The 57,671-nt window shown below is 41.6% G+C and carries 53 protein-coding genes (2 of these 53 running past the window's edge); 35 read left to right on the top strand and 18 right to left on the bottom strand.

The window, feature by feature from the left end:
• Together TW85_RS02215 and gabT are read left to right on the top strand one after the other, a co-directional pair.
• Positions 1 to 1,168, top strand: partial view of an NAD-dependent succinate-semialdehyde dehydrogenase gene (locus TW85_RS02215; protein WP_157196874.1) — the 3' portion only. 314 nt of this gene lie to the left of the window's left edge; only the last 1,168 of its 1,482 coding nucleotides appear in the window; its start codon lies off the left edge, out of view; its stop codon occupies positions 1,166 to 1,168.
• Between the two features lie 92 nt (positions 1,169 to 1,260).
• Positions 1,261 to 2,538, top strand: coding sequence for a 4-aminobutyrate--2-oxoglutarate transaminase (gabT, locus tag TW85_RS02210; protein ID WP_046015449.1), 1,278 nt, complete (start codon positions 1,261 to 1,263; stop codon positions 2,536 to 2,538).
• 116 nt (positions 2,539 to 2,654) lie between these two features.
• On the opposite strand, the gene TW85_RS02205 is transcribed toward gabT, so the two are convergent.
• Together TW85_RS02205 and TW85_RS02200 are read right to left on the bottom strand one after the other, a co-directional pair.
• Positions 2,655 to 3,572, bottom strand: a complete 918-nt coding sequence (locus TW85_RS02205; protein ID WP_046015448.1) for a LysR family transcriptional regulator — start codon at positions 3,570 to 3,572, stop codon at positions 2,655 to 2,657.
• A gap of 355 nt (positions 3,573 to 3,927) precedes the next feature.
• Positions 3,928 to 4,485, bottom strand: a complete 558-nt coding sequence (locus TW85_RS02200; RefSeq protein WP_046015447.1) for a TetR/AcrR family transcriptional regulator — start codon at positions 4,483 to 4,485, stop codon at positions 3,928 to 3,930.
• Positions 4,486 to 4,671: 186 nt separating this feature from the next.
• Between TW85_RS02200 and lpdA the strand changes: the two genes are divergently transcribed.
• Positions 4,672 to 6,111 (top strand): dihydrolipoyl dehydrogenase, encoded by a 1,440-nt coding sequence (gene lpdA, locus TW85_RS02195; RefSeq protein ID WP_046015446.1) that lies wholly within the window; start codon positions 4,672 to 4,674, stop codon positions 6,109 to 6,111.
• Positions 6,112 to 6,289: 178 nt separating this feature from the next.
• Here the strand turns inward: lpdA and cysQ are convergent, their stop codons facing one another.
• Positions 6,290 to 7,141 (bottom strand): 3'(2'),5'-bisphosphate nucleotidase CysQ, encoded by an 852-nt coding sequence (cysQ, locus tag TW85_RS02190; RefSeq protein WP_046015445.1) that lies wholly within the window; start codon positions 7,139 to 7,141, stop codon positions 6,290 to 6,292.
• 172 nt (positions 7,142 to 7,313) lie between these two features.
• Here cysQ and hslR point away from each other — a divergent pair, with 172 nt between their 5' ends.
• A complete protein-coding gene (hslR, locus tag TW85_RS02185) occupies positions 7,314 to 7,730 on the top strand; it encodes a ribosome-associated heat shock protein Hsp15 (protein WP_046015444.1) in 417 nt (138 codons plus the stop codon).
• Between the two features lie 280 nt (positions 7,731 to 8,010).
• Here hslR and dprA read toward each other — a convergent pair whose 3' ends face one another.
• On the bottom strand, positions 8,011 to 9,348 hold the full coding sequence (gene dprA, locus TW85_RS02180; RefSeq protein ID WP_046015443.1) for a DNA-processing protein DprA: 1,338 nt from the start codon (positions 9,346 to 9,348) through the stop codon (positions 8,011 to 8,013).
• Between the two features lie 247 nt (positions 9,349 to 9,595).
• Here dprA and def point away from each other — a divergent pair, with 247 nt between their 5' ends.
• The 6 genes from def to ybaK all read left to right on the top strand — a co-directional run bounded on the left by def (position 9,596) and on the right by ybaK (position 16,375).
• Complete coding sequence (gene def / locus TW85_RS02175) at positions 9,596 to 10,105, top strand: peptide deformylase (protein WP_046015442.1); 510 nt, start codon at positions 9,596 to 9,598, stop codon at positions 10,103 to 10,105.
• Between the two features lie 116 nt (positions 10,106 to 10,221).
• Positions 10,222 to 11,199, top strand: a complete 978-nt coding sequence (gene fmt, locus TW85_RS02170; RefSeq protein ID WP_046015441.1) for a methionyl-tRNA formyltransferase — start codon at positions 10,222 to 10,224, stop codon at positions 11,197 to 11,199.
• 68 nt (positions 11,200 to 11,267) lie between these two features.
• Positions 11,268 to 12,572 carry a 16S rRNA (cytosine(967)-C(5))-methyltransferase RsmB gene (gene rsmB, locus TW85_RS02165; RefSeq protein ID WP_046015440.1) on the top strand — a complete coding sequence of 435 codons (1,305 nt, stop codon included), beginning with the start codon at positions 11,268 to 11,270 and terminating at the stop codon, positions 12,570 to 12,572.
• A 399-nt stretch (positions 12,573 to 12,971) separates the two neighbouring features.
• Positions 12,972 to 14,345, top strand: a complete 1,374-nt coding sequence (gene trkA, locus TW85_RS02160) for a Trk system potassium transporter TrkA (RefSeq protein ID WP_046015439.1) — start codon at positions 12,972 to 12,974, stop codon at positions 14,343 to 14,345.
• A gap of 99 nt (positions 14,346 to 14,444) precedes the next feature.
• Positions 14,445 to 15,893: a TrkH family potassium uptake protein gene (locus TW85_RS02155; protein WP_046015438.1), complete on the top strand. Its 1,449-nt coding sequence runs from the start codon at positions 14,445 to 14,447 to the stop codon at positions 15,891 to 15,893.
• A gap of 8 nt (positions 15,894 to 15,901) precedes the next feature.
• The gene (gene ybaK, locus TW85_RS02150; protein WP_046015437.1) at positions 15,902 to 16,375 is read left to right on the top strand and encodes a Cys-tRNA(Pro) deacylase; all 474 of its coding nucleotides are present in this window, start codon (positions 15,902 to 15,904) and stop codon (positions 16,373 to 16,375) included.
• Between the two features lie 108 nt (positions 16,376 to 16,483).
• Here ybaK and TW85_RS02145 read toward each other — a convergent pair whose 3' ends face one another.
• The gene (locus TW85_RS02145) at positions 16,484 to 17,377 is read right to left on the bottom strand and encodes a lysophospholipid acyltransferase family protein (protein ID WP_046015436.1); all 894 of its coding nucleotides are present in this window, start codon (positions 17,375 to 17,377) and stop codon (positions 16,484 to 16,486) included.
• A 238-nt stretch (positions 17,378 to 17,615) separates the two neighbouring features.
• Here TW85_RS02145 and gmhB point away from each other — a divergent pair, with 238 nt between their 5' ends.
• A complete protein-coding gene (gmhB, locus tag TW85_RS02140) occupies positions 17,616 to 18,173 on the top strand; it encodes a D-glycero-beta-D-manno-heptose 1,7-bisphosphate 7-phosphatase (RefSeq protein ID WP_046015435.1) in 558 nt (185 codons plus the stop codon).
• 52 nt (positions 18,174 to 18,225) lie between these two features.
• On the opposite strand, the gene TW85_RS02135 is transcribed toward gmhB, so the two are convergent.
• On the bottom strand, positions 18,226 to 18,843 hold the full coding sequence (locus TW85_RS02135; protein ID WP_046015434.1) for a DJ-1/PfpI family protein: 618 nt from the start codon (positions 18,841 to 18,843) through the stop codon (positions 18,226 to 18,228).
• A gap of 83 nt (positions 18,844 to 18,926) precedes the next feature.
• Between TW85_RS02135 and TW85_RS02130 the strand changes: the two genes are divergently transcribed.
• Both TW85_RS02130 and TW85_RS02125 read left to right on the top strand, forming a co-directional pair.
• The gene (locus tag TW85_RS02130; protein WP_046015433.1) at positions 18,927 to 20,267 is read left to right on the top strand and encodes a PLP-dependent aminotransferase family protein; all 1,341 of its coding nucleotides are present in this window, start codon (positions 18,927 to 18,929) and stop codon (positions 20,265 to 20,267) included.
• Positions 20,268 to 20,411: 144 nt separating this feature from the next.
• Positions 20,412 to 21,212, top strand: a complete 801-nt coding sequence (locus TW85_RS02125) for an arylamine N-acetyltransferase (protein WP_046015432.1) — start codon at positions 20,412 to 20,414, stop codon at positions 21,210 to 21,212.
• Between the two features lie 76 nt (positions 21,213 to 21,288).
• Here TW85_RS02125 and gyrB read toward each other — a convergent pair whose 3' ends face one another.
• The 4 genes from gyrB to dnaA all read right to left on the bottom strand — a co-directional run bounded on the left by gyrB (position 21,289) and on the right by dnaA (position 27,589).
• On the bottom strand, positions 21,289 to 23,712 hold the full coding sequence (gene gyrB / locus TW85_RS02120) for a DNA topoisomerase (ATP-hydrolyzing) subunit B (RefSeq protein WP_046015431.1): 2,424 nt from the start codon (positions 23,710 to 23,712) through the stop codon (positions 21,289 to 21,291).
• Positions 23,713 to 24,840: a DNA replication/repair protein RecF gene (gene recF, locus TW85_RS02115; RefSeq protein WP_046015430.1), complete on the bottom strand. Its 1,128-nt coding sequence runs from the start codon at positions 24,838 to 24,840 to the stop codon at positions 23,713 to 23,715.
• Between the two features lie 77 nt (positions 24,841 to 24,917).
• The gene (dnaN, locus tag TW85_RS02110) at positions 24,918 to 26,015 is read right to left on the bottom strand and encodes a DNA polymerase III subunit beta (RefSeq protein WP_046015429.1); all 1,098 of its coding nucleotides are present in this window, start codon (positions 26,013 to 26,015) and stop codon (positions 24,918 to 24,920) included.
• Positions 26,016 to 26,044: 29 nt separating this feature from the next.
• Positions 26,045 to 27,589: a chromosomal replication initiator protein DnaA gene (gene dnaA / locus TW85_RS02105; protein WP_046015428.1), complete on the bottom strand. Its 1,545-nt coding sequence runs from the start codon at positions 27,587 to 27,589 to the stop codon at positions 26,045 to 26,047.
• A gap of 531 nt (positions 27,590 to 28,120) precedes the next feature.
• Between dnaA and rpmH the strand changes: the two genes are divergently transcribed.
• From rpmH to TW85_RS02020, 17 genes are all read left to right on the top strand, one after another.
• Positions 28,121 to 28,255 (top strand): 50S ribosomal protein L34, encoded by a 135-nt coding sequence (gene rpmH / locus TW85_RS02100; protein ID WP_009834411.1) that lies wholly within the window; start codon positions 28,121 to 28,123, stop codon positions 28,253 to 28,255.
• 7 nt (positions 28,256 to 28,262) lie between these two features.
• Positions 28,263 to 28,661 carry a ribonuclease P protein component gene (gene rnpA, locus TW85_RS02095; protein ID WP_046015427.1) on the top strand — a complete coding sequence of 133 codons (399 nt, stop codon included), beginning with the start codon at positions 28,263 to 28,265 and terminating at the stop codon, positions 28,659 to 28,661.
• A 151-nt stretch (positions 28,662 to 28,812) separates the two neighbouring features.
• The gene (yidC, locus tag TW85_RS02090; protein WP_046015426.1) at positions 28,813 to 30,456 is read left to right on the top strand and encodes a membrane protein insertase YidC; all 1,644 of its coding nucleotides are present in this window, start codon (positions 28,813 to 28,815) and stop codon (positions 30,454 to 30,456) included.
• A 161-nt stretch (positions 30,457 to 30,617) separates the two neighbouring features.
• The gene (gene mnmE / locus TW85_RS02085; RefSeq protein WP_046015425.1) at positions 30,618 to 32,000 is read left to right on the top strand and encodes a tRNA uridine-5-carboxymethylaminomethyl(34) synthesis GTPase MnmE; all 1,383 of its coding nucleotides are present in this window, start codon (positions 30,618 to 30,620) and stop codon (positions 31,998 to 32,000) included.
• A gap of 805 nt (positions 32,001 to 32,805) precedes the next feature.
• Positions 32,806 to 34,695, top strand: coding sequence for a tRNA uridine-5-carboxymethylaminomethyl(34) synthesis enzyme MnmG (gene mnmG / locus TW85_RS02080; RefSeq protein ID WP_046015424.1), 1,890 nt, complete (start codon positions 32,806 to 32,808; stop codon positions 34,693 to 34,695).
• Positions 34,696 to 34,734: 39 nt separating this feature from the next.
• A complete protein-coding gene (rsmG, locus tag TW85_RS02075; protein WP_084616077.1) occupies positions 34,735 to 35,367 on the top strand; it encodes a 16S rRNA (guanine(527)-N(7))-methyltransferase RsmG in 633 nt (210 codons plus the stop codon).
• Positions 35,367 to 36,134, top strand: a complete 768-nt coding sequence (locus TW85_RS02070) for a ParA family protein (protein WP_046015422.1) — start codon at positions 35,367 to 35,369, stop codon at positions 36,132 to 36,134. Before rsmG ends, TW85_RS02070 begins: the two co-directional genes overlap by 1 nt.
• Positions 36,135 to 36,220: 86 nt before the next feature.
• Positions 36,221 to 37,105: a ParB/RepB/Spo0J family partition protein gene (locus TW85_RS02065; RefSeq protein ID WP_046015421.1), complete on the top strand. Its 885-nt coding sequence runs from the start codon at positions 36,221 to 36,223 to the stop codon at positions 37,103 to 37,105.
• A 221-nt stretch (positions 37,106 to 37,326) separates the two neighbouring features.
• Positions 37,327 to 37,731 carry an ATP synthase subunit I gene (locus TW85_RS02060; protein ID WP_046015420.1) on the top strand — a complete coding sequence of 135 codons (405 nt, stop codon included), beginning with the start codon at positions 37,327 to 37,329 and terminating at the stop codon, positions 37,729 to 37,731.
• A gap of 49 nt (positions 37,732 to 37,780) precedes the next feature.
• Positions 37,781 to 38,602: a F0F1 ATP synthase subunit A gene (gene atpB / locus TW85_RS02055; protein ID WP_046015419.1), complete on the top strand. Its 822-nt coding sequence runs from the start codon at positions 37,781 to 37,783 to the stop codon at positions 38,600 to 38,602.
• An 81-nt stretch (positions 38,603 to 38,683) separates the two neighbouring features.
• Positions 38,684 to 38,941 carry a F0F1 ATP synthase subunit C gene (gene atpE / locus TW85_RS02050; RefSeq protein ID WP_009834415.1) on the top strand — a complete coding sequence of 86 codons (258 nt, stop codon included), beginning with the start codon at positions 38,684 to 38,686 and terminating at the stop codon, positions 38,939 to 38,941.
• Between the two features lie 54 nt (positions 38,942 to 38,995).
• Complete coding sequence (locus tag TW85_RS02045; RefSeq protein WP_046015418.1) at positions 38,996 to 39,466, top strand: F0F1 ATP synthase subunit B; 471 nt, start codon at positions 38,996 to 38,998, stop codon at positions 39,464 to 39,466.
• A gap of 11 nt (positions 39,467 to 39,477) precedes the next feature.
• Positions 39,478 to 40,014: a F0F1 ATP synthase subunit delta gene (locus tag TW85_RS02040; protein WP_046015417.1), complete on the top strand. Its 537-nt coding sequence runs from the start codon at positions 39,478 to 39,480 to the stop codon at positions 40,012 to 40,014.
• Positions 40,015 to 40,052: 38 nt separating this feature from the next.
• Positions 40,053 to 41,597 carry a F0F1 ATP synthase subunit alpha gene (gene atpA / locus TW85_RS02035; protein WP_046015416.1) on the top strand — a complete coding sequence of 515 codons (1,545 nt, stop codon included), beginning with the start codon at positions 40,053 to 40,055 and terminating at the stop codon, positions 41,595 to 41,597.
• 84 nt (positions 41,598 to 41,681) lie between these two features.
• A complete protein-coding gene (gene atpG / locus TW85_RS02030) occupies positions 41,682 to 42,542 on the top strand; it encodes a F0F1 ATP synthase subunit gamma (protein WP_046015415.1) in 861 nt (286 codons plus the stop codon).
• Between the two features lie 28 nt (positions 42,543 to 42,570).
• Positions 42,571 to 43,947 carry a F0F1 ATP synthase subunit beta gene (gene atpD / locus TW85_RS02025; RefSeq protein WP_046015414.1) on the top strand — a complete coding sequence of 459 codons (1,377 nt, stop codon included), beginning with the start codon at positions 42,571 to 42,573 and terminating at the stop codon, positions 43,945 to 43,947.
• 58 nt (positions 43,948 to 44,005) lie between these two features.
• Positions 44,006 to 44,422, top strand: a complete 417-nt coding sequence (locus TW85_RS02020; protein WP_046015413.1) for a F0F1 ATP synthase subunit epsilon — start codon at positions 44,006 to 44,008, stop codon at positions 44,420 to 44,422.
• Positions 44,423 to 44,500: 78 nt separating this feature from the next.
• Here the strand turns inward: TW85_RS02020 and TW85_RS02015 are convergent, their stop codons facing one another.
• Positions 44,501 to 45,247, bottom strand: coding sequence for a helix-turn-helix domain-containing protein (locus tag TW85_RS02015; RefSeq protein ID WP_046015412.1), 747 nt, complete (start codon positions 45,245 to 45,247; stop codon positions 44,501 to 44,503).
• Positions 45,248 to 45,380: 133 nt separating this feature from the next.
• Between TW85_RS02015 and tcdA the strand changes: the two genes are divergently transcribed.
• On the top strand, positions 45,381 to 46,178 hold the full coding sequence (tcdA, locus tag TW85_RS02010; RefSeq protein ID WP_046015411.1) for a tRNA cyclic N6-threonylcarbamoyladenosine(37) synthase TcdA: 798 nt from the start codon (positions 45,381 to 45,383) through the stop codon (positions 46,176 to 46,178).
• 6 nt (positions 46,179 to 46,184) lie between these two features.
• Here the strand turns inward: tcdA and TW85_RS02005 are convergent, their stop codons facing one another.
• Entirely contained in the window at positions 46,185 to 46,583 is a 399-nt protein-coding gene (locus TW85_RS02005) for a SufE family protein (RefSeq protein WP_046015410.1), read from the bottom strand.
• Between the two features lie 40 nt (positions 46,584 to 46,623).
• Positions 46,624 to 47,838: a SufS family cysteine desulfurase gene (locus TW85_RS02000; protein ID WP_046015409.1), complete on the bottom strand. Its 1,215-nt coding sequence runs from the start codon at positions 47,836 to 47,838 to the stop codon at positions 46,624 to 46,626.
• A 195-nt stretch (positions 47,839 to 48,033) separates the two neighbouring features.
• Here TW85_RS02000 and TW85_RS01995 point away from each other — a divergent pair, with 195 nt between their 5' ends.
• Positions 48,034 to 49,524: a PLP-dependent aminotransferase family protein gene (locus TW85_RS01995; protein ID WP_046015408.1), complete on the top strand. Its 1,491-nt coding sequence runs from the start codon at positions 48,034 to 48,036 to the stop codon at positions 49,522 to 49,524.
• Between the two features lie 20 nt (positions 49,525 to 49,544).
• On the opposite strand, the gene TW85_RS01990 is transcribed toward TW85_RS01995, so the two are convergent.
• Positions 49,545 to 50,495: a LysR substrate-binding domain-containing protein gene (locus TW85_RS01990; RefSeq protein ID WP_046015407.1), complete on the bottom strand. Its 951-nt coding sequence runs from the start codon at positions 50,493 to 50,495 to the stop codon at positions 49,545 to 49,547.
• Between the two features lie 107 nt (positions 50,496 to 50,602).
• Here TW85_RS01990 and TW85_RS01985 point away from each other — a divergent pair, with 107 nt between their 5' ends.
• The gene (locus tag TW85_RS01985) at positions 50,603 to 50,818 is read left to right on the top strand and encodes a hypothetical protein (RefSeq protein WP_046015406.1); all 216 of its coding nucleotides are present in this window, start codon (positions 50,603 to 50,605) and stop codon (positions 50,816 to 50,818) included.
• Positions 50,819 to 50,905: 87 nt separating this feature from the next.
• Here TW85_RS01985 and TW85_RS01980 read toward each other — a convergent pair whose 3' ends face one another.
• The 3 genes from TW85_RS01980 to TW85_RS01970 all read right to left on the bottom strand — a co-directional run bounded on the left by TW85_RS01980 (position 50,906) and on the right by TW85_RS01970 (position 53,412).
• Entirely contained in the window at positions 50,906 to 51,547 is a 642-nt protein-coding gene (locus TW85_RS01980; RefSeq protein WP_046015405.1) for a DsbA family protein, read from the bottom strand.
• A 146-nt stretch (positions 51,548 to 51,693) separates the two neighbouring features.
• The gene (locus tag TW85_RS01975; protein ID WP_046015404.1) at positions 51,694 to 52,893 is read right to left on the bottom strand and encodes an amino acid aminotransferase; all 1,200 of its coding nucleotides are present in this window, start codon (positions 52,891 to 52,893) and stop codon (positions 51,694 to 51,696) included.
• Positions 52,894 to 53,214: 321 nt separating this feature from the next.
• Positions 53,215 to 53,412, bottom strand: a complete 198-nt coding sequence (locus TW85_RS01970; protein ID WP_046015403.1) for a hypothetical protein — start codon at positions 53,410 to 53,412, stop codon at positions 53,215 to 53,217.
• A gap of 209 nt (positions 53,413 to 53,621) precedes the next feature.
• On the opposite strand from TW85_RS01970, the gene uvrD reads away from it, so the two are divergent.
• Together uvrD and dctP are read left to right on the top strand one after the other, a co-directional pair.
• Complete coding sequence (gene uvrD / locus TW85_RS01965; RefSeq protein ID WP_046015402.1) at positions 53,622 to 55,829, top strand: DNA helicase II; 2,208 nt, start codon at positions 53,622 to 53,624, stop codon at positions 55,827 to 55,829.
• Positions 55,830 to 55,985: 156 nt separating this feature from the next.
• The gene (dctP, locus tag TW85_RS01960) at positions 55,986 to 57,098 is read left to right on the top strand and encodes a TRAP transporter substrate-binding protein DctP (protein WP_046015401.1); all 1,113 of its coding nucleotides are present in this window, start codon (positions 55,986 to 55,988) and stop codon (positions 57,096 to 57,098) included.
• A 79-nt stretch (positions 57,099 to 57,177) separates the two neighbouring features.
• On the opposite strand, the gene TW85_RS01955 is transcribed toward dctP, so the two are convergent.
• Positions 57,178 to 57,671 carry the 3' portion of a hypothetical protein gene (locus TW85_RS01955; RefSeq protein WP_046015400.1) on the bottom strand. The gene runs 196 nt beyond the window's last position, so the window shows 494 of its 690 coding nt (coding positions 197–690); the start codon falls outside the window, past its right edge; it ends in the stop codon at positions 57,178 to 57,180.

The raw sequence follows: 57,671 nt of genomic DNA, 5'->3' as shown, positions 1-57,671 counted from the left end.
GGGTAAGCCTTTAGCCGAAGCAAAAGGCGAAGTCGCTTATGGCGCCTCCTTTATTGATTGGTTTGCTGACGAAGCGCGTCGCATTTACGGCGATACTATCCCGACTTTTGCCAAAGACAAACGCATCATGACGATCAGGCAAGCTGTGGGGGTTGTTGCAGCTGTGACCCCTTGGAACTTCCCGATCGCCATGATTACTCGCAAGGTAGGCCCAGCGCTTGCTGCAGGTTGTACCATAGTGATCAAACCTTCTGACGAAACGCCTTTATGCGCACTCGCTTTAGCAGAGCTTGCCCATCAAGCAGGTATTCCAGCAGGGGTTATCAATGTGGTTGTGGGTAAAAATGCGGCTGACATTGGCGGCATACTGACTAGCCACCCAAGTATTCGCAAGCTAAGTTTCACCGGTTCAACCCCTGTCGGTAAGTTACTACTTAGCCAATGTGCTCAAACCGTAAAACGTACCTCAATGGAATTGGGTGGTAACGCACCTTTTATCGTATTTGATGATGCAGATATCGATGCGGCGGTTGAGGGTGCTATTGCCTCTAAATACCGTAATGCAGGCCAAACCTGTGTTTGCGCCAATCGCATGCTGATCCAAGAAGGTATTTATGACGAGTTTGCAGCCAAGCTTGCTGCCAAAGTCGCTGAGATGAAAGTGGGTGATGGCCAAGAAGCTGGCGTTGCTATTGGGCCGCTTATTAACCAAGCAGCGGTTAACAAGGTAGAAGAGTTGGTAAATGGTGCTGTGGTACAAGGGGCGAAGGTTCTAACGGGTGGCGATAAAGCCAGCCAAGCAGGTAGCCAATTTTATCAAGCGACCGTACTCACTGATGTAACTGAAGATATGGATATTTTCCATAACGAGATCTTTGGGCCAGTCGCACCTCTGTTCCGTTTTAAAACCGAAGAAGAAGCCGTTGCCATGGCAAACAATACCCCATTTGGTCTTGCTTCTTATTTCTATTCCCAAAATTTGAGCCGCATCTGGCGTGTATCCGAAGCCCTTGAATACGGCATGGTGGGCATCAATGAAGGCATCATTTCCAGTGAAGTCGCGCCATTTGGCGGCGTTAAAGAATCTGGCAGTGGTCGTGAAGGCTCTAAATACGGCATAGAAGAGTATGTTGAAACCAAATACCTATGCATGGGTGGTTTAAGTTAAAGCCAAGCTTTCACTTAATACTGTCCCGGAAATCACTAAGGCAAACAGCTAATGACAGCTCGCTGAATAAGGCGAGTAGACCGGAGATGACAATGAAAAACGCTAACTTACAAGTAAGAAAAGAAAACGCCATGGCTCGCGGACAAGGCAATATGGCACCAGTTTATGTGGACAGAGCACAAAATGCCGAAGTCTGGGACGTAGAAGGTAAACGCTATATTGATTTTGGTGCAGGTATCGCTGTGGTAAACACAGGCCATAATCACCCCAAGGTAAAAGCGGCTGTGATGGCTCAGGTGGAACGCTTTACTCATACTTGTGTCATGGTTAGCCCCTATGAATCTGCGGTTGAGCTGTCAGAAAAGCTAAATGCAGCGGCGCCTGGCCCAACACCTAAGAAAAGTATTTTGGTCACCACTGGCGCGGAAGCGGTAGAGAACTGTGTCAAAATCGCTCGTGCTTATACTGGCCGCCCTGGTGTCATCGCCTTTAATGGTGGTTTTCACGGTCGTACTAATATGACCATGGGATTAACCGGTAAAGTAGCGCCTTACAAGGTTGGCTTTGGTCCTTTCCCATCTGACATCTTCCATGTGCCTTATCCAAATGAATATCATGGGGTTAGCATTGAGCAGTCACTAAATGACCTTAAGATGCGCTTTACCTGTGACATTGAAGCTTCTCGTGTGGCTGCGATCATTATCGAACCAGTACAAGGGGAAGGGGGCTTTTATCAAGCGCCAGCCGAGTTCTTACAAGCGCTGCGTGCTATTTGTGATGAGCATGGCATTCTCTTAATTATGGATGAGATCCAAACTGGCTTTGCCCGAACAGGTAGCATGTTTGCCCATGAAACATCTGGAGTAGAAGCTGACTTGATGACAGCAGCGAAAGGTATTGCTGGTGGTTTTCCAATTGCCGCGGTTGTCGGTAAAGCTGACATTATGGATGCGCCCATTCCTGGAGGCCTAGGCGGCACCTATGGTGGTTCACCTGTGGGTTGCGCAGCGGCCTTGGCTGTCTTTGATGTGATCGAAGAAGAGAAGTTATGTGAGCGTGCGACTCAAATTGGTGAGCACATGGTGACACATCTTCATGACATTAAAGAAATGCATACAGATCTCGTTGGCAATATTCGTAACTCAGGTGCCATGATAGCGTTGGAGCTCGTGAAGGATGGGGATGTAAATCAGCCTAACCCTGAACTCACTAAGGCGTTAGTATCAAAAGCTTCTGAGAAAGGTTTGATCCTTTTATCATGCGGTATCCGTGGTAACGTGATTCGTTTCTTGCCGGCATTAACAGCAGAATTCGATATCCTTGATGAAGGTATGGCGATGCTTAAAGCTTGCTTTGCTGAATTAACCTAAGCCATTGAGTCAGTCCAGCATTCAAAAAAGAGCCTTATGGCTCTTTTTTTGTGCTTTCTAGGTTGCTTAAGTAAAGCAGCGAAAAAGTAATCCTTACCTAAAGAATACTAATCTCATTAGGCAAACTTCTTACTAATGATATCAATGAAAAGCTCACGGGCCTTATTGGGTTGGGCCGTTTTACGGCTAATCACAGCCACGCCTAAGTCATAGTTTATTTGTTCTGCTAATACCGCCACCAGTTCCCCTTTATCAATATACTCTTGCGCATAAAAGTCAGGTAAGAAGCCAATATATTGCCCTGAGAGAATTAAGGCTAAACGTGTATCGTAGAAATAAGACACAGCAGAAAGGTTCATCTCATTAATCTGCGCACTGATACCTTCATGGGGTTTCACCCCTGCATGAGTAGTAGGGAATTGATTCACCTCTTGCTTTTGCTCTGCTTCAGACATGCTTACTAAAGGGTGAGATGCATGACAGTAGAGGTAACAAGTATCTTGATACAGAGGGATGTAATTCAATCCATCTAATTGCCTATGGTAAGGAATGAAACCGATATCGGCCTCATCGTTTAGCACCATACGTTCAATGTCTGCCATAGGCGCCACATTGGTATGCAGCATGACTTCACTGGCTTGGGCACCAAAAGCACGAATCAAATCAGGAAACTGGCTACGCTCATCAAGACTCACTGTATCTGATAAAGCAACTCTCAGTTTACCTGTCAGGCTGGCGTTAAGATTATTGACCGTGGTTCGAAAGCCCTCCAATGAGTCAAGTAGCTCATTGGTCATCTGGTAAATGATTTGCCCTTCTTGTGTTAATGAAAAGCCAGCACGGCCACGCTTACACAGACTTAGGTTTAAACGTGATTCAAGGTTTGAGATATGAAGACTAATGGTAGAGCGACCTATGTTTAACGCCGTTTCTGCGGCTGAGAATCCACCACAATCGACAACCGTCTTAAACACCTTTAGTTGTTTAATTTCATAATCGCCAATCTGTCCAAGTGAATAATTCTTAGTGCTCATAATGCCTCTGAAGTAACTGCTCTTTTCTGCAAAAAGGTTAGCCTTAGCTGTACCTAAAATACCATGCTTTTGCTTTATCTATTGAATTAAATCATGACTCTTTTTTCTGAGCATCTTGTCTTCTAGTGTGCTTGATCAAGTAAGTAGGGGGGGAATGAGGGATTGTTTTGTGCTGCCTTAACTTTAGGTTGGTTTTCTTGAATTTAAGCCGGCCGTTATCTCACCTAGTATGTCTTTAGCCAAATATTGGAAGCTTAAGTCAGGCACCACCCAACCTGATTTAACTATCCCTATAGCTTCCGGTTTCTGCCCCTTACTCATCAAGTGAAGGGGCTTTTTTTTTGCTTTAAACCTTTTACTGTCTTAAATAACCAACCGCATCTTCGTATTTTTCCACATCACCTGTGGCCTGCACTAAGATTGAAGCCCCATGAAGGCTAGCTAACATTTGGCAAGCTTTGATTTGTGCCTGCTTTTCATCCATACCGGTTTCTAACATGAAGACAGAACCTAGCCAGTTAAGCTTGATGCGATAAAAGTCTGCAAGCTCTTCACGGACTTCATCAGGTAATTGGCGCACATCTGTGGTGAGCATGGTGCAAATACTCATATTATGGTTATCTACGATTTTTGTTTTAAAACCATCAATAAACCCATTAAGCAATTGATTAGCACTAGCATGACTTGTTTCCACACAAGGAAGCTCACTTGCGAAGTTATCTTTGTAGCGTCTCAATACACTTACCGTAAGGTCTCCCTTGGTTGGAAAGTGATAGTGAACACTTGCACTCTTAATGCCAATCTGAGCAGCTAGTTCACGAAAACTAAAAGCGTTAAAGCCTCCCTCAATAATGGCATTTTCTGCCAAATCCATGATTAGACTTTTAGTGTCTTTTTTCTCTGTTTTGCTCATAAAAGTTTCATACTCGTGTGCTTATTATTTTATTAGAGGAGAGCGCTAACTATTCTCTTGGAATTTTTATCTACCTACTGATAGATATTTTATTGACTCCATCTGAGTATACAAGTTATATTTCATCTATCTACTGATAGGTAAGCTTATCAAAAAACATAATTTTAGCAATTTAAAGGCGGTGTTATGACAAGTTTTAACCCAGATACTAACTATGATGTTTTGGTTTTAGGGGGAGGCCCTGGTGGTTATAACGCCGCTTTTAGGGCTGCTGATTTAGGGCTTAATGTTGTATTAGTCGAGAAGTATGCGGCTCTTGGTGGGGTGTGTTTGAACGTAGGCTGTGTCCCTTCTAAAGCATTGTTGCATGTAGCAGGTCAAATACGCAGTACACAAGAGCCTAGTGTTTCTGGTGTAGAGCTAGGGGAAGCCAAGGTAAACCTTGATCAGGTAAGAGAGTTTAAAACCAATACGGTCAACAAGTTCACGTCTAACCTTGGCCTTATGGCTAAGCAACGTAAGATCACAGTACTGCAAGGTGAAGGGCAATTAACCAGTGCTAATACTTTGTTATTAAATGGCACTGATGGTCAATTAACTGTGACATTCCAACAGGCTATTTTAGCAACAGGTTCAAAGAATATTCGTTTACCTTTTATCCCTTATGAAGATAAACGCATTTTAAACTCAACGACTGCATTGAACCTTGCAGAAATACCTGAGCGCTTACTTATCTTAGGTGGCGGTATTATCGGTATGGAAATGGCTACGGTTTACCAAGCATTAGGTAGTCAAGTCAGTGTAGCGGAGATGTCTAGCCAAATTATGGCTGGTGCCGACAAGGATCTAGTGAAGGTGTTTGAGCAAGCGAATAAAGGTCGTTTTAATATTCTAACCAATACTCAGGTAACCAAGATAGAAAGCCAACCTGAACACTTGGTTGTTGATTATAAAAATGCCAAAGGCGAACTTGAAACCCACAATTTTGATGCCGTTTTAGTTGCTGTTGGGCGTAGTCCAAATGGTAAATTAGCAGGTATTCCAGAAATCGGTGTCGAAATTGATGCTAGAGGTTTTATCTTAATTGATGATCAATGCCGTACCAACCTGCCTAATATCTTTGCAATTGGCGATGTTACTTATGGCCCAATGCTGGCACATAAAGCGAGTCATCAAGCCCATATTGCAGCTGAGGTCATTGCAGGTAAGGCGAGTTATTTCCAAGCTAAAGCAATTCCTGGCATAGCTTACACTTATCCAGAAGTGGCTTGGGTAGGCATGACTGAGATACAAGCCAAAGCTGAAGGCTTAGATTTTAAAGTGGCGAGTTTTCCTTGGAAGGCAAGTGCCAGAGCCATAGCGGCAGAAATAAAGCATGGTAAAACCAAGTTAATCTATGATGCTGACACTCAGAAGATTTTGGGTGCAGGCATAGTTGGAGAGCATGCGGGAGAGTTACTAGGGGAGTTAACCTTAGCCATTGAGTATGGTGCTGAACTAGAAGATATTGCTTTAACGATTCACGCTCACCCAAGTCTGCATGAGTCTGTTGGCTTAGCGGCAGAGCTTGGTACAGGTAGTATTACAGATTTCCCTAACCCTGCTGCGGCGCTGTTTGCACACTAAAGGGTAAAAGAAAAGAATCTTACAAGAGTAGTTTTGAATATGAGTAAGTGACTATATAAGTAAATAGTCACTTACTTTTTATGCTTGAAGCACACGTATTTGATATTTGTTCGCTCTATTTTAAAGCAAGGTTTAAGGCCGTTATTTTGACGGCTTTAAACTTAGTTTTAAAGGGAAGCTAATCTTCGGATAAGTTTTGTTCTAAATACCAATTCAAAATCACTGGCATAAGTTCAGACCCTGTCACTAAAAAATGACCATTCAGTAAAGATTCTCTGGCGTTATACCTAAAAGGTTCACCGTTAAAGCTCATGAGAACGCCCCCAGCGGCTTCAACCACAGCTTGAGATGCTGCCGTATCCCATTCACAAGTTGGCCCTCTACGCAGGTGTAGATCGGCTTCTCCTTCGGCGATGCGACAGGCTTTAATCGAACTGCCTTTGGCAATTTCTTCGATATGGTCAAACTCTTCTAATAGGATTTCCCTTAATGAGTCTGGCAGGTTAGGGCCATGACTGCGACTTGTCATCGCAATAAGCGGTGTTTTAGGAACACGGATTTGCAACACTTGGGTATCATCTTCAGTCCATTTAACGGCCATTTTTTCCATGTCTTGCCAGTCACCTGTGACACCGAAATAACCTTCTTGAGTGACGGGTAAGTAAACCATCCCCAAGATGCTTTTATGATTTTCGACCAAGGCAATATTAATGCTGAATTCGCCATTACGCTTAATAAACTCCTTGGTGCCATCTAGCGGATCAACCACCCATAATAAAGGCCAGTCTTTACGTTCTTGATAGGGGATGACATTCTCTTCTGATAACACAGGAATGTTAGGTGTCAGCTTATTTAATCCAGCCACAATAATATTGTGTGCGGCTAAGTCTGCAGCCGTCACTGGACTATCATCTGCCTTTTGAACTATGCCAAAATCTGAGCGTTGATAAATTTCCATAATGGCATCCGCTGCATCATGTATAATTTCTTGTAACGCTAGATAAAACGGGTGGCTAATTACATCCTGCATAAAGGCCTCAAAGTATCTCTCACATCAAAAGTGTTTGGCTAAACCTTGTTTAAACATTAACAGCTTAAACATTAACGCTGAGGGTAAATTAGATTATGTGGTCAATGTTAGAAATCTAACAGTAAAGCTAAGCTAACTGTTATCAACCTAATTTAAAGTGAATAATCATTGTATGAGTAAACCAGAAAAACAACCAAAATCACAAGCAGTTCGACTAGATAAATGGCTTTGGGCCGCACGTTTTTACAAAACACGCTCTATTTGTAAAGATGCAATTGACGGTGGCAAGGTTTCTTACAATGGCAGTAAAGGTAAAGCGAGTCGCAATGTCGAAGTTGGGGCGACGATCACTTTAAGATTAGGTTGGGATGAAAAGACCCTCATCATCAAAGCTATCAGTGAACAGCGCCGAGGCGCACCTGAAGCAAGGCTCTTATACGAAGAAACGGAAGAATCGATAGAGAAGCGTGAACGTCGTGCCTTAGAACATAAATCACTAGGGGGTCGTATCATGGCAGATCATAAACCCAACAAGAAAGAGCGTCGCGATATTAAGCAGCTCAAAAATGACATCTTTGGCGGTCACTAACTTTTTAACTTGTTAGTAAACCTCAGCCGCTAAACAGCTTAAAACAATTAAACGGCTTAAAACAATAAGCCGTTTTTTTTGTTCTTTCGTTTTATTCCCATAGTAAGTAATAGTGTCTTTCGTTATTTCTCTACCTCAGCTCAAAGCCTCATCATTTCGTTCTCAACCTTGCCTTTTAAAAACTGTAACTTCAAATACACTAATGGCTTTAACTCTAATGGGCTTTAAAAGCACAAAAAAATAGAAGAAAAAAAAGCTTTAGCGAGGTGAATAAAAACAACTAACGACTAGATTCGAGCCGCCGAGCGTATCCAGTAATGAGTGGGTCAAGTATTTCTGCTAGCTCTAATTCCATACAAATCTGCATAACTTCATCAATGGTAAAACCGCTTAAGCTTACTAGTTGATCTAGTTCAAATTCATTCTTCATACCCTTTTGAACCAGACAATCATCTACTTCACTTAAAAGGAGTTGAGCTTTTTCTGGCAGTGATTTAACACAAACAGAGGAGGGGATAACTTGTTTTTCGATCCGTGTTTCACGTGAAACATGAGGTTTCATACTCTCTTTTTGCCTAGGGTACACATTCTTATCTTGCTTAAAATTAAGATCATTTTGCTTTTGAGCAAGCAACTGGGGCTCACGTTTGAGAATAGGAAACTCAGTTAATACATCCTCAGCGCAGGTAATTAACTTAGCGCCTTGTTTGATAAGATCTAAACAGGCAGCTGATGCAGGATCGATAATTCGACCAGGCACAGCAAATACTTCTCTATCATGCTCTAAGGCGTAATTAGCACTGATGAGTGAACCGCTTTTAAAGCTTGCTTCCACCACTATCACTCCTAAACTCAAACCACTTATGATGCGATTACGAGCAGGGAAGAGCCTCGCCTGAACGTTAGTTTTAAGAGGGTATTCACTTAACAAGCAGCCTTGATGATCAATAATAGAATGAAAAAGCGAGGTATTATGTTTAGGGTAAAGGTTGAGTAAACCAGCTCCCATAACAGCAATACTACTCCCTTGAATACTCAGTGCGCCTTGATGAGCTGACGTATCAATCCCTATTGCTCCACCACTAACAATGCTAACCCTTTGTTCTGCTAAAGATTGAGCCAGATTAAACGCGGTATCTAAACCATAGGCAGTCGCTTTTCTGGCACCAACAATTGCTAGGCGAGGAAGAGCTAATGCAGTGAGATCACCTTTGATATATAGAAAGAGTGGTGCCACTGGTATTTCATTTAAGCTACTAGGGTAAGCATCTTCTCCACGAAATACCAAGTGATGAAGAGGGCTTTGATCCAGCCAATCTAAAGTTAGATTAAGCTGAGTTTTTGTCTCATCGTCTAACCAACCATGAGCGATATATGTAATGGCTTTATTGGCGGTTTCACTTGGCCACTTTAGTTGAATGAGCAACTCATAACTCACTAATCTTTTAGCCGAGTAATTATGACTTAACCTACTTACCTCTTGTTCAAAAGAGATAAGGTAAGTAAAAAGCCTATCTAATCTGGCTGGCCCAACACCTTTAATAAAACTTAGTGTGAGCCAGTCTTGCTTCGATAAACAAGTGACCCCTGATAATACTGGTTCCTGTGTATTTTCCATTTAGCGCATTCCTTGCGTCTATTTACTCTTATGGGAGAGGTGAACTAATGGGCTTTATCATTAATAATTATTCGATATAGGGTGTAAAACACTACTCTATTAATTCACATACGGTACAATAATAAGAATATATTTTGATCTAACTCCTATGTATTTGAATCATGCTTTTGCTATAGATTTACTTAAGACTCAAGCGCTATTCAATATGTTGGAAATGAAAACTAACTAATTTATACGGTAATTTAAAATGGCTGTTCTACCTGTTCTCGAATATCCTGATCCACGTCTACGAACTGTAGCCAAGCCTGTGACTGATTTTAACGATGCCTTGCAAGTCAAAATAGATGACATGCTTGAGACTATGTACGATCAAAACGGTTTAGGTCTTGCTGCAACCCAAGTTGATTTTCATCAACGTGTGGTTGTAATGGATTTTTCAGAAGAAAAAAATGACCCTATGGTTTTTATCAACCCTAGATTTGAAGTGCTAGATGATGCACCAAATGAAGAGCAAGAGGGTTGCCTATCTGTACCCGGTTTTTATGAGCATATTTATCGTGCAGCAAGAGTAAAAGTAATTGCTCTTGATCGTCATGGCAAAGAGTTTGAAAAGAAGGTAACTGGGTTGCTTGCTGTATGTGTACAGCATGAGATAGATCACCTAGACGGAAAACTTATGGTGGATTATCTATCACCACTTAAGCGCAACCGCATTAAAACGAAACTGGTGAAAAACCAAAAACGCATGCGTGCTTAAGACAAAGCTTTTATTCGATTTAGCTCACCGACTCTTTATTCGGTAAATCAGCGGCTAATCGATACCCCCATTTTTAAATCAGGCTACGGCCTGATTTTTATTGAAAGAGCCAAAATATGCCTCAAGAAAAAACGCCATTAAAAATTGTATTCGCAGGTACACCTGAGTTTGCTGCTGCCAGCCTCAAAGCCTTGATCGATTCATCTAACAATGAAAATCATCAAGTCATCGCTGTTTATAGTCAGCCAGATAGGCCAGCAGGAAGAGGGCAAAAACTTGTTGCTAGCCCAGTTAAGCAATTAGCTTTAGCACATGAGATTCCTGTGTATCAGCCGCTTAACTTTAAACTTGAAGAAGATAGGCAAGTACTTGCTAACCTTGATGCAGATATCATGGTTGTAGCAGCCTATGGTTTGATTCTTCCAAAAACTGTATTAGATACTCCTAAGCTTGGCTGCATCAATGTACATGCGTCCCTGTTACCTAGATGGCGTGGTGCTGCACCTATCCATAGATCTCTAATTGAAGGGGATAAGGAAACTGGCATCACCATAATGCAAATGGATGTGGGATTAGATACAGGTGATATGCTGAGTAAAGTCAGCTGTGACATTCTTGATGACGACACCTCAGCTGATCTACATGACAGGCTAGCCCCTTTAGGTGGCTCACTCTTGGTTGAAACACTTGGACAAATTAAAGAAGGCAAGCATCAAGCTGAGAAACAAGATGATGCACTCGCTAACTATGCAAGCAAGTTAACTAAGCAAGAAGGTCTGATTGATTGGCACACACCAGCAGCAGACCTAGCGCGTAAAATTAGAGGTCTATCACCTTGGCCTGGAAGTTATCTTGAAACTGAAAAAGGTAATATCAAGATACATCAGGCAAGCCTTCATAGCTTAGAAGTGAACTCATTTGAGCCAGGTACTGTGATAGAGATAAATAAGGATAGTGTTATCGTTGCCGCTCAAGAGGGATCAATTGCCTTACAAATGGTGCAGTTTCCAGGGGGCAAACGGCTTGCTATTCGAGATGCTTTAAACGGGAAGTTTAAAACAGCCTTTACTGTTGGCAGTCAAATAGGGGGCTAATTTTTTGTCTAACCTAGTAGCAGCTAATAGGACTACTAGGCTAGATAATTAACTTGTAAGTGAAAATTATGAACGAAAAAGTTAGCAGTGTCAGACTTGTTGCCATTCGAATACTTGAAAGTATCCTTCTCAACAAGGGCTCTTTGAGCACCCAATTAGCTCGCAAACAAGCTGATGTTAAAGCTGAGCATATCCCACAATTAAAAGAGATTTGTTTTGGGGTAAGTCGCCATTATCCAAAGTTGAATAGCTTTGCTTTACACATGTTAGATAAGCCTTTCCAAGAAAAGGATTACGATGTATATGCTGCCATTTTAGTTGCCTTGTATCAGATAGATTATATGGATACACCAGAACATGCAGCCGTAAATGAAGCTGTCGAAAGTGCTAAGCTAATTGGCAAACCTTGGGCAGGTAAATTAGTTAACGCTATTTTAAGACGCTACTTAAGAGAAGCAGATGATATTAAAGCCATCCTGAAAGAGATGCCTTCTGTTGCTCACGCTCACCCTAAATGGATTCTAAAGCGTTTCAATAAGCATTGGACTAACGACTTTGAGCAAATTGTCGCAGCAAATAACGCTCGCCCTCCTATGTGCCTAAGAGTTAATTTGTCTCGTGTTTCACGTGAAACACAAATGGAAAAATTATCTAAGCAGGGTATAGAAAGTGAGAAAGGTGAGTTTTCTGAGTCAGCTATCTATTTGAATCAAGCCGTATCTGTACAGTCATTACCTGGTTTTTTTGATGGTGACATGAGTGTGCAGGATGAGGCTGCTCAACTTAGTGCCTTTATTTTGGCGCCAAAACAAGGAGATAAAGTACTCGATGCCTGTGCTGCTCCGGGGGGTAAAACTGGCCATTTACTAGAAAGTGCGGACATTCATCTGACAGCCATTGAATTAGAATCATGGCGCTTGGCTAAAATAGAAGAAAACTTAGAAAGGCTCAATTTTAATGCAGAGTTAATTTGTGCTGATTCAGGGGATCTCAACGCTTGGTGGGACAAAGTCGAATTCGATAAAATTTTATTAGATGTTCCTTGTTCTGCCACAGGTGTGATTCGTCGTAATCCAGACATTAAAATTAATCGTAAGCCTGCTGATATCGATGAACTCGTCACTATTCAAAAACAGTTAATTGAGCAAATTTGGTTAACACTAAAACCCGGTGGAAGAATGCTTTATGCCACTTGTTCACTTATGCCTGAAGAGAACGAACAACAAATGGCGAGCTTCTTAAGCAAGACTCAAAACGCTAAAGAAATCATGCTTGATGTACCTTGGGGTAAAAAGGTGAGTCACGGAATCCAATTATTCCCAAAACAAAATAGCCATGACGGTTTCTACTATTGCTTAATAGAGAAGAGTTAATGCGGCTTTAAATTGTATAGCACTAAGCAAGCGTTTGAACGAACAAGTATGCCCTTTCTTCCTTACTAAAATGCATAAGGAGTAGGGGCAAACTGTTTCCTATCATGGAATTTTTCCCTAGTAATAATCACACAGACATTGACCTAAATAAGCTTGAATCAATGAGCTGACACTAAAAATCACCTACATATTTTCTCGACAAAACTTTTCCTCATCAAAAGCTATTTGATAATGACTATTTCGCAGTCTAGAGCAAATTAATCCAGTTTATTTTCTTATTAGCATTAATTAATTAGCTCGACTTGTTTAAAATTAACGCGATATTTCTTTTTACATTAGGGCAGTGGCCCCATCTCATCTAGGTCGACAAAGATCACCTAGAGCAGCTCAGGATACTTCATGAAAATCATCATATTAGGTGCAGGTCAGGTTGGTGCAACTCTCGCTGAAAATTTAGCGAATGAAGATAATGACATAACCGTTGTTGATATGGACGACAAACGCCTACGTGAATTACAAGATAGGTTGGATATTCAAACAGTTGAAGGCAGTGCCTCTCATCCTGATGTATTAGAAAGAGCAGGTGGTGATGACGCTGACATGTTGATCGCGGTAACCAACCAAGATGAGATCAATATGGTTGCCTGCCAAATAGCAGAAACCCTATTTAAAACACCGACAAAAATAGGCCGTGTTAGGTCGAATGCCTACGCCAGTCGACCAGAAATTTATGGCTACAATGGCTTGCCTATTGATGTGCGTATCAGCCCTGAAAAAGAAGTGACTCGCCATATTAAGCGCTTGATTCAATATCCAGGTGCACTACAAGTTATGGAGTTTGCAGAAGGTAAGGTTCAGCTTGTGGTAGTAAGAGCTGAAGTAGGGGGACCTCTCATTGACCAACCTATTAGTTTCTTGAAAGAGCACATGCCTTCTATTCAAACTCGTATTGCAGCGATTTACCGTGACGGCCAATCTATCCAACCTGCTGGAACAACTCATATTCGCGCCGATGATGAAGTCTTCTTTTTGACGGCTCAACGAGATGTATTAGATGTCATGAGTGAGTTGCGACGTTTAGATAATCCTTATCGTCGTATCATGATTGCTGGAGGCGGTAATATCGGTGAGCGTTTGGCACAAAGTTTAGAAGATGAATACCGAGTAAAGATAGTAGAACGAGGTCTACCAAGGTGCCGCTACTTATCTGAAAACCTTAACAACACCATAGTCCTACATGGTGATGCTTCTAAACAAGAACTCTTATTAGAAGAGAATATTGAGTCTACCGACGTATTCTGCGCACTTACAAATAACGACGAAGCAAACATCATGTCTTCTATGCTAGCCAAGCGATTGGGTGTGAGAACCGTGATGACAATTATCAATAACCCAGCCTATGTCGATATCGTGCAAGACGATATGATAGACATAGTTATCTCTCCTCAGCATATGACCATAAGTACCTTGTTGTCCTTCATTCGTCGTGGTGATGTGGTAAATGTTCACTCACTCAGAAAAGGCGCAGCTGAGGCTTTAGAAGCCGTCGCTCACGGTGATTATAAATCCTCTAAAGTGGTTGGAAGAACCATAGCAAATATTAACTTACCAGAAGGGGCGACAATAGGAGCTGTGGTAAGAGATGAAGAGGTTCTAATTGCAACGGGTGATCTTATGATTCAGGCTGAAGACCATGTGATTATCTTCGTTTCTAACAAAAAACAAATTCCAGCAGTCGAGCAATTATTCCAAGTAGGCTTAACCTTCTTCTAAAGAATCAATCGCTAACAAGACACTCAAATTACTCATTGAATTAGAACAATCACCTAAAGCGCACTAGATTAATCAGAAGCGCCAACATTAGGAAAGCAAATGCACATCAAGGTCATTTTTCGCGTTATTGGCATTTTGGTTATGGTCTTCAGCTTAACCTTGATTCCGCCTTTAATCGTGTCCCTTATCTACCAAGATGGTGATACTCACGCTTTCTTATACGCCTTACTCATTAACCTAATAGGGGGTTTTTGTATGTGGCTTCCCTTTAAAGGGAACCGTAAAGAATTAAGAATACGTGATGGCTTTATCATTACCGTCTTGTTCTGGTCAGTACTGGGCTTATTTGGTGCCGTACCTTTCATGCTGGTTGACTCTCAAGCACTCTCATTTACCGATGCCTTATTCGAGTCTATTTCGGGCCTGACAACCACAGGGGCAACCATTCTAACCGGCATAGATGATATGCCCCATGCTTTATTATTCTATCGCCAACAACTTCAATGGCTTGGTGGTATGGGTATCATTGTATTGGCCGTCGCTATCATGCCGATGCTGGGTGTCGGTGGTATGCAGCTTTATCGTGCAGAAACACCAGGCCCTGTAAAAGATTCTAAACTAACACCAAGAATCGCTGAAACAGCAAAAGCCCTTTGGTACATATACGCTTCTTTAACCATTGCTTGCGCATTAGGTTTTTGGGCGGCAGGAATGAGCTTGTTTGATGCTATCTGTCACAGCTTTTCAACCGTTGCCATTGGTGGTTTCTCAACCCATGATGCCAGCATAGGTTATTTTGATAGCCCTATGATAGAAGCCATTGCCGTAATCTTTATGATCATTTCGGCATTGAATTTTGGTTTGCACTTTTACGCTTGGCGTAGCCGCTCAATCATGCATTACTTCAAAGACTCTGAAGTGAAATTTTTTGGTTTTATTCTGCTTTGTACCATTACCATTACCACCTTGGTACTTGCGATGACATCCAGCTATGAATGGTCAACTGCATTTAGATACGCCATGTTCGAAAGTATCTCCATTGCCACAACAACAGGCTTTGGCACCGAAGACTTTTCAACCTGGCCAAATACCTTACCTTTCTTATTAATCGTCACCTCTTTTGCCGGTGGTTGTGCCAGCTCCACCGGTGGTGGTATGAAGGTAATTCGTATTCTACTTATCTTAAAACAGGGCTTTCGTGAGATTCAGCGCTTAATTCACCCTAACGCCATTATCCCAGTAAAACTCGGTGGTAAAGCAATTCATGAAAGAGTTATCTCTGCAGTATGGGGCTTCTTCTCAGCTTACTTACTGGTTTACGTAATACTTATGATAGGTTTAATGGCAACAGGCTTAGATCAGCTCACAGCATGGTCTGCTGTTGCAGCAACATTAAATAACCTAGGTCCGGGCTTAGGTGAAGTAGCAGCCAACTTTGGTTCTATCAGTGATCCTGCAAAATGGATGTTGTGCTTCTCTATGCTATTAGGGCGTTTGGAAGTCTTTACGCTATTGGTATTATTCACGCCTATGTTTTGGCAAAGGTAAGGACTGCGATGACACCGGCATGCAACTTCCTCAAAAAGAAGAAGATTCCGTACAGCTTGCATGAGTACGAACACGACAGCCAATGCACCCAGTTTGGGTTAGAAGCAGCAGATAAGCTAGGACTCGAACCTGCTAGTGTTTTTAAGACATTATTAGTCAGTGATGGTACTAAGCTGTTTGTGACAATTATTCCTGTCACTCACACCTTAAGCTTGAAAAAAGCAGCCGCTCATTTTGGTGTTAAGAAGCTCATCATGGCAGACCCAAATGAAGCGCAAAAAAGCAGTGGTTATTTGGTTGGGGGAATTAGCCCTATTGCACAAAAGAAAGCCTTGATTACCGCAGTTGATCAAAGTGCTAAAGCGTTAGTAAGTATTTACGTTAGTGGAGGTAAAAGGGGGTTAGACATAGGCCTTAAACCAGCTGACCTCATTAGTGCTTGCGGCAGAGCTCAATTCGCCGATTTAAAAGATGACAATTGAAGCGAGTCGTCTTATTTATAACAGATAAACCAACACAAAAAAGGCGCATTAAAATGCGCCTTTTTTAGTGAGTATTTGCAAAACAAACACTGTTAATTAGCTTCTAAACTAGCCTCTTGGATAGAGAGAATGACCATCTGGTTGTTTCTTAAAACGTTTATATTCCCACTGATATTGCTCAGGATGTAATTCAATAAGCTTTTCGATAGAGCGGTTCATCGCTGCGACAGACGTCTCAATGTCATCGGAATAAAAGTCTTCATCAACTGGCTGCATAGCCACTTCATATCCACCTTTAACTCTAAAAGCAGCACCGATAAAAGCCTTAGCACCCGTCTTATTAACCAGTTGCGAGGTAAGTGTCATGCTATAGGCCTGTTGTCCATAAAATGGCACATAAACACCACCACCATCTTTAGGAACCTGATCCGGTAAAATTCCTACCAAACCACTACTTTTTAAAGCTCTCATTAATTGCATCACACCTTTGCGATCAGTTGGAACCAACTCAGAGCCAGCTCTTTCTCTCGCATCGCGAATAAAGCAATCAAGCTTCTTAGCATTTTTTACAGGGCGGTACATGGCAGTTAGAGGTCTAAACTGTGCCAAGTAATAATTCATCATTTCCCAGTGACCAAGATGGGGTGCTAGTACTAATACTCCAGAATCACTTTTAACCGCTTCTTCAAAGGCAGAATTATCATTGCTATTTGGTTTTAGTAGAGCGAGGACTTGTTCCTTAGGTTTGGTCCAAACATGACTCATTTCAAGGGCAGTTTGTCCCATGTTTTTCAATCTATCGTTGCGAATAGCGAGTCTTTGATCAGCATTTTTTTCAGGTAAACAAAGTTTTAAGTTGATGTCGATTGCGTTAACTGTACGACGATTACGCTTAACAAACGTATGGCCAAATAAGGCGCCTAATTTTTGTACCAGAGAGAAGGGCAACAAACCTAAAAAACGTAAAATATAAATAAAAAGTGAGCCTAACCGATTGTTCATAATATCCCATTCAAGAAAAGAAGACGCCTTGTTCACCTAGCATAAGAATCAATACCAAGATCTATTAAAGTATAATGGCGCTATTGTAAAAGATTCAGCCAGCTTCTGCTTGCCTTTATCTTGTCCGCCTTAATATGGCCTAGTTTGGAATAGTTAAACAGTAATGATGTGAAACAAATGTTATTAACCTTGTTTCAAAGCCTTTATAATGCCTCAACTCAATCGCCAGGATACCAGCATGACTCAAATTAAGCCTATCATTTTGCTCGATAGAGATGGAGTGATAAACCAAGACTCTGATCAATATGTGAAATCGTTAGAAGAGTGGATTCCAATTCCTGGCAGTATAAAATCCATTGCAGCTTTATCTAAAGCAGGCTTCAAAGTCTTTGTTGTGACAAACCAATCCGGCATAGCAAGAGGCTATTACGACATTGATACCTTAGATGCCATGCATAATAAGATGACGCAATTGGTCGAAGCTGAGGGTGGTAGTATCAGTGGTATTCGTTATTGCCCACATGGCCCAGACGATCAATGCGATTGCCGCAAACCAAAAGCGGGTATGATAGAGTCTATTGAAGCAGAGCTTGGCGTTAACTTTGAAGAAACACCTGCGATCATGGTGGGTGACTCAAAACGTGATTTAGAAGCAGGGCATGCCAGAGGCTGTAAAACAGCCTTAGTACTTACAGGCAAAGGTAGAGAGACTCAATACAAAGAGATAGACTTTCACTTCCAAGTTTATACAGACCTTGCCGCCTTCACCTTAGCAACCCTTTACCAATACAGTTAAAAAGTACAGATTCTTATAAATCTATTTAATAGATACAAATTATAGAAAGAGACTAGTTATAAGATGAGTCTCTTTCTATAAAAGGTATAACTTGCTGCATAACAAGCTCAACATACGCCTCTTTTTCACCCACAGGGGCAACATAATCTATTGCACTTTTCATCGCCTCAACCCCTTCTAAACGTGCGATAACCCAAGCAGCTAAATAGGTAGAAGACAAGCAACCACCAGCTGTTGCTGTATTTTGATTTGCATAAAAGGCCTGATTTAATACTTTGACACCTGCTTCTTGCACCCAAGGTTTAGTGGTTAAATCCGTGCAAGCAGGCACCTCGTTTAATAACCCTAATTTAGCTAATACAAGCGCGCCTGAACATTGAGCGCCAATTAGCTGCCGACTTGGGTTTAAAGAAAGCTGCGAAATAATACTTTGATCAAGCACCACATCACGGGTTTTCATGCCACTCCCTACCAGTACCACATCAGTCTTAGAGGCTTCAATTAAGTCAATTTGCCTATCAACCAGCAAACCATTCATTGAGGTAATTTGAGGACTAGAGCCAGCTATAGAGACGCGCCAATTAGGCTTTTTAATTCGGTTTAAAATGCCATACGCAATAAAAGAGTCCAACTCATTAAAACCATCGAAAGTAAGAATAGAAATGTGCATAGTATTTGTCCTTTAGGCTGTTTAGAATGCCATTCTAAGGTTAAATTTCATGACAATAAAAAAATTGTTCTAGGTACAATTTTATGAGCACTCAAAAATATAAAACTATTTTAGATCGGCAGGCTGAGGATATTAGGCAAAGAAAATACCAGCCAGGAGCAAGACTAGTCACCCATAGAAAGTTTGCTTCACAAGAAAAAATAGCACTATCAACTGCCTCAAAAATTTATCAAGAATTAGCTAAAATGGGGCTAGTAAGTTGTGAGGTTGGACGAGGTACCTTTGTAAAAGAAAGCCAAGTTCCACCTAGTCATGGTATTAAGCAAGCAGCATTAGCAGAGGGGATGTTGGACCTTAATTTCAATTCACCTATCCTAGAGAACCAGCCTAAAATGCTAAGGGATGCTTTAAGAAAGTTAAGCTACTCTGGTGACTTAGCCTCCTTATTAAGTTACCAACCCCATAATGGTCGACTAAATGATAAAAGCGTAATAAAAAACTATTTAGCTCATCATAATATCAGCGCTGAAACACAAAACATGGCAATCGTTAATGGTGCCCAGCAAGGTCTGGCGCTGACTGTTATGTCTTTATTAAAACCAGGGGACCTAATCGCTGTTGATGCGATTACCTACCCAGGTTTTAAACTTCTGGCCCAAGTACATGGTTTAGAGCTGATTGCGATACCTATGCTAAATCAATGTACAGACCTCAATGCATTAACCCAAGCCTGTGAGCAGCGAAAAATCAAAGCTATCTATTCAATGCCCACATTACATAACCCCTTAGGCTCAGTAATGGGGTTAGCACAAAGAAAACAGCTAATAGAGATAGCAAGAAAACACCAACTCACCATAATAGAAGATGCCGCCTACAGTTTTCTTGAGACTCAAGCACCACCAGCCTTGGTGACTCTGGCTCCTGATATCACCTTCTATATATCCGGCTTCTCAAAAAGTCTTGCCACAGGTTTAAGGGTCGGGTTTATCCTCTCACCCACGAAATGGGTTTCATCAATTGAGAGAAGTATTCGGGCTACAACGTGGAACACCGCAGGCTTGTTGTCAGCACTAACTTGCCAATGGATTGAAGATGGCAGCATCTATCACCTAGAGCAGGAGAAACGTTTAGATGCGATCAAAAGACAAGAAATAGTCAAAAAAGTATTTCATGAATTGAGCTATCAATCTCATCCCGCCTCTTATTTTTTATGGCTACCTTTGCCGGAGGATGTGAGATCAGACTTATTAATCAAGGCCTTATTAGATCTCAATATTTCTGTTTCTAATGCTGAGCCTTATGCCACCACAGAACATACCCCCCAAGCAGTTCGCTTAGCTTTAGCTTCTGTTGAGATTAGTAAATTAGAAAGTACCTTAACCTTAATAAAAGAAACGATTGAGTTTCAGGCCTTAGGAATGTGATAGATGAATGAGGTGAATATAGGGCCATTAAGCTGCTAACAAAATACTATTGACTTAAACTTAACTTCAACTTTTATACTCACACCTAGTTAAAGATTACGTCAATAAAAAGCCCCATTAATAGCCATTGAAGGTTGACTCTAAATGAATGAGCGTATGTTAGAAGCCTATTTAAATAAAATTGAAATGACTGCCCCTAAAGATCTTAATAGGACGTATTTGAAGCTACTACATGCCTCTCAACACACAAAAATTCCTTTCGAAAATCTAGATATAGTTAATGGCAATCCCATACTTTTATCTGAAGAAGCGCTTTTTAACAAACTGGTTATGAGCCAACGGGGAGGCTACTGTTTTGAGCTAAACGGCTTGTTATTAAACGCTCTTATTCAGATGGGGTTTGAAGCAAGAGCCCTGTTGGCAAGAGTACATTTAGCAGAGGAACCAAGCGGGCGCAGCCATCAAGTCACACTTGTCACCCTAGAAGATGAGAAGTGGGTGCTGGATGCAGGTTTTGGCTCCCAAACACCAAGAGAGCCACTTCCCTATAGGCTAAACGAAGAGTTAAAGACAGACTCCCAAACATTTCGTTTTGTTGAAGATCAGTTTTATGGGGCGATCTTGCAGATAAAAACAGAAGAAGAGTCTTGGTTAGATTTATACAGCTTAGATATGAGCTATGTTTGCAAAGGTGATATCGAGTACGCCAACCATTATACCTCTACACACCCAAACTCAGCTTTCACTTCACGTTGTATCGCCACAATTAGAAATCATGATGGCATAACAACACTCTTAAATGGAAAGGTGAAAGTAAAAACAGAGTTAGGTGTTACCGAATACAACTTAGATACTAAAGATACTTATATGAGCACACTCAAAGATACCTTTGGCATAGACATGGATATTGAATTTAAGACACTAACAAAATATGACGCTATATAATTTCTATCATAAACTCATATCGCACAAACAAAAAAAGCAGCCATTAGGCTGCTTTTTTTGTTTTGCTAAGGCTAAGTTAAACGTCTAGGTTAGCAACAGATAAGGCATTATCTTGAATAAAGTTACGACGTGGCTCAACTTCATCACCCATCAGAGTGGTAAACATTTGATCCGCTGCAATCGCATCATCAATAGACACCTGCAACATACGACGCGCATCTGGGTCCATAGTGGTTTCCCAAAGCTGATCAGGGTTCATCTCACCTAGACCTTTATAACGCTGTATCGCCATACCACGTGATGCTTCTTTCATTAACCAAGACTTCATATCTTCAACAGTATCAACATGTTGAGTACGCTCGCCACGCTTGATGAAAGACTCTTCTGTGAAGATCTCATTAATCAAACCAGACATAGCAACCATACGCTTGTATTCAGTTGATGCGAAGAAGGTTTGCTCAAAGCGATAATGGTTAGCAACGCCGTGAGACATAATTTCTACCGCTGGTAGATATAGATCTCTTTCATCATCATGATCAACTTTAAACTCAAAGCGGAAACCTGTACGCACATCTTGTGGCATTAGCGCTTTCAGCTCATCAATCCAAGCGTTGACCTTGGCTTCATTGCTTAAATCTTCTGACTTTAGCTCAGAGCAATACATAAGTTTGCCCATCACATCGGTTGGATACACACGTGACATACGTTCAATATCTTCTGATATCTCAATATAGTCATGCATGATTTTCGCTAGAGCTTCACCTTGAATACCAGGAGCTTGATCGTTCACAAACATTTGCGCGCCAGATAAGGCAACTTCTATCAAGTGTTGCTCTAATGCAGCTTCATCTTTTAGATACTGCTCTTGCTTACCACGAGCAATCTTATAAAGAGGAGGCTGAGCAATATAGATATGGCCGCGTTCAATGACTTCAGGCATTTGACGGAAGAAGAAGGTCAAAAGTAGGGTACGGATGTGCGATCCATCCACGTCCGCATCCGTCATGATAACGATGCTGTGATAACGTAGTTTCTCAATATTAAATTCATCACGACCGATACCACAACCTAGTGCAGTAATCAGAGTTCCTACTTCAGCAGAAGAAAGCATTTTATCAAAACGCGCTTTCTCTACGTTTAAGATCTTACCTTTCAGCGGTAGGATGGCTTGAGTACGACGATCACGACCTTGTTTTGCAGAACCACCCGCAGAGTCACCCTCCACTAGGTATAGTTCAGAAAGTGCTGGGTCTTTCTCTTGGCAATCTGCCAACTTACCCGGTAAACCTGCAATATCCAAAGCACCTTTACGACGAGTCAAATCACGCGCACGACGAGCAGCTTCACGGGCACGAGCTGCATCAATCATCTTATTGACAATGATTTTAGCTTCGTTCGGAGACTCTAGAAGGTATTCAGATAAGCGACGGCTCATCTCTTGTTCTACTGCTGTTTTAACCTCAGAAGAAACCAGTTTATCTTTTGTCTGAGAAGAGAACTTAGGATCAGGTACTTTCACTGAAACTATAGCAGTTAGGCCTTCTCGTGAGTCATCACCAGTTGTCGCTACCTTAGTCTTCTTACCCAAGCCTTCTTTTTCAATGAAGCTGTTTAGAGTACGAGTCAAAGCGGCACGGAAACCAGCTAGGTGAGTACCACCATCTCTTTGTGGAATATTGTTGGTATAGCAGTAAATGTTTTCTTGGAAACCTTCATTCCACTGCAATGCGACTTCAACAGCAATACCATCATCTAGGTCTTCGCGTTGGCAGATAAAGTGGAAAATTTGGTTAATCGGAGTTTTGTTGGTATTCAAATGCTCAACAAATGAACGTAAACCACCGGTGTAATTGAAAGACTCTTCTTGGCCACTGCGCTCATCTTTTAAATTAATTGCAACGCCTGAGTTCAAGAATGAAAGCTCACGTAGACGTTTTGCTAAGATGTCATAATGGAATTTAATATTACTGAAAGTATCAGCAGAAGGCTTAAAGTGAACCTGGGTGCCGTTTGCTTCAGCATCACCGATTACAGCGATAGGCGCTAACGGGTCACCATGGGAATAATGTTGTTCGTATAATTTACCATCTTTACGAATAGTAAGTGTAAGGCTCTCAGATAAAGCGTTTACAACCGAAACACCTACACCGTGAAGACCACCAGAAACCTTATAAGAATTATCATCAAACTTACCACCCGCGTGTAGTACTGTCATGATAACTTCGGCAGCAGACACTTTTTCTTCAGGGTGCATTTCAACTGGGATACCACGTCCGTTATCGGACACAGTAATGGATTCATCTGGGTGGATAGTGACGTTGATAGTGTCACAATGACCAGCCAACGCTTCATCAATTGAGTTATCCACCACCTCAAATACCATGTGATGTAAGCCAGTGCCGTCATCCGTATCGCCGATATACATTCCTGGGCGTTTACGTACTGCATCAAGGCCTTTAAGTACCTTGATACTGGATGAATCGTAATTGTTTTCGCTCATTTAACTCTCCTGCAAAGCATCACTCGGATAATGGGACAATTCGCCTGCTTTCATTGCAAAGTGACGAACGTCGGTCGTCTCAGACCAGTCGTAATCCATTATTTCTGGGCCGACACTTGTAATAAAAATTTGGCTATCTAACGCTTCTAATAATTGACAGAGTTTATCTCTGTGTTCTTTGTCTAGTTCAGCTGGTAAGTCATCTACCAGAAAGACTATCGAACGTCCTGATTCTATCAACAGCTTGCCTTGGGCTATTTTCAAGGCAGATACCACTAATTTTTGCTGGCCACGAGATAAAGCATCGAGAGCATCACCATGGGGTGTTTTTACTCTTAAATCAGCTCTTTGAGGTCCAGTATTAGAATATCCAGACTCAATATCTCGTGGGCGGCTAGCATCTAACGCTTGAGCTAATGATTTTTGCGCATCCCAACCTTGGTATAACTGCAAATTCACTTCAAGCTCAGCATTTAAGCTTAATAAAACCTGTTTAAAGACAGGAATTAAGCGATCTAGGTAATCATGACGGTACTGATTTACCTCTGAGCCTAATCGAATCAGCTCATGATCAAATGCTAACAACAAACTATCAGATATTTTACCACGTCTGAGTAAGGAATTGCGCTGTTTTAATGCTTTTTGCCAGCCTCGCCATGCATTTATAAAGCCTGTTGCATGATGAAACACACCCCAGTCAAGAAACTGGCGTCGAATCTTAGGAGAACCTTCTAATAATCGAAAGGCATCAGGGTTAATTAGCTGTACAGGAAGGGCTTGGGTAAGCTCAACCAAGGATTGAATTTTTTGACCTGAGACCCGTGCGTCTAAACTCCCATCTAGTTGGCGTTTGAGACCTATTGGCTGAGGTGATTGACGCATACCAGAAGCCGTTTCAGCTTGCTCAAGCAAAGCAAAAATTACGCACTCAGAGGTTTCTTTTTGAATATAGGTTTTATGTTTATGGCTGCGAAAAGAGCGACCTAAGGATAATAGGTGAATCGCTTCCAAAACAGAGGTTTTACCACTGCCATTAGCACCAGAAATTAAGTTAACTTGAGGAGATGGTTGAAAACGGACGTTGGATAAATTTCTTAGCTGGGAGATATCCAAGCGATGCAGGGGCATACAGATAAACCTTGTGGGACAGCGTCTAATGCCAAACTAGGTTTCATCATCACCTAGCTTGGCATTATAAGAATCGATTATAGACGCATTGGCATCACGACATATTGTGCCGCGTGACTATCAGCTTCTTCGACTAGCGCACTGGCAGTCGCATCATTTAATGAAATGCGAACTTCCTGGCTATTCACTACACCTAAGACATCTAGCAAGTAGCTTACGTTAAAGCCAACTTCTAGGTTTTCACCTTGGTATTGAACTAATACAGATTCTTCGGCTTCTTCTTGCTCTGGGTTGTTAGCAAAAACTTGCAACATACCATTCGTAAGAATCAAGCGAACACCACGATACTTTTCATTAGAAAGAATCGAAGCACGAAGGAAAACTTGACGTAATTCTAGACGGTCAGCAATCACAATCTTGTCATTATTACGTGGAATTACTCTGTGATAATCAGGGAATTTACCTTCTACTAATTTAGAAGTGAAGATGTAATCTGCAACCTTCGCACGGATATGGTTTGAACCAATTTGAAGCTCAACCGTTTCATCTGTATCACTTAATAAGCGGTTAAGTTCTAGTACACCTTTACGAGGTACAATAACTTGGGTGAGGTCACCAGACACTTGTGCATCTTCAATTGCCGTTGCTAGACGGTGTCCGTCAGTTGCAACAACACGCAGTTGTCCATCAGCAACTTCAAACAACATGCCGTTTAGATAGTAACGAACATCTTGGTTCGCCATGGCAAAGCCCGTTTTCTCAATCAATTTGCGTACGCTGTTTTGCGCCACAACCACGCTTAGGTCACCTTGCATATCTTGGATATTAGGGAACTCATCAGCAGGTAAGGTCGATAAAGTAAAACGAGAGCGTCCTGAACGAATTACTGCACGAGTATCATCCACAGACAATTCAATCACAGCACTGTCTGGTAAACTTTTGCAGATATCCATTAGCTTACGAGCAGGAACAGTAATACGGCCTTCTTGGCACTCATCTAATGTGATATGACCCACTAATTCTACTTCTAAATCAGAGCCAGTTAAGGTTAAAACATTGTCTTTAACCTCTAACAATACATTGGCTAAAACAGGCATAGTTTGCTTGCGTTCAACCACACCAGCAACAAGTTGGAGTGGCTTTAGAAGTGCCTCGCGGACAACTGAAAATTTCATTATTTTCCTCGTATTTATCAATCACGACCTTAGGTCGTCAAAATTCGCATAAGTTGCTTATAGTCTTCACGAATATCCGAATCCGTATCCTGTAGTTCTTTGATCTTACGAATAGCATGGAGTGCTGTTGTATGATCTCGACCACCAAAAGCATCACCGATTTCAGGCAAGCTATGGTTTGTCAGTTCTTTTGCAAGTGACATGGCAACTTGACGGGGGCGGGCAATCGAACGATTACGACGCTTCGACAATAAATCACTTATTTTAATCTTGTAATACTCAGCCACAATACGCTGAATATTATCTATGTTTACTAGCTTATCTTGCAATGCAAGTAAGTCTTTTAAAGACTCTCTAACAAAGTCAGGTGTTATAGCACGGCCCGTAAAGTGAGAGTTTGCAATAACACGTTTTAGCGCCCCTTCTAATTCACGTACATTGGAGCGAATTTTCTGTGCAATAAAGAAGGCGGAGTCATAAGACAGTTTAATATTACTTTCATCTGCCTTACGCATCAAAATAGCGACCCGAGTTTCAAGCTCAGGTGGCTCAATCGCTACCGTTAAGCCCCAACCAAATCGAGATTTAAGTCTGTCTTCTAACCCTTTGATCTCTTTAGGATAACGATCACAGGTCAGAATCATTTGCTGGCCACCCTCTAATAAAGCATTAAAGGTATGGAAGAATTCTTCTTGGGTTCTATCTTTTCCAGCAAAGAATTGAATATCGTCAATTAGCAAAGCATCAACAGAACGGTAATAACGTTTAAAGTCATTAATCGCATTAAGCTGTAATGCCTTCACCATATCAGCAACAAATCGCTCCGAATGTAGATATACCACCTTAGCATTCGGGTTATGACGCATTAACTCAGTACCCACAGCTTGCATTAAGTGAGTTTTACCTAAACCAACCCCACCATAAATGAATAATGGGTTATATGCGCCACCTGGATTTTCAGCAACTTGTAATGCCGCAGCATGAGCTAATTGGTTCGACTTACCTTCAACAAAGTTATCAAAAGTAAAAGAATTATTTAGATTAGCACCGTGATTAATCCCTCCTTCCACATCGACTTTACGATTAGATGAAGGAGATAAAGGGAGCTGTCCTTGCTTATAAGGTTCTAAATCACCAATCAAGCCACTATCAGAAAGCTTTAATGGTGCTTCAAATTCAAGGTCTGCATGCTTTTCAGTGTCCTCTTCCATTAAGCTAAAGCCTGGTCGATAGCTGACATCTGAAGAAAGATCTTCACTGATAGGAGTAACAACGGTTTCTACAATTGGCGCTGGTGCTGGTGGAGCACTAGGTTTGCTAAAACCTTGTGAACGAACGGTAAAAGATAAAACGGGTGCAGGCTCACTACCAGCAAACTCTGTTAGCAGCTCTTTTATACGCGTTTGATACTTATTACTCACCCAATCTAATACAAATCGATTAGGGGCCGAGAGGATTAAATCGCCATTTGAATTGACTTCAGCATCAAGAGGACGAATCCAAGTATTGAATTGTTGAGCAGAAAACTCATCTTGTAATCGCTTTTGACAAAGATCCCAATACTCCAACGACACTAACTTTTACTCCTGCTGGGCAAATAAAAAACAGTTAAGCGCGAAATTCTAACTCGGAGCGAACCAGTTATCCACAAAAAGATGTAAATTAGTTAAGAATACACAGGAAAAAGTGAATCCGTTAGAAAATGTTAATAACAGGGGCAGTTATTAACACAAGCAAAATAAAAACCTTAAATGTGGATAAAACCCCTAGTTATCAACATAAAAACATTCTCTTGTTAATTGTTTTATTAACATCTTTTTTTCAATTTAAGACAATGATTTTATTCACAATTAGTATATAAAAAACATCTACTGTGAATATCTTTTTAGCTTTTAAATTTTTTTCGTCCACACATTTTATGAAGCTTGTTAATAAAATGTTGATGTATTATTTCTCTAGTTTTTTAGCCTAATTGTATGTTTAACGATTGAATTCATTGACAAACTCCAATAAAATTCGCCGCCTGATTTTGAATCAAAAAGAAGAGGCTTGGCTAAGGCTAACCCTCAAAACTGAAACACTGCTTCAGTAGTGAGAGAAAGAAAATGAAAAGAACTTTTCAACCTAGCGTTCTAAAACGTAAGCGTAACCACGGTTTCCGTGCCCGTATGGCTACTAAAGGCGGTCGTGCTGTTATCACACGTCGTCGTGCTCGTGGTCGTAAGTCTCTAAGCGCATAAGCCGTTTATGACAGACTTTTGTTTTCCCCGGCAGGTCAGATTACTGACTGCTGGGGATTATCAAACCGTATTTAATCACACCTCTTGTAAAGTCTTTGCTGGCGAATTTCTTCTTTTAGCAACCAAACGAGATGACGACCTTTCAAGGTTGGGGCTCATTGTTGCTAAAAAAAATGAAAAACGAGCAGTAGGACGAAACCGCATCAAACGACTCGTACGGGAGTCCTTCCGTCATCATAAAGTCGAACTCGCTGGATTTGACATTGTCTTTCTAGCACGCCAAGGAATTAAAGAGTTAGATAACCCAACTTTGTCAAAACGCATAGACAAAGCATGGAATCAACTTATTAAAAGGTCTAAAAAAGCCAATAATCAGTCAAAAGACACGAAAGCCAAACAGAAATAGGCTGAAAAAAGCTTGAAAGGCTGGTTTAATAACGCCAGTTTTTTTCGTGAAGCTTTTGTCTGACATACGCGACCATTATTGGCAGGATGTAAGAGACGTGAGTTTCAGGGCCTGGCCCTTTTTTCTAACCAAACAATATTAGTTGAATACCATGGATTTCAGACGTTATTTTTTATGGGGTGCACTTTTTGTTGTTGGCTATATGCTGTTTTTACAGTGGAACCAAGACTATGGTTCGGTGGCTACAAACAATGTTGCTCAAACAACCCAAACACCAGCTTCCTCTAACAACACTGACATACCTTCAACGGTTGCTGCTCCAGCTGCATCCAATGACATTGTGGTCGACGCTCAACAACCCGCTTCAGGAACTCTGATTCAAGTAGAAACAGATACCTTAATAGTGTCTATCGACCCATTAGGTGGTGATATTGTTAAAGCGTCTTTGCCTGATTATAAGACAGCACAAGGTTCAACTGATCCCTTCGTTCTATTAGATAATGGTGTAGAGCGTATTTATGTCACTCAAAGTGGTCTTGTTGGAGCCAATGGTCCTGATGCAAATAAGGCAGGCCGCCCACATTACCGTGCTGAACAAACTCAATATACCTTAGGTGACGGCGAAGACAGCCTTCAAGTTAACCTGTATTTTACGGATGAGAATGGCGTTCAATATACCAAGACGTTCACTTTCAGTCGTGGTAAATACGCAGTTCGCCAAGTCATAACGGTTGATAACAATGCCTCAACCGCTTGGCGTGGTAATTTATTCGCGCAAATTAAGCGTGATAATACAGAAGATCCAAGTGCATCTAGTGCAATGGGCCTACAGCCTTACTTAGGTGGCGCTATTTCGACAACAGAGACTCCATACTCTAAAGTAAGCTTCTCTGATATGGCAGAAAGCCCAACTAAAGTCACGACGACTGATGGCTGGATTGCTCTACTACAACATTACTTTGTAAGTGCTTGGGTACCAGAGCCAAACCAAAAAGCAACCTTGTATACACGCCAAAAAGGCGAATTCAATATCATAGGCTTTACTGGCCCAAGTGTTGAAATTGCAGCAGGTACTCAAGGTTCATTGAGCTCAACTTTGTACATGGGTCCTAAGTTACAAGATCAATTAAGTGCAACAGCAGAGAACTTAGAACTCACCGTAGACTATGGTTGGTTGTGGTGGTTAGCACAGCCTTTATTCTGGCTACTAACAGCAATTCAATCTTTTGTTGTTAACTGGGGTATTGCCATCATCCTCGTGGTTGTTGTGGTAAAAGCTTTGTTCTTCAAACTATCTGCAGCAAGTTATCGCTCAATGGCTAAGATGCGTAAATTTGGCCCAGAGCTAACACGTTTACGTGAACAGCATGGTGATGATAGACAAAAAATGTCTGCCGCCATGATGGAGCTATATAAGAAAGAGAAGATTAACCCGTTAGGGGGCTGTTTACCTATCTTGGTACAAATGCCAGTATTCTTATCTCTATACTGGGTACTAATGGAAAGTGTAGAACTACGTCATGCGCCATTTATGCTTTGGATTAATGACCTTTCTGCAATGGATCCATTCTTCATCCTACCATTACTAATGGGTGTGAGTATGTTTGCTCAACAAATGTTGAACCCAACACCGCCAGACCCAATGCAAGCACGTATTATGAAGATAATGCCTGTTGCTTTTACTGTTTTCTTCCTATGGTTCCCAAGTGGCTTGGTACTATACTGGGTAGTCAACAATACCTTATCTATCCTACAGCAATACGTCATTACTAAGCGTATTGAAAATGAAGCCTAAAGGTTTCAAGTAAGATAAGATAATTTAAAAGGGCCTCTGATGAGGTCCTTTTTTATGACCTATTTTAATCCAAACTAAGCTCTTTTAGTGGCTTGAGATTGCCCTTAGACTAGCTGATAATTTAAGCACTCCATACATAGCTGATAACATATAGGCGAATAATGACGGAATTAAGCCAAGTCCTAGATAAAGATACAATTGCAGCACAAGCGACACCACCTGGTAGAGGTGGCGTAGGTATTATCCGACTATCAGGCCCTTTAAGTTTAACCATAGCAGAGCAAATTTTAGGCTTTAAACCTAGCCCTAGACATGCTCATTATGGACCCTTTAAAGATGCTGCTGGGGAGCAAATAGATTTAGGAATAGCGATTTATTTTCCTAACCCTAACTCCTTTACTGGTGAAGATGTCATTGAGTTTCAAGGTCATGGTGGACCTGTCATTATAGATATGTTGCTTAGCCGAACGCTTGAGCTAGGTGCGAGATTAGCCCGTCCTGGAGAGTTCTCAGAACGTGCTTTCTTAAATGATAAAATGGATTTAACACAAGCCGAAGCCATTGCGGATTTAATCGATTCAGCTTCAACTCAGGCAGCTAAATGTGCTTTAAGATCCTTACAAGGTGCTTTTTCTAAACGTATTGATGAACTCGTTGAGTCTCTTATCCATTTACGTATTTATGTCGAAGCGGCGATAGACTTCCCAGAAGAAGAAATCGACTTTATTGGCGACGGTAAAGTAGCCAAAGAGCTGGCTGGTATTCAGCAAAACCTTATAGCAGTTCAGAAAGAAGCCAAGCAAGGAGCCATCATACGAGAAGGTATGAATGTGGTAATCGCAGGCCGTCCTAATGCAGGTAAATCTAGCCTGTTAAATGCTTTATCGGGTAAAGACTCTGCCATAGTCACCAATATAGAAGGCACCACACGAGATGTGCTTAGAGAGCAAATTCATATTGATGGCATGCCATTACATATTATCGATACAGCTGGCCTCAGGGAAAGCCCTGATGAAGTTGAGCAAATAGGGATTGAAAGGGCATGGCAAGAAATCCATAAGGCAGATCGTATTTTGCTTATGGTAGATAGTAAGTCCTCTTCTAATGAGACAGATCCAGCACAAATTTGGCCAGAGTTTGTCGCACAGCTCGCTAATCGAGATAACCTAACCTTAGTTCGTAATAAGGTGGACCTGACCGAAGAGAAGGTAGGGGTAACTCAAGTAAATGATATCCCTGTTATTTCTTTATCTGCTAAAAATCATGATGGCGTTGAAAACCTTACCCAACACCTTAAAGATGTCATGGGGTACGACAGTACGACAGAAGGGGGCTTTATTGCTCGCCGTCGTCATATTGAAGCCCTGAACAAAGCACAAGATTTCCTGAACGCTGGATCATTGCAGTTACATGATTTCGGTGCGGGAGAATTATTAGCAGAAGACTTAAAAGAAGCTCAAAATGCCCTAAGTGAAATCACTGGAGCCTTTACGAGTGATGACTTATTAGGTCGTATTTTTGGTTCTTTCTGTATTGGTAAATAGCCATAATAAGGCAGATAAAGCGATTTTATCTGCCTCTTAATTTTGTATTAATTCTTCAACCCCCACACCAGATTTCAATTCTAATCCTCCCTTACTTTTAAGCTATTTAGCTAAACCACTAAACTCGGTGTTAATCAGGTACTTTTACATTTAGCCAAACTTTGTGAATAAAGAATCCTGTTCCTAAAATACCTTATCCACTGCTACAAACCAAAAAAGTAAGCAAAAACGCTTACCTGTTGAAAGTATTATTCACATTCTTTGTCTTTTTTAAGAAATATTTAACTTTTTTAATGTTTTTTAATGTGGATAAAAAAATATTGAAATTAGATTAACAATGTCTTTAAAAGTCTTATTTTATCAACTGATTCAGCTACTTACGCACAACAAAACAAGTAAAAACACCTTGTTAATAAGTGTGGTGATATCCTAACATTAAGTTTTGCACAGTTTTGAACAAGTAGGAGGCTTTAAAAACCAAGTGTATAACTATACATTTTATACACACCTTTAGGTTTTCCACATCACAGCTTAATGTATCTATTTCTAACAGTTTTATATTTTATTAACGTAATGATTTTTAATGTTTTTTTAGTTTTATCAACAGATTTTGATCTGTTATATAGTAACTACAGATATAAGAATAGACATATATATACTTATATTTTTATTAATGATGACCGGGGGTAACAAGCCCGCTTCGCTTTCTTTTTGAAATTTTGGCTTTATACTAGCGCCCTCAAATTCGAGCATTGTTCGTTTTTTATTCGTTTTGTTTTTTCTTATTAGTAATACCGAGGTTCAAGTGGATTTCCCAAGTCGCTTTGATGTAATTGTTGTTGGTGGTGGTCATGCTGGCACTGAAGCGGCACTCGCTGCTGCACGCACAGGTGTGAAAACCTTACTTTTAACCCACAACATAGAAACGCTAGGGCAGATGTCTTGTAACCCTGCCATTGGTGGTATTGGGAAATCTCACCTAGTTAAAGAAATTGATGCTTTAGGCGGTGCTATGGCACTTGCTACAGATAAAGCAGGTATTCAATTTAGAACCTTAAACTCTCGTAAAGGACCTGCTGTTAGAGCAACCCGTGCTCAAGCAGATCGAATTCTTTATAAAGCGGCGATACGAGACATGTTAGAAAACCAAGAAAACCTTTGGTTGTTCCAACAATCTGTTGAAGACTTAATTGTTGAAAATGGACAAGCATCTGGTGTTGTGACTCAAACGGGTATTCGCTTTCAAAGTAAAACGGTTGTTTTAACTGCTGGAACCTTTTTAGGTGGCCTTATTCATGTGGGGCTTGAAAATCATGCTGGTGGTCGCGCTGGTGATCCTCCATCTATTGGTTTAGCTGAAAAACTCAGAGCTCTCCCTTTTAGAGTTGACCGCCTTAAAACTGGAACGCCTCCACGTATTGATGCTCGCTCAGTTGATTTTAGTGTGATGCAAGCACAACCTGGTGATGACATTACACCTGTTATGTCTTACATGGGCTCTAGAGACCTTCATCCGGCACAAATAAACTGCTTTATTACTCATACCAATGAAAGAACCCACGACATTATTCGTGGTGGTATGGATAGATCACCTATGTATACAGGGGTGATTGATGGTATCGGACCAAGGTATTGTCCTTCTATTGAAGATAAGATTGTACGTTTTGCTGATAAGAACTCACATCAGATTTTTGTTGAGCCAGAAGGTTTAACTACGCATGAGCTATACCCAAATGGGATTTCAACATCTCTGCCTTTTGATGTGCAAATTGAACTAGTACGTTCAATGAAAGGTTTTGAAAATGCTCATATTACTCGTCCAGGTTATGCGATTGAGTATGATTATTTTAATCCTCAAGATCTAAAATACTCATTAGAAACGAAACATATGCCTGCTTTGTTCTTTGCTGGTCAAATTAATGGCACAACAGGATATGAAGAAGCGGGTGCTCAAGGCTTATTGGCCGGTTTAAATGCCTCTTTATTAGCACAAGGTAAAGACGCTTGGTGTCCAAGACGTGATGAAGCCTATATCGGTGTATTAGTTGATGACCTTATCACCATGGGGACAAAAGAACCTTACCGTATGTTTACCAGCCGTGCTGAATATCGCTTAATTTTACGTGAAGATAATGCGGATTTGCGTTTAACCGAAAAAGGGCGTGAATTAGGCTTGATTGATGATGAGCGCTGGGCTGCTTTTTGTCACAAAAAAGAAGCGATCGAAACCGAACAAACCAGACTTAAGTCTAATTGGATTGTACCTAACACAGATGAAGCGACAGAAATTAATCCAAAATTAGAAAATCCCATTACTCATGAATACAGTTTAATGGACCTACTTAAGCGCCCTGGTGTTGAATATGCTGATGTAGCTAATTTAAAAGATGCTCCTGCAGAGCCTGTTTCAGAACAAGTTGCAGAGCAAGTACAAATCGCAGTTAAGTATGCTGGTTACATTAGTCGTCAAGCAGAAGATATTGAACGATTACGCCGCCAAGAAAATACACCTTTACCACTTGATATGGACTACGCCAACATTGAAGGCCTATCAAATGAAGTAAAACAAAAGCTGATAGAAGCCAAGCCTGAAACGCTAGCGGCGGCCTCTAGAATCCAAGGCATAACCCCTGCTGCGGTTTCATTATTGCTAATCAGTCTTAAAAAACGTGCCATTGCGAGCAAAAGTGCCTAGAATCAGCAGCCGTTAACCTTATTTTTTACGGAATTGATTGTGACGCATTTTGAGACTATTCAGAAAGGCGCCCAAACGATGGGCGTCGATCTTCCTGAGACAACTATTCAAAAGCTAGTAGATTACCTAGCGCTATTGCAAAAGTGGAATAAGGCCTACAACCTTACTGCCATCCGCGATGTGGATCAGATGATTGCCTTACATCTAATCGATAGCTTATCAACGATTCCTTATATTCAGGGTGACAAAATTATAGACGTTGGTACCGGCCCTGGTTTACCTGGCATGGTTCTGGCTATTTGTTTTCCTGAGAAGTCTTTTACTCTCCTAGATAGTAATGGCAAGAAAACACGTTTTTTAACTCAGGTAAAAATGGAGCTAGCTGTTAATAATGTAACAGTAGCCAATGAAAGAGTTGAACAGCATGTTTTTGCAGGTGAATATGATCACGTTATTTCAAGAGCCTTTGCATCGATTCAGGATATGATTAATTGGACTTTGCCTTTGCCTAAACAAGATGGAAACTTTTTAGCAATGAAGGGCGTATATCCTGAACAAGAAATTCAAGAGTTACCTGCTGAAGTCTATGTTGATACGGTACATAGTTTAACTGTTCCCCATGTTGACGCTGAGCGTCACTTGGTCGTCATGAAACGTAAAGGAAGCGAGTAATGGCAAAAATTATAGCCGTCACTAACCAAAAAGGCGGTGTCGGTAAAACCACAACCTGTGTCAACTTAGCGGCATCATTAACAGCGATGAAGCGCAGGGTGCTGCTTATCGACTTAGATCCACAAGGTAATGCCACTACAGGAAGTGGGGTAGACAAGGAGTCTTTAAGTGTCAGCGTATTTGATGTTCTGGTTGGAACGCATGGAGTCAAAGATGCTGTGGTAGATGTTGAGCCCGCTGGTTATAGTGTGTTACCTGCAAATGGTGACTTAACCGGTGCTGAAGTTGTACTGTTGGATTTACCTAGCAAAGAAACACGGCTTAGATCAGCGCTTTATGAAGTAGAGCAAGAGTACGACTTCGTTTTGCTAGATTGCCCGCCTTCTTTGAATATGCTTACTGTAAATGCGTTAGCGGCAGCACAAGGTGTGCTTATTCCTGTACAGTGCGAATACTATGCGCTAGAAGGTTTAACCGCATTGTTACAGACCATAGAGCGTATTACACAAGCTTTAAATCCTACTTTGGCCATAGAGGGTATCCTACGTACCATGTATGACCCAAGGCCAAGTCTTACCCATGATGTATCTCAGCAGTTAATAAAACACTTCGAAGAAAAAGTTTATGATACCGTGGTGCCGCGTAATATTCGTTTAGCAGAAGCACCAAGTTATGGTGTGCCTGTTTTACACTACGAAAAGCAATCGCGAGGTGCAATTGCATACCTTGCTTTAGCTGGTGAGTTTATTCGTAAAAATCAGGCCTAAAAATTGCCTGAATATCAAGAAAGTTAGTAGTAGTTAAAGCATGCTTTTGTCGTAACAAGAGTATTACTTGTAAAAAGGGTTAGAAGATGACGGTAAAAAAACGTGGTTTAGGTAGAGGCTTAGATGCCTTATTAGCACCTCAGGTTGTTGCTAATGAAGAGCAAACAGATGAGGTGGTAGAGCAGCTGACAGGGCTTACCTATCTAGATCATGACTTACTCTGCAAAGGTAAGTTTCAACCTCGTCGTGATATGAACTCGGTTCAACTTGATGAATTGGCTATTTCTATCAAACAGCAAGGGATAATGCAGCCTATTGTTGTTCGTCCAATAGAAAGCGGTAAATATGAAATTATTGCCGGTGAAAGGCGCTGGCGCGCTGCTAAAATCGCCGAATTATCAAAAGTTCCAGTTATTGTGCGTCATGTGGAAGATTCTGACGCGGTTGTCTTAGCTCTCATTGAAAACATTCAACGCGAAGATCTTAATCCAGTAGAAGAAGCCATTGCTTTACAACGTTTAATTGAAGAGTTTGAATTGACTCAACAAGAGGTCGCTGAAACTGTTGGTAAATCCCGTTCAGCAGTGGCGAACTTATTGCGACTATTGAGCCTAACTCCAGAGGTAAGACGCCTACTAGAGCATGGTGACCTAGAAATGGGTCATGCTCGTGCTTTACTGCCTCTTGAGCATGACGAACAGATTCATGCTGCCTCTCAAGTGGTTACAAAAAGCATGTCTGTTAGGGAAACTGAGCGTTTAGTGAAGGCGATTCAGTTTAAATCGCAAAACACTGATCAAGAAAGCGTCAGTCTCCCTGATTTCAGCCAAAGGGAAGAAAGCATTAGCCAGAAAATTAATGCGGCGGTGAAGATTCAACAAAACCCGAAAGGTAAAGGGAAATTGGTAATTGAATACCGTAACCCTGAGCACTTGGAATTGCTGTTAAGTGAACTATTTGAGGCCAACTAAGGGCCTCATATGCGTTTTTTTTGTGCATTTTTTCCATAAAACTTAAGAATCATCGACATGAATAGCCCTATAGTGTTGAACGCGCCACATATTCCCCCTATAATGCGTCGAATTTTTAACCTCTAGGGTATTTTGTAGATTCAAATTAAGTATTTGAGTTTGTTAAATAAGCTGGTAATTATTCGGTTTGTTTAGCGGCAAAATTTAGAGATTTGGTACCGATGACACAGAGTAAGCCACTAAGTTCTAAAGAACTTATTAAAGCGAAAAAAACAGCAGCCTACCGCTTTGTCTTTTTTCAGTTTTTAGCGGCATGTGTTGTTTCAGTGGTTATTTACTTTGCGAATAGTGAGTTATCTGCCTACTCATTTTTTTTAGGCGCTATCGCAAGTGTAATACCAAGTGCCTATATGGCGTTTAGAGTATTTGGAAGTAAAAAGGTTAGACCGGCTCAAGAGATCGCGAAATCTTTTTACAAAGGCGAAGCTGGCAAGTTAATCATCACTGCAATCATGATGAGCCTGATTTTTAGCCTAGTAAAACCATTAGCTGCAGGTTACTTCTTTGCAGGTTTTGGTATGACAGTTTTAAGCCATTGGCTTAGCCCTTTTGTCCTCAAACACTAAGGACAATTGGATGACAGTTTTTAATCATTAAAGAGCGTGGATAGATAATATGGCAAGTGAAAATCCAACAGCTTCTGAATATATTCAGCATCACCTTCAGAATTTGACCTTTGGTCAACATCCTGATGGAACATGGGGTATTGCCCATGGTGCAGCAGAAGCAGCCGACATGGGCTTTTGGGCAATTCACCTAGATACAATGGGTTTCTCCATTGCGCTGGGTTTGTTGTTCATTTGGCTATTTAGAAAAGCAGCTAAGAAGGCATCTGCTGAGACTCCTTCAGGTTTGCAAAACTTTGTAGAGCTTATGGTTGAGTTCGTTGACGGTAGTGTCAAAGAAACCTTCCATGGTAAGAGCAATGTTGTTGCTCCATTAGCATTGACGATATTTGTCTGGGTGTTCTTGATGAACCTCATGGACTTAATACCTGTAGACTTCTTGCCTACACTAGCCTCTCTTGCTGGTATTCCTTACTTTAAAGTGGTACCGACAACAGACATGAATGCGACGCTAGGTATGGCCTTCTCTGTCTTCTTCTTGATTGTTTTCTACAGCATCAAGGTGAAAGGTATTTCTGGATTTATTGGTGAGCTAACCTTACAGCCTTTCGGTAAGTGGATGATTCCATTCAACTTATTACTAGAAGGTGTTGGTCTTATTGCTAAGCCAATTTCCCTAGCATTGCGACTTTTCGGTAACCTGTACGCAGGTGAGTTGATCTTTATCTTGATCGCTATTCTACCGTTCTGGGTACAGTGGGCATTATCTGTCCCATGGGCAATTTTCCATATCTTGGTAATCGTATTGCAAGCATTCATCTTCATGATGCTAACAATTGTATACCTAAGTATGGCACACGAAGATCACTAAGATCTTGGTGTAAAACGAGCACAGAGTTATATAAAGTTTTTTTAAACCTTCAATCTAAAACTATGAAAATTAGGAGTTAAAATGGAAACTGTAGTTGGTCTTACTGCGATTGCTGTAGCCCTTCTTATCGGTCTAGGTGCCCTAGGTACTGCGATTGGTTTCGGTCTACTTGGTGGTAAATTCTTGGAAGGCGCTGCGCGTCAACCTGAGATGGTTCCAATGTTGCAAGTTAAAATGTTCATCGTAGCGGGTCTTCTTGATGCCGTAACTATGATCGGTGTAGGTATTGCGTTGTTCTTCACTTTCGCAAACCCATTCGTTGCTCAGGTTGCTGGCTAAGTTTTTGCTTTTTTTGCAAGAATTTTTTAAACGACTTAGAGCGAGGATATTAGCGTGAACTTAAATCTCACACTTATAGGCCAAGCTATCTCGTTTGCCTTTTTTGTCTGGTTCTGCATGAAGTATGTGTGGCCACCAGTAATTGCTGCGCTTGAAGAGCGTAGTGCAAAAATTGCAGATGGTTTAGAAGCAGCTAACCGTGCTTCACGTGATTTAGAGTTGGCTCAAGAAAAAGCCACTCATACTTTACGTGAGAGCAAGGAACAAGCGGCCGAAATTATTGAACAAGCCAACAAACGGGCTAACCAAATTATTGACGAAGCAAAAGAACAAGCATTGGCTGATGGCCAACGTTTGCGCGATGCAGCAAATTCTGAGATTGAACAAGACGTTGTTCGTGCTAAAGAAGCACTACGCGCTCAAGTTTCTCAACTTGCTCTTATCGGTGCTGAGAAGATTTTGGGTGCCAGTGTTGACGAGAAAGCCCACAGCGAACTAGTTGAAAAACTAGCACAAGAGCTTTAAGCGAGGGTCCAATGGCTGAATTAATGACAGTCGCTCGCCCGTATGCCAAAGCTGCGTTTGAAGTTGCTCGTGAGCAAGGTCAAGTAGCAGAATGGGCCAATATGCTTAGCGTATTGGCTACCGCTGCGAGTGACACGACATTAGCACAGGCAGTGCAAAATCCTGCTTTTAGTGCTGAAGAGAAAGCAAACGCGTTGGCAGATGTTTGCAATGAAGTAATGACAGATCAAGGTAAAAACTTTGTGAAATCATTGTCGGAAAATGGCCGCCTAACTTTGTTGGTAGCAATTTCCGAATTGTTTAATCAGTTCAAACTGAACTTCGAAAAAGCAGTCGACGTTAATATGACGTCAGCTTACGAACTTTCAGCTGAACAAGAGCAAGCAATCAGTGCTTCATTGAGCAAAAAGTTGGACCGTACCGTCAACTTGGCGACTGAAACAGACGCAAGCCTTATCGGTGGCGTGGTTATCCGTACAGGCGATTTAATCATCGACGGATCAGTTCGCGGGAAACTTGCGAAACTGGCCGAGGCGATAAACTCCTAGCGTTTCGATAAATCGAAACCAGGGTTGAGGAATTTAGCATGCAGCAACTGAATCCATCTGAGATCAGCGAGATTATCAAGAAGCGCATCGAGAACCTTGATGTGACTTCTGAAGCCCAAAATGAGGGCACAATTGTCAGCGTAGCAGACGGTATCGTATTGATTCACGGTCTGGCTGATGTAATGTACGGGGAAATGATCGAATTCCCTGGTGGTGTTTATGGTATGGCATTGAACCTAGAGCGTGACTCTGTAGGTGCTGTAGTATTAGGCGGCTACCAAAATCTAGTCGAAGGTCAAAAAGTTAAGTGTACTGGTCGTATTTTGGAAGTTCCAATCGGTCCAGAACTACTAGGTCGTGTTGTTGACGCATTGGGTAACCCAATCGACGGCAAAGGTCCTGTAAATGCACAGCTTACTGATGCGGTTGAAAAGGTTGCACCTGGTGTAATCGAACGTCAATCAGTAGACCAGCCTATCCAAACTGGTTATAAAGCAATTGACGCAATGGTTCCTGTTGGTCGTGGTCAGCGTGAGTTGATCATCGGTGACCGTCAGGTTGGTAAAACAGCACTCGCTATCGATACAATCATTGCTCAAAAAGGCAGTGGTATTAAGTGTGTGTATGTAGCTATTGGTCAAAAGCAATCTACTATCGCTAACGTAGTACAAAAGCTAGAAGAAAACGGCGCATTAGAATACACAACAGTTGTTTCAGCTGGTGCTTCTGATCCTGCTTCTATGCTTTACCTTGCACCATACACTGGTTGCACAATGGGTGAGTACTTCCGTGACCGCGGTGAAGATGCCCTAATTATTTATGATGATTTGACTAAACAAGCTTGGGCTTACCGTCAAATTTCATTGCTACTACGTCGTCCACCAGGTCGTGAAGCGTACCCAGGTGACGTATTCTATCTTCACTCTCGTCTTCTTGAGCGTGCGTCTCGTGTAAACACAGACTACGTTGAGAAATTCACCAATGGTGAAGTGAAAGGTCAGACAGGTTCTTTGACTGCGCTACCTATCATCGAGACTCAAGGTGGTGACGTATCAGCATTCGTACCAACCAACGTAATCTCCATCACTGATGGTCAGATTTTCTTGGAAACAAGCTTGTTCAACGCGGGTATTCGTCCTGCAATGAACGCGGGTATCTCTGTATCCCGTGTTGGTGGTGCTGCACAAACTAAAATCATCAAGAAACTAGGTGGCGGTATCCGTCTTGCCCTAGCTCAGTATCGTGAATTGGCGGCTTTCGCTCAGTTCGCATCTGACCTTGATGAAGCTACTCGTAAACAGCTAGAGCACGGTAAACAGGTTACTGAACTGATGAAACAGAAGCAGTTTAGCCCTATGTCTATAGCTGATATGGGCGTAATCCTTTACGCTGCCAACGATGGCTTCCTTGAAGATGTTGAAACAAACAAGATTGGTAGTTTTGAACAGTCTTTGCTTAGCTACATGAACAGCGAACACGCTGATCTTATGGCTGACATTAACAAAACTGGCAATTATAACGGCGAGATTGAAGCGACTTTTAAAGCGGCAATCGAGAAGTTTAAAGCGACACAAACTTGGTAATAAGTTGGTGGAAGCTACGCAAGTAGCCTCCACCAGTCTCTATTTGCAGTTTGTGAATTAACATTCTCACAAGGGCAGTTCATTATGGCAGTCGGAAAAGAGATACGTACTCAGATTTCGAGCATTAACAATACGCGTAAAATTACTCGCGCTATGGAAAAAGTAGCTGCAAGTAAAACGCGTAAAGCTCAGGATCGTATGGCCGCTTCTCGTCCGTATGCGGAACGAATTCGCCAAGTAATTGGCCATTTGGCTAATGCGAATCCTGAGTATAAACACCGTTACCTTACCGAGCGTGAGGCGAAGCGTGTTGGTTATATCGTAGTCTCTTCTGACCGTGGATTATGTGGTGGTTTGAACGTTAACGTGTTCAAGAAAACCATTAAAGATATGGAACAGTTTGCTAACGACGGAATCGAAATCGATGTCTGTGCTGTTGGCTCTAAAGCTGTTTCTTTCTTCAATAATTACGGCGGAAACGTTACAGCAGCCGTTACCGGATTAGGTGACGCACCTGAAGCAGAAAACCTAGTAGGTAGTGTGAAGGTGATGTTGGACGCATTTGATGAAGGCAAAATTGATCGTCTTTATGTAGTTTCAAACGAGTTCGTGAATACCATGACTCAGAAACCACGTGTCGAGCAACTTTTACCTCTAAATGCGGAAGAGAATGCAGAGTTACAGCACCACTGGGATTACATTTACGAACCAGAAGCTGTTGAGATTTTGAACGATTTATTAGTTCGTTATATTGAATCTCAAGTATATCAGTCTGTAGTTGAAAACATTGCGTGTGAACAAGCAGCTCGTATGCTTGCCATGAAAAACGCGACTGACAACGCTGGTGATATCATTAATGAATTACAGTTGGTGTACAACAAGGCTCGTCAGGCAGCGATCACTCAGGAAATTTCTGAGATTGTAAGCGGCGCGGCAGCGGTTTAAGGTATTTAGGTATTAAGAGGATCCGAACATGAGTAGCGGACAAATCGTACAGATTATCGGCGCGGTAATCGACGTGGAATTTCCACGTGATAGTGTGCCAAAAGTATATGATGCCCTAACGATCGAGGGTAAAGAGTTGGTGTTGGAAGTTCAACAGCAACTAGGTGACGGCATTGTACGTGCTATCGCCATGGGTTCAACTGAAGGTATGAAACGTGGTTTGGTTGTAGAAAATACAAACAACCCAGTATCTGTTCCAGTTGGTACCAAAACACTAGGACGTATTATGGACGTTCTAGGTAATCCGATTGATGAAAAAGGTCCAATTGGCGAAGAAGAGCGTTGGGCTATCCACCGCGAAGCTCCAAGCTATGCGGAACAATCTTCTGATAACGCACTTTTGGAAACTGGTATCAAGGTAATCGACCTTGTATGTCCGTTTGCGAAAGGTGGTAAAGTTGGTCTGTTTGGTGGTGCCGGTGTAGGTAAAACCGTAAACATGATGGAACTTATCCGTAACATCGCTATCGAGCACAGTGGTTATTCTGTATTCGCTGGTGTTGGTGAGCGTACTCGTGAAGGTAATGACTTCTACCATGAGATGACTGATTCGAACGTAATCGATAAAGTATCTCTAGTATACGGTCAGATGAATGAGCCACCAGGTAACCGTCTACGTGTTGCTTTGACTGGTTTGACTATGGCTGAGAAGTTCCGTGACGAAGGTCGTGACGTACTTTTCTTCGTAGATAACATCTACCGTTACACATTGGCGGGTACTGAAGTATCTGCATTGTTGGGTCGTATGCCTTCTGCGGTAGGTTACCAGCCAACTCTTGCTGAAGAGATGGGTGTTCTTCAAGAACGTATCACATCTACTAAGACTGGTTCTATCACATCTATCCAAGCGGTATACGTACCTGCGGATGACTTGACTGACCCGTCTCCAGCAACAACATTCTCGCACTTGGATGCGACTGTAGTATTGTCTCGTGACATCGCTTCTTTGGGTATCTACCCAGCGATCGATCCTCTAGACTCTACATCTCGTCAGTTGGATCCTCTAGTAATCGGTCAAGAACACTACGACGTAGCTCGTGGCGTTCAAACTGTATTACAGCGTTATAAAGAATTAAAAGACATCATTGCGATCTTGGGTATGGACGAGCTTTCTGAAGAAGATAAGCTATCTGTAAACCGTTCACGTAAGATCCAACGTTTCATGTCTCAGCCATTCTTCGTAGCTGAAGTCTTCACTGGTGCGCCAGGTAAGTATGTTTCTTTGAAAGATACAATCCGTGGCTTTAAAGGCATCCTTGATGGCGAGTTCGACGAATTGCCAGAACAAGCGTTCTACATGATTGGTAGCATCGACGAAGCTGTCGAGAAAGCTAAGAAAATTTAACCATGCATAACCAACAGCGTCATTGCTGTTGGTTAAGCCTGACATAGAGAGGCATCTTATGGCTATCACAGTTCACTGCGATATCGTAAGCGCTGAGCAAGAGATTTTCTCTGGATCGGTAGAGACTCTTGTGGCAGCCGGTAGTTTTGGTGATCTAGGTATTAAACCTGGTCATGCACCATTACTGACTCCACTGCTTCCAGGCCCTGTTCGCGTGGTTAAACAAAACGGTGAAGAAGAGATTATCTTCGTATCGGGTGGTTTCCTTGAAGTGCAACCACACCGTGTAACCGTCTTGGCAGACACCGCTATTCGTGCCCATGATCTGGACGAAGCGGCTGCTCTAGAAGCGAAGAAACATGCAGAGGAATTACTGGATCAACAGAATTCAGATATTGATTTCTCTCGTGCTACCGCTCAACTAGCAGAAGCCGTTGCTCGACTACGTACTATTAGTCAACTTCGCTCGAAGTAACTGATAACGTAAAAGAGTCAAAAAAGCCCCGCTTACTTAGGTAAACGGGGCTTTTTTATATCTATAAATTGCCTTGAGCTAGAGTAAGCCCCACAGGGTATTAAAGATAATTTGCTGAGCCATGGCGATGTCTTTTGACTCGAGTACAACAGCTGATGGGAAGTTATCACTGGCTAAAGAGATAATGGCACACTTAGGTGGATAGATAGCAATATAGCTGGCATCAACAGCACCTTCTGTACGTATCCATTTACGTTCAGACAATTCTGCATCCTCACCACCATCTCCAATCGCAATAACATTTACCTTGATGCCTAGCTTAATTCTTTGTTTAGTAAAGTTAGGAAAAGGGCGGTACAAAAAAGGACGAATAGGTTTAGAAGAAAATACACAATACTCTTTCTCTTTGTTTTCTTGCTCTGAAACCACATTAAGAATATCCCTTAGTACCCATTCAATCCCTTCATCACCTTCATAATATCGTACATTGGTTTGGTGGTAATCCGGTTGCATTTGATGCAAGTTGGGGATGATTGAATGCTTTAAGGAGTCTATTGCTTTATCAAGGTTTGTTCGCTTTTCTTCAGCGAGTTTTAAGAGAATCTCAGGATTTTCAGCACTAAAAAAGCGGCGTTTTCCTTTTGGGAAGTAGCTCACAACGCCTTTAGCTTGTAATTGCTTTAATGATTCATAGGCTGAGCCACGGTTAATACCACTCTTATCTGCGATATCTCTGATAGAAGCAGGCCCGAGCTGTAATAAGGTTTGATATAACAGGGTTTCTCTAGGGCTTAAGCCTAATTGATCAAAAGCTTGCTGAATCATATTTACTCATCTTCCATAAAGCTAAAAGCTCGCTGTGATTGCGCGGCAAAATTGCGTAAAATTCCATTTTAAGCAAGTTAGCAATAAGTTGCGATCCTATTGTCGAGATAAGTGTTTAGTTTGGGGTTGGTTTGTGAGCGTGGAACAAAGGTTTGGTGGTATTAGGCGTTTATATGGTGTGAATGCTTATCAGTATTTTGCTCAAGCACATGTTTGTGTTGTTGGTATTGGCGGTGTTGGTACTTGGGCTGCTGAAGCATTAGCAAGATCCGGCATAGGCCGAATTACACTCATAGATATGGATGATGTTTGTATCACCAATGTGAATCGTCAAATACATGCCCTAGATGGCAATATTGGCGCTGCTAAAGTCGATGCAATGTCACAAAGGATCAAGCTGATTAACCCTGATTGCCAAGTTGATGTGATAGAAGACTTCGTTACCCCTGATAGCGTCCAGGAGCACCTAGGGCGTGATTATGACTATGTGATAGATGCTATAGACAGTATTAAGCCTAAGGCCGCTATGGTTGCCTGGTGCAAGCGTAACAAGGTTAAACTTATTACTGTTGGTGGTGCTGGTGGGCAGATCGATCCGACTCAAGTGCAAATTGCTGATCTTGCGAGAACGGAGCAAGACCCTCTTGCGGCCAAACTAAGAAACTTCTTACGCCGTCATTATAATTTTACTCGTAATACCAAACGACGTTTTGATATTGAGTGTGTCTATTCCACTGAGCAGCTAAGATACCCCGCCACAGACGGCAGTGTCAGTACGGATAGAAGCAAGGCTCAAACAGGTGAAAAAATGGATTGTGACTCAGGCTTTGGTGCTTGTACCATGGTCACCGCAACCTTTGGTTTTGTTGCTGCTAGTCGAGTATTAGAGAAGCTGGCAAAACAAGCGGATGAACTTGCACGACAAAGTTAATGCTAATTATTGTGTTAGTTCTTTTATTCTCGTAATGATGGCGAGAATGCCATTGTTACGGGAGCTGGTGAGATAGGCTTCTAAGTTTAAATCATTAAGCTGAGATAGAAGATCAAGTTGTTGAATTTGTTCGGAATTTAATTCTTCTACATAAGCTAAAAGAATGGCTAAAAATCCACGTATGAGCTTGGCATCACTGTCTGCCTGAAAGTGCCAAAGACCCGTCTCTTTATCTTTTTCTGCCGTTAGCCAAACCTGACTTTCGCAACCTGTAACCGCATTACTATTAGATTTTAAATTTGTATCTAAACGAACTAATGTTTTGCTTATTTTGACTAATGCTCTAAAGCTCTCTTCCTTAGATTGGCATTGATTAAATGTATCTTTTATTTCGTTTGTATTCACTTTAAAGTCCAAAATTCTTTATATATCAATTTACTAAGTCTTAATCAGCCAATAAATCTATGGCATCCAAAAGAGTCGCGACAAAGTGATCCGCATCTCTTTCATTGTTATAACATGCAAAAGAAGCCCTTAAGGTACCACTTACGCCGAGTTGCGCCATTAATGGATGGGCACAATGGCTACCAGAGCGAATGCCTACCCCTTTACTGTCTAAAAAGGCGTTCAGGTCCGTCACGTTAATATTTTTAACGGAGAATGAAACAAGGGTGCTGTTAGAGGGTGAATAGACTTTAATGTCAGCCTCATTCATTAAAATTCGTCTGACACGATTGGCTAAGCTAATCTCCCAATCCAATATGGCCTGTCTATCTTGTTGCATCAGAAATTCACAAGCAGAAGCGAGCCCTATTACACCTTCAATATGAGGCGTACCGGCTTCTAGACGATAGGGCAGTTGGTTAAATTCAGTTTCGAGCAAGCTTACTTTTAATACCATCTCACCTCCTGTTTGCAGAGGTGTCAGTTTTTCTAGTGCTGTGGTTTTGCCATACAGCACACCAATGCCAGTCGGTGCGTACATTTTATGGCCTGAGAAAACGTAAAAGTCACAATCTAGTTGGGCCACATTTATAGGGTAATGAGCAACAGCTTGGGCACCATCAATTAAGGTTAGTGCGCCGACTCTTTTCGCTTCTTGAATGAGTTGCTCTAAGGGAAGTTTTACGCCGATAGCATTGGAGATTTGAGTACAGGCTAGTATTTTGGTTTTATCGCTAAAATAGTGGGCATATTCAGCTTCCCACTCGGCATCTGAGGTAAAAGGAATTGAACGTAGTATCGCCCCAGTTCTAAGTGCAAGTTGCTGCCAAGGGACCAGATTCGCGTGGTGCTCTAAACTAGAGATAAGGATTTCATCACCCGCTTTTAATTGTGATTCTAAGCCATAAGCGACCTGATTAATGGCTTCGGTAGCGCCTTTGCACCAGATCACATGGCTGTTTTCAGGTGCTTGTATGAAATCAGCTACTGTCTGTCTTGCCTGCTCAAAAGCATTAGTCGCTTTATCGCTTAAAAAGTGAGAACCACGATGCACATTAGCATTACTGGTTTGATAATAATTTATGATGGCATTTAGCACAGGCTCTGGCTTTTGCGTAGTCGCGGCGTTATCTAAATAAACCAAGGGGTGGCCATGGGCTAATTGAGACAGAATAGGGAACTGCTGACGTATGCTGATTGGGTCAAATGGCATCATGATGAATGAAAAGCTGTCCTTAACAAAACAAAAGCTGAGATAAAATTGTAACCTAGTTTGAATCTATCTGGCGCTATCTAATTTGTCTCTAAAGGTTTAAATAGAAATATTGCTTGATTCCAGCAGGCATTACTTGGTTTTTCCTAGTCTTTTAGATACAGTTTTATTAAATAATATTTTAAAAGGTACAAAGCCGTGGCTGAATTTCTTTATCAAGGACTAGTGGATTGGTTTCAAGATCAGGTAGAGCAAGGTAAGTTAACGGCTGGCGATAAGATGCCATCCTTGAGAAAATTGGCAAAAGAGCAGGGAATGAGCCTGAATACAGTAATTCATGGGTATGAGTTACTAAGCCAGCAGGGTTGGATCGAGTCTCGCCCTAAATCTGGTTATTTCGTTTGCCACCAAAGCCAGGTTCGTCCCGCTATTATGTTAGCTGCGGATCATCCACATTACTTAAATAATAAAGATGCGATCTCGTTAGAAGAGCAGGTGAGTTATCAGAAAGCGCTGATTTGTCAGACTAGCGAGCTTTTAGAGCAAGATATCTTCTCTCTTAACCCTCACAATTTAAGTGCTCATCATCCTCAGGGTGAAACGCCAGTTCGTCAGGCGCTAAGCCATTATCTAGAGCAGCTTGGTGTTCAAACCAAGTTAGATCAACTTTGGTTAGCGAATAACCCAAGCCAGTTACTGATTCAAAGTCTGCAATCGCTTACTCAAGTGGGCGACAAGGTACTTATTCTGACTCCATGTGATTATAGATTAAGGAATACAGTCCAAGCCCTAGGTCGTGAGGCCGTGTGCCTAAATTCAGGGGAAAGAGGAGTAGACCTTGATGTGGTTGATAAAATCATCGAACAAGATGAGATTAAATTACTGCTCTTCCCTAGCCAGTTTTCTTTTCCAGCAGGGCAAGCAATCAGTAACCTTAGCTTACGACGCTGGTATGCGCTGATTGAGAAGCACGAATTGCCCAGTATCGAATGGGATTTATGCTCACATTTGCCGAATAGACCACAAGCTGTTATGAGCTTAAAATCATTAGATCAAACGGGTTTGGTTGTATACATAGGTGGGTTTGAAGGTCTACATAATGCTTTGACGAGTATTGCCTGGTTACAGGTAGGGCGTTATGAGAAACCATTAGCCCAAGCTTTGTCTGTGGCTGGTTTATGCCCTGGAGAAGACTTACAGCTGGCCTTGATCCCTTTGTTAAGCCAATCTCCTGTAAAAGCTTTTGCCGCCATGTCTCGGGCCATTTGGGCCAATGCTGAGAAAATGAAATCAGCCTTAGAGAGGTTAAAACCTGGGCATTTATCTGCTGTTATTAATAAAGGCGGATATAGCTTATGGGTACGCAGTAATAGCCCAATAACAGCTAGTCAGTGGCAGGCATATCGTGCGGCCCATTTACATGGCTTGATACCAGGTAATTTACTGAGTCTTGCTGAAGATGCCCAACATTGGTTTGCAGTAAACCTAAGCTTACATCAAACTCAGGCTAGCCTAGATTGGTTAGAAAAAGAATGCTTTACCAGCAAAGAAAAGCCTAAGAAAGAAGTGAGTACTCACAATAGTGACGCTAGCACAGAATCGACTAGCACGAATAAAGAGCGAGAAAATAGCCCTGATGAGCCGGTTTATAACCCTATGCTAGATCTAATTAACCACGACTTCGGTTAATCCATTTGAGCTGGCAGGCATTAATGCTTGCCAGCTATTGGCTTCAAGCTTTGATGGCGATGCTCAAAAGGATCAATCGTTATTCCAGCTAACTCATCTAAAATCCATTTTTCAAATGCTTTAATACGTTCAATGCGAGGCGAAAACGCCTGATAGTTCATGTAAAAAGTGAGGCTTTTACTAAAAGGGAATTGCGGCAAAATATGTACAAGTTCACCTGATTCTAGGTCATCTTGGATCATTATTTCTGGACAAATAAACACGCCGTGGCCAGCTTTTACGGCGCTGATTCCCATATACCAAGAGCCCACTTCTGCCCAAAGCTTTTGTTTCACATTGGTATCAATGCCATATTCTGTAAAAAAAGCAGACCATGAGAACTCAGCTTCGTCAGCTTGTATTAACCAGCACCTTAGTAAGTCGTCAATACTCTTAAATTTAATACTCTCAACGAGGGATTTTGAGGCAACTAAGACGAGGTTCGTTTCCAGCAGCTTTATTTGCTGACAATCTTTTTGAGAGTCAATTTCTGTTGTAATGTCGATATCGGCATTACCGGCTCTTAAATCTTCTCTGTAGTCACAACAAAGCAATCTAGCCGTAATCTCATCATGCATAGCGGTAAAGCGCCAAAGCTTAGGCATCACCCAGCTAGAAGCAAAACTCTGTGGGCAAATGACACTGAGGTTACCTGCAAAAGGCTCGGCTTTGACTCTGTCTAGTCCTTTTCCTATTAGCTCAAAAGCATCGCCTAAATAGTCTGCAAGAATATGACCTTGAGTGGTGAGCTGCATATCACGGCCAGCGCGATAAAATAATTTATTACCTAGATGTTCTTCTAAGAGGCGTATCTGTTGGCTCACAGCAGCTTGGGAGACGAAAAGTTCTTGGGCTGCCTTGGTATAACTTAAGGTTTTGCTGGCGACAGCAAAGTAATGAATGGCTTTTAAATGTGTGACTCTAGTATCCATAACTGAGCATCCATAAGTTTATCTTATTATTGACGTTAGTTTTTAGCGTTCGTGTATTACGCCTCTCTTAGGCATGATTAAAAGCCTAAACACAAGGAGATGCAAGCATGTACCCATTATTGATAAGTTTATTAGACGTTATTAAAAAAGCCTTTAAAGCCATTTTGAAAAACCTAGCTAAACACAATAATAACAACGATTTAAGTAGAGGAAATATATCTAAGAGAGAGTTTGATCAGCTGACAAACTTATCTAGTCATTTGCAAAAAGACATTGGCTTACCGCCTTATACGAGCCGCTCGAATAAAGGGGATTTATATTAATATGACTTTAAAAAAAGATAATAAGCAAAAATGTATTGACTAAAACTCACTAGAATATCTAATGAGTTTTAGCTTTTAAAGAAAGTATTAGACGCTTTTTAATTGCGTTAAGGCTGCAAGAATATCTGTTAGCATTTGGTCCGCATTAAGATAGTCTAATGGAATTTGAATCATCTGATTTGCCATGACCAAGGCAATGGATGGAAAAGAATTAAGCCCTAATTGACGCGCTATTTGAGCTTCCTGTTCGAGTACCTCTGCTTTTTTACAGTGTTCCATGGCTTTTAAAAAGCCGTCTTCCTTTAATCCAATTTTAGCTGCACATTGCGCTAAAGTATCTAGATCGGACGGGTTTTGTGCGTTGAGATAATAGGCTTGTTGTATTTGCGCTGACATCTCTTTTTCTAGATTTTGATCTCTTGCTACTAGGCAAGCTCGGCAAGCAGGGTAGGTGGAGCGTCTAGGTTGGCAATCTTGCCAAAAGTTATGATTAAACTGAGTGCCTAATTGGTTTTCGATCTGCTTCCAAACACCAGCTAGCTTGGTTTGCATAGGTAAGGGCATAGGTGCATTTGAATCAACAGCTAATCCACCTAACATTGGTTGGATTTGAATCTCTCCACTTTCAATATAGGGGGAAAGTGCTAATTGCAATGCTTTCCAAGTCGGTTGAAAGCCCCAACACCAACTACACATTGGGTCATAACAATAAATCAAAGTAGCAGACATAGGTGAGAGTCCTTAGGTTCTTAACTAAATTAGATAAGGCAGAATAATGCTTAATGCCTACCTAGAACAAGTGAGAAATTTATTGATGTGCAAAAAAAAGCAGCCCTTATAAAAGGACTGCTTTTAAGACGCTTTAATCGTTTTAGTTAGTTGTTCTGAACAACGGTACTAATTGCATCGCATAAAGGCTTAATATTCTCGTGAGTGATGCCAGCAACATTGATACGGCCTGAACCGACAATATAAATGGCAAACTCTTGTCTTAAACGGCTGACTTGATCGGGTGTTAAGCCTGAAAAAGAGAACATACCTTGTTGACGAGAGATGAAAGAGAAGTCTTGATCTACGCCGTTAGCTCTTAAAGTGCTAACAAATAGGCTACGCATCTCATGAATACGCTTACGCATACTTTCAAGCTCCATCTCCCATAAGCTACGCAGCGCTGGATCAGATAGAATTTCTGTCACAATCGCTGCACCGTGAGCGGGTGGATTGGAGTAATTTGTTCGTATGGTACGCTGTAACTGAGTAAAAGCGGCATCCACTTGTTCTGTGGTATCACAAACAAGCGTAATGGCGCCAACACGCTCATTGTACAAACCAAAGTTTTTAGAAAATGAGCTCGCAATTAGCATTTCTGGTACTTGCTGAGTAAAGGTTCTCAAGCCCTTCGCATCTTCTTCTAAACCTATGCCAAAACCTTGATAGGCAAAATCAAACAAAGGTAAGAAACCTTGTTTGCTGCAAAGGTTCGCTAATTGCTGCCATTGTTCTGTTGTTGGGTCTATGCCGGTTGGGTTGTGACAGCAGCCATGGAAAAGAACCACATCGCCTTCAGGGATTTGAGACAAGCTTGCAAGCATGGCTTCAAAATCTAGACTTTTATTCACGGCATCATAGTAGGCGTAGCTAGCCACTTCTAAACCGACAGATTGAAAAACGGCTTGATGGTTTGCCCAGGTTGGGTTGCTTACCCAAACGGTCGCATTGGGAATATGCTTTTTAATAAATTCAGCAGCAACACGAAGTGCGCCCGTTCCGCCAGGTGTATGGGCGGTGTGAGCTAGTTTTTTGGTAATAATTGGATGGTCTTGGCCGAATAAAAGGCCTTGTACTGCTTCACGGTATTGAGATGTTCCTTCAATACTTAAATAACTTTTACTGGTTTCACTGGATAATAATCTTTCTTCTGCTTGTTTAACGGCTTGCAGAATAGGTGTTTTACCTTGCTCATCTTTATATACACCAACCCCTAAATTGATTTTGTTAGGGCTAGTTTCATTAGCAAAAGACTCGTTTAAACCAAGAATAGGATCTGCTGGCGCAGCTTGAATGTTTTCAAACATGGTGACTCCCCAAAAGGGTTACTCGCTCTATTATAATTATTAATTGCGTGCTATTTAATTAGCGCTTTAAAAAACCTAGCTATGTTACTCCAACAGGTCTAGCACCGCTAGCAAATGTCTGCAGTGAATGGAAAGCGTATGTAAACGTAAGTGAATTGAATGTTTTTTTAGGGCGGAAAAGGCACCTTGCTGGGAAAAACAGCAATAGAAGGAAATGATGTTTCTATTTGTTACCTTATTATGGCTAAGGTAATTAAGATCACATCAAAAAGTGAGCGTCAGCCGTTATTAACTTGGCTTTTTTCGCTTGTCTGAGCGAAATTAGTTAATATCCCATCCATTTGAAATGGAATCAGATAAGCTTTTTTGCTCTCGATAAGCTTCAATACCACGACGCGCTTTTAACATACGTACGCCGTCTTCTTTTTGTAGCTTCTCGTTTTTCTCATTATCAAAACTGATAGATGCGTGTAAAAGTTCTGTTTTTAGTTCACTTAACTCGGTAGCTAGTTTGTTCATCGTTTTTTCCTTTGATGTATTTCAATGACAATGAAATGCATAGATCACTGTCATCGACAGGTGAAAAAAGTCAAAATAGAGGTCAACAAGTTACAACACATAAAAAACCGTAAAATCGATCAAAAATCAACCACTATGGTAGTTTTTTTATGTGACAGAAAGATTAAATCAATTTTTAGCCACTTAATTAGCAAGGCGGAACCTGCTCAATGGATGTTTCTTTTATTCTTGATTCTTTAAATGATAAGCAACGAGAAGCTGTTGCTGCTCCCTTGCAAAATACCTTGATACTTGCCGGCGCTGGTAGCGGTAAAACACGTGTTCTAGTGCATAGAATCGCTTGGTTAATGCATGCCTATGAAGTTTCACCATTTAGCATAATGGCGGTAACTTTTACCAATAAAGCCGCTAAAGAGATGCAGGCGAGGATAGAGCAACTGGTTGGTGTTCCTCCTCAAGGTATGTGGGTGGGCACCTTCCACGGTTTAGCACATCGTTTGTTGCGTGCCCATTGGCGTGATGCAGGACTAAAAGAAAATTTCCAGATCATGGATAGCGACGATCAGTTACGTATGGTTAAACGTATCATGCGAGAACAAAATATTGATGAAACCCGCTGGCCTCCAAAGCAAGTTTGCTGGTTCATTAATGCTCAAAAAGATGAGGGCAGACGTGCCGCTCATGTTCCTGATAGCCATGATCCTTTCTCTAAAGGGATGCGTGAACTCTATTACACCTATGAAGAAGCCTGTGAGCGTAATGGTACTTTAGACTTTGGTGAGCTTTTATTACGTGCGCACGAGCTTTTGTTAGGCAATCCGGCGTTATTACGCCATTACCAAGAGCGCTTTGTACATGTGCTGGTGGACGAATTTCAAGATACCAACAGCATCCAATATGCTTGGCTACGAATTCTTGTGGGTGATAAAGGCTCAATTACGGCGGTGGGTGATGATGACCAATCCATTTATGGCTGGCGCGGGGCAAAAATAGAAAACATACAGAACTTCACTAAGCACTTTAATGAGGTGCAGACGATTCGTTTGGAGCAAAACTATCGCTCTACGGGCCACATTCTAAAAGCCGCTAATGGCCTGATTAAGAATAATGACGATCGTCTAGGAAAGGAGCTTTGGACCGAAAGCCCAGAAGGGGAAAAGATTTCCCTTTACGCTGGTTTTAATGAACAAGATGAAGCCAGATTTATTCTAAGTATCATTAAAAAATGGCGCGATGACGGATCAAGTTTAAGAGATATGGCTATCTTGTATCGCTCCAATGCTCAATCACGAGTATTAGAGGAGTGTTTGGTAAGAGAGCAAATGGCTTATCGTATTTATGGTGGCCATCGATTCTATGACAGATTAGAGATAAAGAATGCCTTGGCTTACGCCAGACTAGCGATAGATGCTAATGATGATGGTGCCATGGAGCGAGTGATTAATGTTCCTCCTAGGGGCATTGGTGAGCGAAGCATAGGCACAATTCGTGAACTAGCCCGAGACCAAGGCTGTTCTATGTGGCAAGCCGCCTCTGAAATTGTGCGACAAAAACTGCTTCCTGCCAGAGCAACCAATGCCATTGCTGCTTTTCTTGGTTTGGTTGATGGCATGACGAATAGTGTACAAAGCAATGACCTAGGCCTAGGTGAAGTATTTGAGCAGCTAATCCAAGAAGCTGGCTTGATTGCCTTCCATGAAAAAGAGAAGGGTGAGAAAGGAGAGGCTAGAGTCGAAAACTTAAAAGAGCTGGTTAGTGCTGCCAGTGGTTTTAGCTGGACTCAAACCGAAGCCGAAGAGCAAGAATATAGCTCCCCTATGATGGCCTTCTTAGACCAAGCGGTACTTGATGCAGGTGAAGCACAAGCAGATGAATATCAAGATGCTATTCAATTGATGACCTTACACTCAGCGAAAGGTCTTGAGTTCCCGCTTGTTTTCTTGACGGGTGTAGAGGAGAACTTGTTCCCAAGCCGTATGTCTTTTGAAGAGCCTGGACGCTTAGAGGAAGAAAGGCGCTTATGTTACGTGGGAATAACACGTGCAATGGAGAAGCTCTATATTACCTATGCTGAATCACGCCGTTTGCATGGTAGTGAGTCTTTTAATAGTCCATCACGCTTTATCAATGAAATTCCAAGTGACTGCTTAGAAGAGGTACGCCTAAGATCACAAGTGTCTCGACCTGTCTCGACTCAAAGACCTAACTTTGCTCGCCCTAACAACTCAGTGCTAGATGGTTATCAAGTGCCTGAAACCAATATCAGCATGGGCGATAGAGTGACTCACCCTGTTTTTGGTGAAGGTTTGGTGATCAATTATGAAGGACAGGGGCCTCAAGCGAGAGTGCAAGTAAACTTTGATGATGAAGGCACAAAATGGCTCGTCTTAGCTTTTGCTAAATTACAAACACTATAAATTTGAATAATGTTAAAAAAATCAGTTGAGACAATGAGCTAGTGCGCCTAGTATTTGTTTTATTAGTTTTGTTTAGATGGGCAAAGCTGACTTTTTAGACCTTATCAATAGGCTGATAAAAGCAATATAAATAACAATAAAAGCTGAGGAATCAAAATGTTTACAGCAAAAAGTTTTGGAAAGTGGGCGGTTGCAGGGTTAGCAGCCGCAACCTTAGTCGCTTGTGGCGGTGGTGAAAAAGCTGAAGAGCAAGCGAAGGTTGAAACTAAAGCCGAAGTGATCAACTGGAAAATGGTAACTACCTGGCCGAAAAACTTCCCTGGTTTGGGTACAGGTGCAGAGAAACTAGCAAAAAACATTACAGAGATGTCCGGTGGACGTCTGAATGTAAAAGTTTATGCAGCGGGTGAGTTAGTACCGCCACTAGAAGTCTTTGATGCTGTATCTCGTGGTACCGCCGAAATGGGCCACGGTGCGTCTTATTACTGGAAAGGTAAAGCGCCAGCGGCACAATTCTTTGCTGCGGTTCCTTTTGGATTAACTGCACAAGAAATCAATGCTTGGGTTAGTCATGGCGGCGGTATGGCTCTGTGGGAAGAAGTATATGCTCCATTTAATCTAGTCCCTATGGCAGCAGGTAATACTGGTGTTCAAATGGGTGGTTGGTTTAACAAAGAAATTAACTCTATTAATGACTTCCAAGGCCTGAAAATGCGTATTCCTGGCCTAGGTGGTGAAGTACTTAAAAAAGTAGGTGGTACACCGGTTAACTTGCCTGGTGGCGAAATCTTTACTGCTTTACAAACAGGTACGATTGATGCGACAGAGTGGGTTGGTCCATATAACGACCTAGCATTTGGTCTTTATAAAGCAGCTAAATTCTACTACTACCCAGGTTGGCATGAGCCAGGTACAACGCTTGAAGCTATGGTTAACAAAACAGCATTTGATGCATTACCAGCAGATCTTAAGTTGATTGTTAAAGCGGCTGGCCGTCAGGCTAACCAAGATATGCTTGATGAGTTTACGGCTTTGAACAATGACGCTCTAGAGACTCTAGTTAATGATCATAATGTTCAACTTAAGCCTTTCCCGAAAGAAGTACTCGCACAATTGCGTTCCGCTTCTGATGAGACTTTGAAAGAAGTGGCGGCAGGTGATGAAATGAGTAAGAAAGTATACGACTCTTTCATGGACTTCCGTTCTAAAGTGAGTAAATGGCATGCCGTGTCTGAACGTGCTTATATCAATGCTCGTGACGCTGACTAGTTAAATCACTTTATTAGTAAGTACAAAAAAGGCTTCAAAGTTAAACTTTGAAGCCTTTTTTAATGCCGTTAAACAGGGGTTAATCTGTTTTACTGCCTAATTCTAGAAGTGTTGCATTACCACCAACTGCGGTCGTATTGGTACTAATGGTTTGCTCCGTAGTGAATTGGTGAATAAAGCTTGGTTTAGCCTGATTTGAGTAATTGATGAAATCAGTTTCACTTACTAGCTGACATAAAAGGCCTTCTTTATTCGCAAGTGTCTGTTTTATTTCAATCAAGTTCTTATCATCCGTTAGTGCACAAACACCAGCGAGTCGTATGTCTTGTAAGTTCTCTTGATGCTCTGCTTGGTTTGCTTCCTGTAAGACACCTTCAGGTAAATAAGCATCTAAACTCGCTAGAAGAGTCTGACCCATTTCACCATGATGAATTACACTGTTTCCTGCAACTAAGGCGGCATAAACCTGGCCTACAACAGCTGTAAATAGTTGCTCTCTTTGAGCTGACAAGTCTGTAATAAGGCTGACAAATACACCACGACCTTGGTTTGAAAGTAGGTTACTTTCTCCTG

The sequence above is a fragment of the Marinomonas sp. S3726 genome (assembly GCF_000967665.1).
In the GTDB taxonomy this organism is placed as follows: Bacteria; Pseudomonadota; Gammaproteobacteria; order Pseudomonadales; family Marinomonadaceae; genus Marinomonas.
Note: the sequence above shows the minus strand (reverse complement) of the source record. Positions and strands in the feature narration are given on the sequence as shown.

Bases quoted from the DNA above. Each gene is read 5' to 3' on its own strand.
- gabT (WP_046015449.1), top strand. From the start codon at position 1,261: ATGAAAAACGCTAACTTACAAGTAAGAAAAGAAAACGCCATGGCTCGC.
- TW85_RS02205 (WP_046015448.1), bottom strand. From the start codon at position 3,572: ATGAGCACTAAGAATTATTCACTTGGACAGATTGGCGATTATGAAATT.
- TW85_RS02200 (WP_046015447.1), bottom strand. From the start codon at position 4,485: ATGAGCAAAACAGAGAAAAAAGACACTAAAAGTCTAATCATGGATTTG.
- lpdA (WP_046015446.1), top strand. From the start codon at position 4,672: ATGACAAGTTTTAACCCAGATACTAACTATGATGTTTTGGTTTTAGGG.
- cysQ (WP_046015445.1), bottom strand. From the start codon at position 7,141: ATGCAGGATGTAATTAGCCACCCGTTTTATCTAGCGTTACAAGAAATT.
- hslR (WP_046015444.1), top strand. From the start codon at position 7,314: ATGAGTAAACCAGAAAAACAACCAAAATCACAAGCAGTTCGACTAGAT.
- dprA (WP_046015443.1), bottom strand. From the start codon at position 9,348: ATGGAAAATACACAGGAACCAGTATTATCAGGGGTCACTTGTTTATCG.
- def (WP_046015442.1), top strand. From the start codon at position 9,596: ATGGCTGTTCTACCTGTTCTCGAATATCCTGATCCACGTCTACGAACT.
- fmt (WP_046015441.1), top strand. From the start codon at position 10,222: ATGCCTCAAGAAAAAACGCCATTAAAAATTGTATTCGCAGGTACACCT.
- rsmB (WP_046015440.1), top strand. From the start codon at position 11,268: ATGAACGAAAAAGTTAGCAGTGTCAGACTTGTTGCCATTCGAATACTT.
- trkA (WP_046015439.1), top strand. From the start codon at position 12,972: ATGAAAATCATCATATTAGGTGCAGGTCAGGTTGGTGCAACTCTCGCT.
- TW85_RS02155 (WP_046015438.1), top strand. From the start codon at position 14,445: ATGCACATCAAGGTCATTTTTCGCGTTATTGGCATTTTGGTTATGGTC.
- ybaK (WP_046015437.1), top strand. From the start codon at position 15,902: ATGACACCGGCATGCAACTTCCTCAAAAAGAAGAAGATTCCGTACAGC.
- TW85_RS02145 (WP_046015436.1), bottom strand. From the start codon at position 17,377: ATGAACAATCGGTTAGGCTCACTTTTTATTTATATTTTACGTTTTTTA.
- gmhB (WP_046015435.1), top strand. From the start codon at position 17,616: ATGACTCAAATTAAGCCTATCATTTTGCTCGATAGAGATGGAGTGATA.
- TW85_RS02135 (WP_046015434.1), bottom strand. From the start codon at position 18,843: ATGCACATTTCTATTCTTACTTTCGATGGTTTTAATGAGTTGGACTCT.
- TW85_RS02130 (WP_046015433.1), top strand. From the start codon at position 18,927: ATGAGCACTCAAAAATATAAAACTATTTTAGATCGGCAGGCTGAGGAT.
- TW85_RS02125 (WP_046015432.1), top strand. From the start codon at position 20,412: ATGAATGAGCGTATGTTAGAAGCCTATTTAAATAAAATTGAAATGACT.
- gyrB (WP_046015431.1), bottom strand. From the start codon at position 23,712: ATGAGCGAAAACAATTACGATTCATCCAGTATCAAGGTACTTAAAGGC.
- recF (WP_046015430.1), bottom strand. From the start codon at position 24,840: ATGCCCCTGCATCGCTTGGATATCTCCCAGCTAAGAAATTTATCCAAC.
- dnaN (WP_046015429.1), bottom strand. From the start codon at position 26,015: ATGAAATTTTCAGTTGTCCGCGAGGCACTTCTAAAGCCACTCCAACTT.
- rpmH (WP_009834411.1), top strand. From the start codon at position 28,121: ATGAAAAGAACTTTTCAACCTAGCGTTCTAAAACGTAAGCGTAACCAC.
- rnpA (WP_046015427.1), top strand. From the start codon at position 28,263: ATGACAGACTTTTGTTTTCCCCGGCAGGTCAGATTACTGACTGCTGGG.
- yidC (WP_046015426.1), top strand. From the start codon at position 28,813: ATGGATTTCAGACGTTATTTTTTATGGGGTGCACTTTTTGTTGTTGGC.
- mnmE (WP_046015425.1), top strand. From the start codon at position 30,618: ATGACGGAATTAAGCCAAGTCCTAGATAAAGATACAATTGCAGCACAA.
- TW85_RS02070 (WP_046015422.1), top strand. From the start codon at position 35,367: ATGGCAAAAATTATAGCCGTCACTAACCAAAAAGGCGGTGTCGGTAAA.
- TW85_RS02065 (WP_046015421.1), top strand. From the start codon at position 36,221: ATGACGGTAAAAAAACGTGGTTTAGGTAGAGGCTTAGATGCCTTATTA.
- TW85_RS02060 (WP_046015420.1), top strand. From the start codon at position 37,327: ATGACACAGAGTAAGCCACTAAGTTCTAAAGAACTTATTAAAGCGAAA.
- atpB (WP_046015419.1), top strand. From the start codon at position 37,781: ATGGCAAGTGAAAATCCAACAGCTTCTGAATATATTCAGCATCACCTT.
- atpE (WP_009834415.1), top strand. From the start codon at position 38,684: ATGGAAACTGTAGTTGGTCTTACTGCGATTGCTGTAGCCCTTCTTATC.
- TW85_RS02040 (WP_046015417.1), top strand. From the start codon at position 39,478: ATGGCTGAATTAATGACAGTCGCTCGCCCGTATGCCAAAGCTGCGTTT.
- atpA (WP_046015416.1), top strand. From the start codon at position 40,053: ATGCAGCAACTGAATCCATCTGAGATCAGCGAGATTATCAAGAAGCGC.
- atpG (WP_046015415.1), top strand. From the start codon at position 41,682: ATGGCAGTCGGAAAAGAGATACGTACTCAGATTTCGAGCATTAACAAT.
- atpD (WP_046015414.1), top strand. From the start codon at position 42,571: ATGAGTAGCGGACAAATCGTACAGATTATCGGCGCGGTAATCGACGTG.
- TW85_RS02020 (WP_046015413.1), top strand. From the start codon at position 44,006: ATGGCTATCACAGTTCACTGCGATATCGTAAGCGCTGAGCAAGAGATT.
- TW85_RS02015 (WP_046015412.1), bottom strand. From the start codon at position 45,247: ATGATTCAGCAAGCTTTTGATCAATTAGGCTTAAGCCCTAGAGAAACC.
- TW85_RS02000 (WP_046015409.1), bottom strand. From the start codon at position 47,838: ATGATGCCATTTGACCCAATCAGCATACGTCAGCAGTTCCCTATTCTG.
- TW85_RS01990 (WP_046015407.1), bottom strand. From the start codon at position 50,495: ATGGATACTAGAGTCACACATTTAAAAGCCATTCATTACTTTGCTGTC.
- TW85_RS01985 (WP_046015406.1), top strand. From the start codon at position 50,603: ATGTACCCATTATTGATAAGTTTATTAGACGTTATTAAAAAAGCCTTT.
- TW85_RS01980 (WP_046015405.1), bottom strand. From the start codon at position 51,547: ATGTCTGCTACTTTGATTTATTGTTATGACCCAATGTGTAGTTGGTGT.
- TW85_RS01975 (WP_046015404.1), bottom strand. From the start codon at position 52,893: ATGTTTGAAAACATTCAAGCTGCGCCAGCAGATCCTATTCTTGGTTTA.
- TW85_RS01970 (WP_046015403.1), bottom strand. From the start codon at position 53,412: ATGAACAAACTAGCTACCGAGTTAAGTGAACTAAAAACAGAACTTTTA.
- uvrD (WP_046015402.1), top strand. From the start codon at position 53,622: ATGGATGTTTCTTTTATTCTTGATTCTTTAAATGATAAGCAACGAGAA.
- dctP (WP_046015401.1), top strand. From the start codon at position 55,986: ATGTTTACAGCAAAAAGTTTTGGAAAGTGGGCGGTTGCAGGGTTAGCA.